Raw genomic sequence first — 50,517 nt, 5'->3', positions numbered from 1 at the left:
TGTGGGTACGAAGATGGCGTGGGACCGGGCCCGGTCCCACGCCATCTTCGTACCCACAGCGGTTGCCGGGGCGGATCAGAGGGCGGTGCCGACCAGCACGGGCTCGGGCTCCAGCTCGACGTCGAACTCCTCGCGCACGCCGTCGCGCACGGCGCGGGCGAGGGCGACGAGGTCGGCCGCCGTCGCGCCGCCGCGGTTGGTCAGGGCCAGCGTGTGCCGGGTCGACAGCCGTGCGGGGCTGTGCTCCCCCGCCAGCCCGAAGCCCTTGGTGAAGCCGGCGTGCTCGATGAGCCACGCCGCGCTCGTCTTGACGAGCGCGGGGTCGACGACGCCGAGGCTCGGACCCGTGGTGGACTCCGGCGTCGCGGAGCGCACCGGGAAGCGGGGCGCGTCGGCGGGCAGCCCGCCCGCCCGCTCGACGGGCAGCACGGGGTTGGTGAAGAACGAGCCGGCCGACCACCGGTCGTGGTCCGGCGCCCGGCGACCGTCCTGGCCGACGCCCTCGAGCAGCATCCCCTTGCCGCCCCGGAGCTCCAGCACGGCGGCGCGCACGTCCGCCGAGGGCGCCCGCTGCCCGACCTCGACGCCGAGGCGCCGCGCCAGCTCGGCGTACCCGACCGGCGCGGACAGGCTGCCGAGACGCATCTGCAGGTTCACCGTCAGCACGACGTAGCGCGGCGTCGGGTACCAGGGCGCCCCCGGGTCGGCGGCGCCGTCGGGGCCGGCCGAGCCGGAGCGCATCGACCGCTTGAGCAGCGACGTGCGGTACCCGAAGCCGAGCTCGCTGAGGGTGAAGGTCCTCCGGCCTCCGGTGGCGCGGTCCCAGGTGACCACGGAGGAGACGACGCCGGCCACCTCCTGGCCGTAGGCGCCGATGTTCTGCACGGGCGCGGCGCCGACGGTGCCCGGGATGCCGGACAGCGCCTCGACCCCGACCCACTCGTTCGCGACGGCCTCGGCGACGAACGCGTCCCAGTCCTGCCCCGCCGGCAGGGACAGGCTCGCGCCGCCGCACGCGCCGTCGGTGCCGCAGGAGTCCTCCAGGTCGGCGTCCAGCCCCTGGCGCACGTCGTGCACGACGACGCCGTCGAAGCCCTCGTCGGCGACGAGGAGGTTGGACCCTCCGCCGACCACCAGCAGGGGCCGGCCGGCGTCGTCGGCGGCGCGCACGGCGTCGATGAGCTCGGCCTCGGTCCCGGCCTCCACGTACGTCCCGACGGGGCCGCCCACGCGCAGGGTCGTGAGGTCGGCGAGCGTCGGCTCGGCCGGCGCCGACGGCGCGGCGCCGGGGCCGCCGGGGGCGGTCGTGGACGAGGTGCTGGCTGCTGGCAGGCTCACGCGTCCAGCGTACGCGGGGCCGGTCCGCCGGCCGGACGCAGCGGCCGCGCCGCCCCCGCGACGGCCAGACCGACGGCGACGGGCAGCGCGAGGACCAGCAGCGCGTCGCGGTAGCCGACGTGCTCGGCGAGGAAGCCGATGAGCGCCGGCCCGACGAAGAACGCCGAGTACCCGACGGTCGAGACCACGGAGACGCGCAGCGCGGCACGACGCGGGTCGTCGGACGCGGCGGACATGCCCAGCGGGAAGCCGAGCGCGGCGCCGGCGCCCCAGATCCCGACCCCGACGAGGGCCACCCACAGCACGGGCGACAGGGCGAACAGCCCGACGCCGACGAGCGCCGCGGCGCCCGAGAGCCGCAGCACGGCCACCCGCCCGAGGCGGTCGATGAGGGCCGTGCCGGCGAGCCTCGTGAGGGTCATCGCGCAGAGGAACACGGCGAGGCCGATCGCCCCCGCGGCCTCCCCGGCGCCGAAGCCGTCGACGACGGCGAGGCCTACCCAGTCGTTGGCGGCGCCCTCGGTGAGCGCCGCGGCCAGGACCACGAGCCCGATGAGCAGGGTCCGCGACTCGCGCCAGGTGGCGAGGGTGTCGCGCCACGAGTGGCCGGGGGCCGGCTCGACGGCCGTCGCCGGGTCGGCGGCCGTGTCGTCGCGCGCCCCGTCCGGTCTGCCGGCGTCCGCCGCCGGGGCGTCCCGGCCGGCCGGCTCGAAGAAGCGGACCGCGGCGGCGACGACGAGCAGGTCGGCGGCGAGGACGGCGAGCAGGTGCACGGGCAGGGACAGCCCGGCGTGCACCGCGAGCGCCGCGAGCCCCGCTCCCCCGACCGTGCCCAGGGAGAACGCGGCGTGGAACCGCGGCATGACCGACCGGCCGAGGCGCTGCTCGACGACCGCGCCCTCGAGGTTCATCGCCGCGTCCCACACACCGATGCCCATGCCGCCGACGAAGAGGCCCAGGCGCACGAGCATCGGCTGGTCCGCGCCGACGGCGAGGGCGGCGCCCCCGTACCCGACGAGGTGCAGGGCGGCGAACGCCACGCAGGTGACGCCCGCCCCGATGCGGGACGCGATCATCCCGGACAGCGGCAGGGCGACCATCGAGCCGACCGCGCCGGTGAGCAGCAGCACGCCCATCTGCGCCTCGGAGAAGCCGAGCCCGTCGCGCACGGCGGGGATGCGGGCCGCCCAGGTGGCGGTGCCGACCCCGGCGACGACGAAGACCGCCGAGACCGCCCAGGCGGCACGCACGGCGTGCCGCGGCGGGGCGGGGCGGGAGGCGGGGCCTGCGGGGGGCACGGAGCTCACGACGAGAACGGTCCGTCGGCGCCCCGCCCGGAGTCAAATCGATTCGAGCACGGCGCGTCGCCCGGGTAGGCTGGCGGCCCGACCTCAGCGGCGCGGGAACGGACCACGGGCTCCCGGCCGACACCCCTCGTACGACCGGAAGGAACCGCATGGGTCGCACCCCCGGTACCCGCCCCACCCTGGCGCGGGTCGCCGAGCTCGCGGGCGTCTCGGTGTCCACCGCGTCGCTGGCGTTCTCCGGCGCCGGGCCCATCACGGCCGAGACGCGGGACAAGGTGCTCGCCGCCGCGGCCGAGCTCGGCTACACCGGCCCCAACCCTCTCGGCCGCCAGCTGCGCTCCGGCCGGTCCGGCATCGTCGGGGTCGTCCTCGGCAACCAGCCCGGCCGGGCGTTCCGCGACCCGGTGGCGGTCAAGGTCCTCGACGGTCTCGTCGAGGTGCTCGGCGCGCGGGGGCTCGGCGTCCTGCTCATCCCCGGGGTGCCGCGCCACGACACGGAGCCCGCGGTGGTCGACCCGCTCGTCGACAGTGCCGCCATGGACGTGGCCGTGCTCGTGTGGGGCGTGGTCGGCGCCGACCCGACGCTCGACGCCCTGCAGCGCCGCGGCGTCCCCGTCGTCATCGGCGAGGGGCGGGCCGTCGAGGGCGCCGCCCTCGTCGACCTGACCGACCGCGCGGGGACCGCCGACGCGGTCCGTCACCTGCGCGAGCTGGGGCACACGCGCATCGCGGAGATCACGCTCCCGTTCGGGGCGGGAGAGCGCTCCGGGCCGGTCGACGCGGCCCGCTTGGCGCAGGTCGAGTTCACGCCCGCGCGGCACCGCAGCGCCGGGGTGCGCGACGTCGTCGAGCCGGTCATCTCGTGGGAGACGCCGGCGTCGCTCGTGGAGCACGGCCGCGACGCCGCCACGGAGATCCTGGGCACGTGGGTGCCCGCCGCGGAGCGTCCGACGGCGGTCGTGGCGCACTCCGACCTGCTCGCCGCGGGCGCCGTCATCGCGGCGCGCGAGCTCGGCCTGCGCGTGCCGGAGGACGTCTCGATCGCCGGGTTCGACGGTCTCGACCTGCCGTGGCTCTCCCCCGACGTCCTCACGAGCGTGCACCAGCCGCTGCGGGCGAAGGGGGCGGCGCTCGGGCACGCCGTGCTCGCCGCCCTGGCGGGCGAGGAGCCGACGACCACGACCCTCGACGTCACCCTCGTGCCGGGCACGACGACGGGCCCCGCGCCCGCGGGCTGAGCGTCGGCTACCGCACCGCCGGCGCCTCCGGCCCGCGCGCCCGCTCGACCACGGCGCGGGCGCGCTCCCGCGTGCAGAACGCGAGCCGGGCCGTCTTCGGGCCGTGCGGCAGGTCGAGGCGTACCGTGCCCGCCTCGGCGAACCCGAGGGCGCGCATCCGGACGAGGATCGCGCGGTTGCGCGCGTCCGGCTCGGCGACCAGGCGCTCCGCGCCCGGCTCCGCGAAGGCGAGCTCCAGCATCGCGGGGCCGAGGACGGCCCAGGGCGCGGTGGGCGCCCCCTTGAAGAAGTGGACGCCGACGTCGCCCGGCGCCGCCTCGTACGCGGCCGCGAGCGGGTCGTCCTCGGGGTGGTAGAGCTGCACCAGCGCGACGGGCTCGCCGTCCCACCGCACGAGGTAGGCGTGGTGGGTGGGCAGCGTGTCGACGAACTCGTACGTCTCGCGGAGCTCGGCGGGCGTGAGGTCCCCGAGCCCCCAGAACCTCCCCTCCGGGCGGGTGACCCAGGCGTGCAGCACGTCGAGGTCGGCGACGGGGTCGAGCACGTGCGCGGCGACGGTGCCGCCGGCGCCGTCCTGCGTGCGCCACACCTCCTGGCCGCGCGCGCCGGTGCGCAGCCGCACTCGGGCCGGGTCGTCGGTCATGGGTCCTCCAGGGGTTCGAGGGGCAGGGGGACGGGGCGCAGCCGCGCCCAGTCGGTCTCGATCGGGACGGTGCCGCCCTGCGCCCAGGTGGCGTGCTGGTCGGCGAAGTGGGGCGAGCGCGGGTCGCCGCTCGCCCCGAACGGGACGCCCCACCGGCTGGCGCGCCGGTCGGACAGGTCCCAGACCCAGCGCGCGACGGAGCCGCGGGAGGCGGCGTGGGTGACGCCGGGCACGTCGGGGGTGCACCGCACGGTGTCCACGGACCCGCCGAGCGGTGCCCGTGAGCCCGCCGGCACGCCGGGGACGTCGCCGGGCCGGACGGCGGGGTCGACGGCGGCGACCTCGGCGAGGGCGTGCGCCGGCGCGAGGACGTGCAGCTCGCCCCAGGTCGCGTCGCCCCAGGTCGCGTCACCCCAGGTCCCGTCGTCCTCCGGGAGGCGGGCGTCCGCGAGCGCCGCGGCCGCCAGGGCGGGCGGGTCGACCACGGCGCCGCCCGCCGCGCGGGGTGCCCCGGTGGCGAGGAGCCGGGTGAGCACGTCGCCCACCCGGGCGGTGGCGTCGAGCCAGGGGGCGAGCAGGTCGGGCAGCCCGTGGGGCCGGTGCAGCGGCGCGAGAACCGGGTGGGCGGCCGTCCGGCGCACGAGCGCGGCACGCCACCGGGCGAACAGGGCGGCGTCGCGGGATCCGGGGTCCATGCGGGCGCCGCCGGCGACCCAGGCGCGCAGCCGGTCGGCCGTGGGGTCGCGGGTGCCGTCGAGCAGGCCGACGAGGGCGGCGGCGCCCGCGTCGTGCGTGTCGGCGTGCACCCGGCGCTGGGCGGCGGGCGTCTCTCCCCCGGCGGGGGCGTCGGCCAGCAGGGCGCGGATGCGCGCCGCGCGGTGGGGGGCGGCGTAGGCGTACCCGAGGTCGTGGCCGGGACGGTCGGGCCGCTCGTTCGCGTCGACGGCGACGCCCGCCGTGACGTGCTCCGGCGCGGGCAGGTCCCGGCGGCCACGGGCGGCGGCCGCGGCCGGCGGGACGGGCAGGGCGCGCCCGGCGGGCGGGACGTCGGGGACGCGGCCGGCGGTGAGGCGGAGCACCGTGCCGGTGGAGTCGGCGGCGAGCACCCGGTTCACCGGGTCCACCCACGTCGAGAGCACGGCGGCGACGTCGTGCGCCGTGCGCACCCGCTGGAGGCCGCGCCAGGCCGGCACGCCCGCGTCGGCGTCGGCGCGCACCGGCCAGCGCAGCGCGTGCCGGTCGGTGAGGAGCGGGCCGCGCGGCGTCTCCTCCCACCTCACCTGGACCGGCGCGGCGCCCCGCACGGGCACGGTCTCGGAGCCCGCCGAGCGGTCCGCGGCCGGGGCGTCCTCCTCGTCGACGACCTCGGTGCCGTGCGCGACGGCGTTGGTGACGCCCCAGGCGACGGACCCGCCCGGGGTGACGGCGTGCCCGAAGTGGGCCACCCCCGGCACCCCGGGGAACGCGAGCCCCACGACGTCGAACCCGTCGTCGCCGGGGGCGTCGCAGGCGAGGCGCACCTGCTGGTAGACGCCCGGGAGCTCGAGCAGCCGGTGCGGGTCGCCGGCGAGCAGCGGCGCCCCGGAGGCCGTGCGCGAGCCGTGCACCGCCCACGCGTTGGACCCCGCCGACGGCCCGCCGTCGGGGCCCGCCAGCGCCACGGCGGGCACCGTCGGGCCGAGCGTGCTCGCCACGTGCTCGCGCCACAGCACGTGGGGCCAGGACCCGAACAGCAGCTGGTTCACGCAGAACACGCCGATCGGCGCCCAGCCGGGCCACGGCTCGTCGGCGGGCAGGGGCGCGCCGCCGGCCGCGCGGGCGAGCGCCTGCCGCTCGGGCACGTCCCGCCCGCCGGCGGCCAGGCCCGCGCTCGTGCCGGCGGCGTACGCGTCGAGCCACGCCCGCTCGGGCGGGGCCAGCGCCGCGTAGACGCGACGCGCCGTGTCGGCGAGGCGGAGGCGCACCGCGAAGCGGTCCCACTCCAGGCCGGCGGGCCCGAACCGCGCGGCCAGCCGCCCCTCGGCCCGCCAGCGGTCGACCTCGACCTGCCACCCGCGGTCCAGGGCCGTGACGTAGCCCTGGCCGTAGGCGACGTCCCGCTCCGTGGCGGCGCGCACGTGCGGCACGCCCCAGGAGTCGCGGAACAGCGCGAACCGCGCCGCGGGTCCGGTCACCGGGCCGCCGGGTTCGCGAGCGTCCCCGCGAACAGCAGGGAGGACGACTGGTCGGCGAGGTCGACCATCTGCAGCGTGTTGCGCAGCTGCAGCCGGTTGAGGCACGAGTGCGCGAAGCGCGGCGCCCGCAGGTCCACCCCGGAGTCGAGGCCGGGGTGCTCGTCGTGGTGGCGGTCGAGGGTCTCGGCCACCAGCGCCCAGAACCGGGCCTCGGGCAGCACCCCGTCGCCGGCGAGGATCCCGGCGAGGTGGCGCAGCACGCCGTCGAACACGTCGGTGAAGATCGTGAGCGCCTTCTCCGCGTCGTCGACGACGGCGCGCACCCGCTCGACGCCGGTCGGCAGGGCGCGCTCGCCGAGGACGGCGACCTCCTCGCCGACGTCCTTCATGATCGCGCGGCGCACGACGCCCTCGCGCAGCACGAGGACGAGGTTCTCCCCGTGCGGCATGAACGCCAGGTCGTGCGCCCGCAGGCAGTGCACCAGCGGGTACAGGTAGGCGTCGAGGTAGGCGCGCAGCCACGCCTCGGCGGGCACCCCGGACGCGCGCACGAGCGCGGTCGCGAGCGCCGCACCGGAGGCGTCCCGGTGCAGCAGCGCCGCCATCGTCACGAGGCGCTCGCCGGGCGCGGTGCGCGGCAGCGGGGACTCGCGCCACAGGGCCGCGAGCATCTTGCGGTGCGCGTTCGGATGCGGCGTGCGGTGGTAGACGTCGCCGGTGTACCCGATCGCCGCCCGCTCGCGCAGGACGCCGAACCCGGCGGCGCGCAGCGTGGCGTCGGACCCGACCACGCCGGCGACCCAGTCGTTCACCGCGGGGGTGTCGCGCATGTACGCCGGGGACAGGCCGCGCAGAAAGCCCATGTTCTGGATGGCGAGCGCCGTCTTGACGTAGTGCCGCTCGGGGCGGGTGCGGTTGAACAGGGTGCGGATCGACTGCTGGGGCTGGTACTCGTCCGCGCCCGGGCCGAGAAGGACCAGGTCGCCGCGGGCGACGTCGGCGGCGAACGTCACGGGGACGCGGTGCTGCCACTGCCACGGGTGCACGGGCAGGTACAGGTAGTCGGCGGGGTCGAGGCCGCGGGCGGCGAGCCGGTCCGCGAACGCCGCCCGCTCGGCGCCGGACATCTCGGCGTCGTACAGCGCGCGCTCGTCGAGCCCCTCCCCGACCGCGAGGTGGGTGTGCTCGCGGCGCGCCGCCAGCCACCGCAGCCGCAGGCGACCGCCCCGCTCCGGCGCGTACGCGCGGTAGTCGTCGAGCGAGAAGCCGATCCGACCGTTGTTGGCGAGGAACGACGGGTGACCCTCGGTCATGGCGGCCTCGGCCGCCTGGAGGGCGTCGGCTCGTCGGAGCGCGTCGCGGCGGGCGTCGCCCTCCTCCGGACCGGTGCCGGCCGGCGCGGCGAGGGCCGCCACGAGGCCGGGGACGTCCGGCGAGGCGCCGTCCAGCTCCCGCTGACGCTTGGCCATGCCGGCCGCCAGCGTGCACGAGAGCTCCTCGAGGTAGGTCGCGAGCAGGTCGTCGGGGACGTCCAGCAGCGGCCGCAGGTCGGCGACCAGCTCCAGCGCGTCGACCGGCAGGGCGCGCGCGGTGCCGGCGGCGGTGCGCGTGACCGACGCCGGGTCCACCACCCAGTGCTCCAGGGCGTACGTGCGCGCCGCGAAGCGGTAGGTGGCATGGTCGAGCGCGAGGACGTACCGGCCGGTGCCGGCGTCGGGGTCCGGCTCGGGCCGGTACAGCCGCTCGTGGGCGAGCTCGCCGAGCGCCTTGGCCGCCAGGTGCCGGTGGGCGTGCTCGGCCAGGTCCGGGCGCAGGTGGGAGGCGGCCTCGACGCCCGGCCCGAGCGGGGAGGCGGCGTGGTCCTGGCGGGTGCAGACGCTCAGGGCCGCCGTCTTGGTGCCGTCGCCCTCGGGCAGGACCACCTCGCGCAGCACGCGGAACCCGGCCGCGGCGTTCTTGGCGGCGACGGCCCGGTTCACGACGTCGGGCTCGACGACGACGCGGGCGCCGCCCAGGCCGCCGTCGCGCTCCGGGGCGAGGCAGAACCGCACGACGGCGCCCATGGCGGCGTCGGTGAGGCCGTGGCGGCGGTCCGCCGGGTCGGCGGGCGGGGGCGCGACCAGCAGGTGCATGCCCACGTCCCCGGGCTCGGCGTCGTGCACGCCGACGAGCAGCACGCGGGCCGGGTCGTACGTCTCGACGTAGCAGACGGGGTGCCCGTCGAGGCGCCCCAGCCAGGCCTGCTGGGCGGGGTCGTCGGCCACCTGCGCCACGTGGTCGCGGACCTGGTCCGCGGTGAGGTCGCCCATGCGCCAGAACGCCGACGCCGGGTGCGCGAGCCAGGCGTGGAGCGTCGCCACGGCCTGCGGGTCGGCGGGGTCGAACGGCTCCAGCGCGACGGTTCCCGCGCCCGGCGCCGCGACGGCGGCGGGGGCGGGCAGGTCGGTGGTCGGTGCGGTCATCGGGTGGCCTCCGTGGGGACGTCGACGGCGGGGCGGGCGGTGTCGGGCGGCGGCGCGCCGTCGGGCAGCCCGAAGGTCTGGAACGCGATGCGGCGCTCGACCGGGTAGGGCTCGCGGCCGGTGACGGCCGCGAGGACCACGGAGTTGCGCCAGGCGCCGAAGCCGAGGTCCGGCGCCGTCACCCCGTGGGTGTGCTCCTCGGTGCCGACGACGTGCAGGCGGCCCGCGTCGTCGACGGTGTAGTCGCGCGCGACGTCGAGCCGGCCGCGGGCGTCGACGCGCGCGAGCCCGGGGGCGAGGAAGCCGGGGACGCCCGGCCCGGCGTACCCGGTGGCGGCGACGACGGCGCGGGTGCGGTGCTCCGCGACCTGCCCGGTCTGGCCGTGGCGCAGGGTGAGCACGTGCTCGCCGTCCCCGTCGGGGCCGCCGGCCTCGGTACGGGCGGCGACCACCTCCGTGTCCGTGAGGAGCGTGGTGGGCAGCTCCGCGCCGACGGCGGTGCGCCGGTACAGGGTGTCGTAGATCTCGTCCACCAGGTCGCCGCTGATGCCCTTGGACAGCGCGCGCTGCTCGCGGCCGAGCAGGTCGCGCAGCTCGCCGGGCAGCGACCGGTAGTGGTCGGTGTACTCCGGCGAGGTCATCTCCAGGGTGAGCTTGGTGTACTCCATGGGGAAGAACCGCGGCGAGCGCGTCACCCAGTCCACCCGGTACGTGTCGGCGCCGGCGCCCTCGACCAGGTCGCGGTACACCTCGGCCGCCGACTGGCCGGAGCCGACGACGGTCACCGACCCGCTCGCCCGCAGGGCGTCGCGGTGCGGCAGGTAGTCCGCGGTGTGCACGACGGGCCCGGCACCGGCGGGCGCGTCGGCCGCGAGCGCCGCCAGCGGCGCGGGCAGCCGCGGGGCGGTGCCGACGCCGAGGACCACGTGCCTCGCTCGGTACGTCTCCGTCCGGGGCGTCGCCGTGGACCCGGCGCCGACCTCCGCGGTGACGAGCAGGTCGTCGGACCCGGGCGCGCGCTCGACGCCGACGACGCGGCGGCCCCAGCGCAGGGTGCCGAGGCGGTCGGCGACCCACCGGCAGTACTGGTCGTACTCGGAGCGCAGCGGGTAGAACGACTCGCGGACGTAGAACGGGTACAGCCGCCCGACGTCCTTGAGGAAGGCGAGGAACGAGTAGGGGGACGTGGGGTCGGCCATCGTCACCAGGTCGGCGAGGAACGGCACCTGGATGGTGGCGCCGTCGAGCATCATGCCGGGGTGCCAGGAGAAGCCCGGGCGCTGGTCGAGGAAGACGGCGTCGACGTCGTCGAGCGGGTCGGCGAGCGCCGCGAGCCCCAGGTTGAACGGGCCGATGCCGACGCCGACGACGTCGTGGGTGCGGGTCATCGGGCGGCCTCCCCCGCGTCGCCGGCGCGGTCCAGCCGCGGGTGGGCGTCGCGGCACGGCGGCGTGCCGGTGTCGAGGAGCTCCTGGCCGGCGAGCAGCCCGTGCGCGGCCGACCGGACGAGGTCGAGGACGCCGCGGACGTCGTCGAGCGTGGCGTCCGGGTTGAGCAGGGTGAGCTTGAGGCACGGCCGGCCGTCGACCACGGTCTTGGCGACGAGGGCACGGCCGGAGTCGAACAGGACGCGGCGCACCCGCGGCACGAGGGCGTCGGCGACCGCGTCGTCGACGCCCTCGGGCTGGTAGCGGAAGAGCACCGTGGACAGGTCCGTGGGCGCCAGGACCCTGAGCTCGGGGTCGCCGTCCAGGTCGGCGTGGACCGCGGCGGCGAGGTCGCAGACGGCGTCGACCATCGCGCCGATCCCGTCGGGGCCGACGGCGCGCAGCGTCGCCCAGAGCTTGAGCGCGTCGAACCGGCGCGTGGTCTGCAGTGACCGGTCGACGAGGTTGACGTCCGGGTTGGGCTCCCCGCCCTCGCGCGCCGGGTTGAGGTAGTCCGCGTGCCAGGAGGTGCGGGCCAGGTCGGCCCGCTCGCGCACGAGGAGCGCGCTGCACGACACGGGCTGGAAGAACGTCTTGTGGAAGTCGACCGTGACGCTGCGGGCCCGCTCGATCCCGGCGAGCATCCGGCGGCGGCGGGCCGAGACGAGCAGCCCGCCCCCGTACGCGGCGTCCACGTGCAGCCAGGCCCCGGCGGCGTCACAGAGGTCGGCGACCGCGGCGACCGGGTCGAGGCAGCCCCGGTCGGTGGTGCCGGCGGTGGCCACGACGGCCATCACGACGTCACCGCCCCGGACCGTGGTGGCCAGCGCCGTCGCCAGGGCGTCGGGGTCCATCCGGCCCTCGTCGTCCGTGGCGACCGCCACCACGGCGTCGTCGTCGAGGCCGAGCAGCAGGGCCGACTTCGCGACGCTGAAGTGGCTCGAGGCGGTCGCGAGGACGCGCAGCCGGGCGAGCCGCGCGCGCCGCTCGGCGCCGCGGAGCCGGGCGCCGTCGGCGCCGGTGAGGGCCCGTTCGCGGGCCAGGTGGAGCGCCTGCAGGTTGGACTGGGTGCCGCCGGAGGTGAACACCCCGTCCCCTTCCGGGAAGCCGATGCGCGCCGCGGTCCACGCGACGAGCCGCTGCTCCATGAGGGTCGCGACCGTCGACTGGTCGTAGGTGTCGACGGAGGTGTTGATCGCCGCGAGCATCGCCTCCGCGCCGACCGCCGGCAGGGCGACCGGGCAGTTGAGGTGCGCGGCGTACGCGGGGTGGTGGAACCAGACGGCGTGCGTGGCGTACAGGTCAGCCGTCTCCCGCAGCGCCGCGCCCGTCCCGACGGGGTCCCGGTCGAGGTCGACCGCGTCCACGAGCGCCTGCAGCTCCGCCCGGCCGGCGCCGGCGAACGGCTGCTGGGCGCCCTCCACGCGGGCGGCCACGTCGTCGACGACGGCGTGCAGGGCAGCGGCGTAGTCGGCCGCGGTGGCGCCGCGCAGCAGCGCGCGGCCCGGGGGTGCTGCCGGGGCGTCGAGCGTCGTGGCGTCGACGGGCAGGTGCGTGGGCATCGTCCGATGGCTCCTCGGGGTAGGCGAGGCCGACCCGGTGCTCCTTGAGGTCAGCCTTGCCTAACTTAGGGTCGCCTTATCGGCAATGCAATCGGCGCGTCCGCCATCCGGGACACCGGTCGTGAGAGGCGCGCCACACCCCGGGCGGGCGCGCGGGCTGTGCGGAAACCAGTGACATAGATCACCTGTTCTGCGAAAGTTGGCGCCATGGCCGGCGGGACCCGCCCGCCGCGACCGTCCCCGGGAGGGACCGATGAGCACGATCCTGCGGAGGAGCTGGACGATGGCGACGACGGCGGCACTGGCGGCGGGAGCGGTCGCCGTACCCGCGGCGGCGGAGAGCGCGCCGGACGGTCCGCCGTCCGGCGCCAAGATCACCACGACGCACTGGGACGGCGTCGCCGACCTGCGCGCCGGGGAGTGGGAGAACCTGCGCCCCGGCGCCGGCGGCACCCTCGTCGTGCGCGACGCCGGCGGCCCCACGACCGACTACACCGACCCGTTCGGCGACGGGAGCGCCGTCGCGTACGAGACCGGCACCTGGACGTCGCCCGTCGTCGAGACCGGGTACGCGATCGACGAGTCCGTCACGTCGTGGAACGCCACCACCCCCACGGGCACCTGGGTCGAGGTCGAGTTCCGCGGCCGCCAGGCCGACGGCGCGTGGACGACGTGGTTCGTCATGGGCCGCTGGGCGTCGGGGACCGACTTCGAGCCCGCCGACGGCTCCGTCGGCGACATCCACCGCACGTCCGTCGACGGGCAGAGCGACGACGACGCCTACCTGTTCACCGACACGTTCGTCGCCAAGACCGGCCACGAGCCCGAGGCGTTCCAGACCCGCGTCACGCTGCACCGGCCCGCCGGGTCCGACGCGACGCCGCGGCTCGCCGGGGTGAGCACGATGACGAACGAGTACCTGCCGTCGTCGCGGTACACGGGCACCAGCGACTTCACCCTCGGCCGGCACGTCGAGCTCGACGTCCCCGGCTACTCCCAGCTCGTCCACATCGGCGAGTACCCCGAGTTCGGCGGCGGCGGCCAGGTGTGGTGCTCCCCGACGTCGACCACGATGATCCAGGACTCCTACGGCAAGCGGTACCAGGTACCGGAGTCGGAGCTGACCGACATCGTCGCCCCGAACGGGGACCCGCAGGTCGCCTACGCCGCGATCAACGCGTGGGACTACACGTACGAGGGCGCGGGGAACTGGGCGTTCAACGTCGCGTACGCCCACCGGTTCGGCCTCGAGTCGTTCGTCACCCGCCTGCGCTCCCTCGCCGAGGCCGAGCGGTTCGTCGACGCCGGCATCCCGCTGGTCGTCTCCGTCAACTTCGACGAGTCCGAGATGCCCGAGGCCGGCTACGGCACCGACGGCCACCTGGTGACGATCGTCGGGTTCACCGCCGACGGCGACCCCGTGATCAACGACCCCAACAAGGCCACGAACGACGGCGTGCGCAACGTGTACACGCGCGAGAACTTCGAGCGGGTGTGGCAGACGTCCACCGACGGCCTCGCCTACGTCATCCACCCGCACGACGTGAAGCTGCCCGGCAACGTCGCCGGGGCCACGCCGAACTGGTGAGGGGCGGGGCATCGGTGACGTGACGCAGGAGAGGTCCTTGTCGCGAGGCGCGCCGTCCGCCGCTCGTCCCTCGCGGCTCCCGCCAGGCCCACCAGCCTCGCGACAAGGACCTCTCCTGCGTCACTCCCGGCCGCCGCGGCGTGCGGCGAACCGGCCCGCCGTCAGCGGTGGGTGACGGGACCCGTCGGGGCGGAGGTGAAGGTCGCCGAGGTGTAGCCCTCGGCCGAGACCGTCACCCGCACCGACAGCTCGGCGCCACGGTCGCGGCCGGTCACCCGGTACCGCTCCCCCGTCGCCCCGGCGACGGGCTCGCCGTCGCGGAGCCACTGCACGGCGATCTCGACGTCACCCGACGCCGGCAGGTAGTCGCCCGCCTCGGCGCGCAGGACCCGGCCGAGGTGCGCCTGACCGACGACCCGTGGCCCGGAGACCTCGGCCACGACGGGGTCGTGCAGCGCCAGCTCGTCCGCCATGGCGAACACCTGCTTGTGCGCGTACCAGAGCTGGTAGTACTCCCGCTCGCCGCGCACGTCGGTGCGGTCGCCGGGCCCCGAGCCGTCGAACGTCGTCGCCCGGTAGTAGTCCGTGGACACGTCGGCGTCGGACACCACGTACGTCTGATCGGTGCCGATCGTGTACTCGATCGGCACGACCGCCTGCACCGGGATGCCCGGGTAGGGCTCGTACGCCGCCTCCTCCGGGTAGGCCCGCCCGTAGACGCCGGCCGCCTCGTCGCCGGTCACCGTCACCGTCTGCCCGGTGCTCGGCACGACGACGGGCCGCTCGGCGGGGTTGTGGAGCCACACCAGGGACCCGGCCCACCAGACACCGAGCCAGTCGCCACGGACCTCCTCGACGACGAGCTTGTGCCCCGACGTCACCCGGGCGCTGACGTCGCTCGCGTACGTCGTGCCGTCGGCGCCGCCCGGCTTCCAGCCCGGGTCGCGCGCGTACGGGGCGTCCAGCGACGGCTCCTGGTAGGCCAGGACGAAGTTCGTCCCCGCGCCCTCGACGCACGGCTCCGAGCCAGGCGAGGCCACCTCGCACCCGGTGACCGGGTTCGCGTCGTACCCGGCGACGACCTCGACGACGTCGCCGTCGTGGACGTCCGTCGTCGGGGTCAGACCACCGCCGGCCGGGGCGCCGACCAGCTCCATGTAGTGGTCCCAGTCCCAGTACGGGCCCGGGTCCCAGTGCACGTTCTTCGTGTAGCCGGGCAGGATGCCGGGCACCTGGTCGTGCCCGATGATGTGCGCCCGGTCGACGGGGACGTCGTACTTGTCGGCCAGGTACGCGACGAGCTCGGCCGAGGTCTGGTACATCGCCTCCGTGAACCAGCCGGCGCTGCCGGCCCAGCCCTCGTGCTCCAGGCCGATCGAGTGCATGTTCATGTACCAGTTGCCCGCGTGCCAGCCGACGTCGTCCGCCTCGAGGTGGTTCGCGATGTGCCCGTCGGACGAGCGCAGCGTGTAGTTCCACGCGAGGTACGTCGGGTCGGTGACCAGCCGCACGGTGCCGTCGTACGACGTCTCCGTGTCGTGGATGATGATGTAGTCGATCGACGGCCCGCCCTCGCCCGTGCGGTCCGCCTGGTCGTGGTTGCCGTAGCTCCCCGTGCCGTCCGGCAGGTCGGGGCTGTCCTTCTCGTACGGGGCCGGCATCCACTCGCACCCCAGGTCCGGCGGGCAGTCCGCCTCGGGGTCGCTCGCGGCGCGCGTGGCGGCCCGCGGCGCCGCGACGCCGGGCCGGGCCGCCAGCGCGACGGTCCCGCCGTCGTCGGTGGTACGCCGCTCCCCCTCGCGGAGGGTGGCCCGGACGCGGTCGGCGAAGTCGGTGACGTCGCTCATCCGCGCGACGGCGGCGTCCCAGCGTGCCAGGGGCGCGTCCACGGACCGCCCGGCCGCGGACTGGTGGTCGGCGAGCAGGGCGGCGCCGGCGCACACGTTGGCGCCCGCGTCGGACTTGACCCGTGCCGGGTCCAGCCCGGTCAGCGCGGCGGCGCGGTCGAGCTCCGAGACGCGCTCGCGCGCGCCGCCGCCCTTCCCGGCGCCGTCCGGCACGTCCGGCGCCCGGTCGAGCAGGTTGAACACGCCGTACCCGCCGTCGGTGCTGGGCACCCCGGCGTGCTGGTCCCAGCGGGACTCCATGTAGGACACGGCCTTGAGCAGGTCGGTGGGGACGCCGGTCGCCTCGCTCGCCGCGGCGAACTGCCCCTCGCGGTCGTCGGCCGCCAGGACGGCCTCGCAGGCGACGTCGGCGCCCGTCGCGGGGCCGGTGCCGGCGGGGCTCCCGGCGGCGGCGAGGGCCGGCGCGGCGGCCAGAGGGACGAGGAGGCCGGCCACGGCCAGCCCGGTGGTGCGTCGTCGTACAGATCTCACGGTGAGCGCTCCTTCAGAAGACGGTGCACGTCGTCGTGCACCGACATCGAACCGTGAAATCCACTTTCATGCCAGGGGCATGTGAGAAATTCTTCGCCCTGAGACGAGCGAGGAGGGCCCGCAGGACGGCGAGGAGGAGCGCGCGAAGCGCCTCAGAGACGGACGACGGCCTGGGCGCGGCCCAGCACCTTGACGCCGTCGTGAGTGACCGTGAGGTCCACGCGGACGGTGCCGGCCTCGGCGTCGACCGCGCCGACGGCGGCGCTGACCTCGACGGCGGCCGTGCCCTCGGGGGGCACGGGGACCGGCTTCGTGAACCGCGTCTGGTAGGAGACGACCGCCCCCGGGTCGCCGGCCCAGTCGGCAACCACGCCGACGACCGAACCCATCGTGAGCATCCCGTGGGCGATCACCCCGGGCAGCCCGACCGCGGCGGCGAAGCGCTCGTCCCAGTGGATCGGGTTGAGGTCGCCGCTGGCGCCGGCATAGCGGACGAGGGCGGCACGGTCCAGCTCGATCGTGCGGGTGCCGACGACGTCGCCGACGGCGAGCTCGGCGAGGGCGGGGCGCGCGCTCATCGGGCGTCCTCCCCACGGATCACGAGGCTGGAGGTGACGGTGGCGACGGGCTCCCGGCCGTCGCCCGCGGTCACGGCGGCGACCTCGCAGCGCGTGGTCACCATGGCGATCCCCGCCCGCTCGGTCACCGAGTCCACGTGCAGGACGGTCACGAGCTCGTCGCCGGCGACGATCGGGCGGTGGTGGACGAACTTCTCGTCGGCGTGCACGACGCGCGAGAAGTCGATCCCCGCCTCCGGGTCCTGGACGTACTGCGACTCCGCCCGCTGCGCCACGACGACGGCGAACGTGGGCGGCGCGACGAGGTCCGGATAGCCGACACCCCGCGCCGCCACGAGGTCGTGGTGCGCGGGGTGGGTGGCACCGACGGCCACGGCGAACTCGCGGAGCTTCTCGCGGCCCACGCCGTAGGGCGTGGTCTCCGGGTACTCCCGGCCGGCGAAGTCGGCGTTGGCCATCTCGTCTACGAGCCTCCGGGCTGGGATCGAGCTCGACGCGGGCGTCGGTGCGTGAGAGCGGTCTGCGACCGGGTCGTCAGCGGGTCTCGCGGTGCGCGGTGTGCTTGCCGCAGCGCGGGCAGAACTTCGCCAGCTCGAGCCGGTCGGGGTCGTTCCGACGGTTCTTCTTCGTGATGTAGTTCCGCTCCTTGCAGTCCACGCAGGCGAGCGTGATCTTCGGGCGGACGTCAGCGCTCTTGGCAGCCATGGTGTGTCACCTCTCGCGCCCCCGGAAGGCGCAACGTGCGTCAAGGAACAGGTCGGTCCGACGCCGGCCGTCGAACCGTGATGGTGTCGGTAGCGAGGGCGGGGCTCGAACCCGCGACCTCACGATTATGAGTCGTGCGCTCTGACCAGCTGAGCTACCCCGCCGCGCGTGACAGAACGCGGGACCACCCGCCCGGCATTCCGGTGGGCGGCCCCGCGTCGAATCACAGAGCCCCGAAAGGGAATCGAACCCTTGACCTTCTCCTTACCATGGAGACGCTCTGCCGACTGAGCTATCGGGGCAGCGGGGAAAACTCTACACGGCTTGGTGCGTCACGTGAAATCCGCAGGATCTCGCGCCTCGCGTCACCGTCAGGGCCTTCCCCAGACGTCGGACGAGGTGTCACACGCGGGTGACGCCTCGTCCGTCGCGGTGGCAGGTGAGGGATTCGAACCCCCGAAGGCTGAGCCGTCTGATTTACAGTCAGATCCCTTTGGCCGCTAGGGTAACCTGCCGAGCGAGCTCGCGGACGAACTCGCGGAGACAACCATAGCGGTCTCGGGCCGTGGGTGGAAATCCGCTGGCCGTGGCCCATCTCACGCACGGCCCGCGCCGGGCACCGGCCCACGGGCGCCACCTACAGTGAGGCCGTGACGACCCCCTCGACACCCGACCGCCGGGGGCTTCCGCTCGGCCTGTCGGCGTTCGTCCTCTGGGGCGCCATGCCCCTGTTCTTCTCGCTCCTCGAGCCGGCCGGCCCCGTCGAGATCATCGCCCACCGCGTCGTGTGGTCGCTGGTCTTCCTCCTCGTGCTCCTCGCCGCCACCCGCACGCTGGGGTCGTTGGCCGCCGTGCTGCGCAGCCCCCGGCGGCTGGGCGTCATCGCCGTCGCGTCCGCCCTCATCGTCGTCAACTGGGTCACCTACGTGTACGCGGTGCAGTCCGGCCACGTGCTCGACGCCGCGCTCGGCTACTTCGTCACCCCGCTGCTCACCGCGCTGCTCGGCGTCGTCGTCCTGCGCGAGCGCCTGCGGGCCGCCCAGTGGGTGGCGCTGGGCCTCGGCGCGGCCGCCGTCGTCGTCATCACCGCGGGCTCGTCGGCCGGGACCGGCGGGGTTCCGTGGATCGCCCTCGTGCTGGCCGGCGCGTTCGGGCTGTACTCCCTGGTGAAGAACCGCGTCGGCCGCGACGTCGCGGCCCTGCCGGGCCTGGCCGCCGAGACCGCGGTCGCCACCCCGCTCGCTCTGGGCTACCTCGTCTGGCTCGGCGCCACGGGCGCCGGCACGTTCACCACGGCGGGGGTCGGCCACGCCCTGCTGCTCGCCGCGTCCGGCGTCGTCACCGGCCTGCCGCTGCTGCTGTTCTCCGGGGCCGCTCGCCGGCTGCCGCTGACCGTCGTGGGGATGCTGCAGTACCTCAACCCGGCGCTGCAGCTCCTCGTCGGGCTGCTCGTCTTCGACGAGCACATGCCCCCGGCCCGGTGGGCGGGCTTCGTCCTCGTGTGGGCCGCGCTCGTGCTGCTCACCGTCGACGGCACGCGGCGGGCCCACGCGGTCCGCCTGGCCGCACGCGGTCCGGCACCGGGCGTCACGACCGGCGCATCCCGCCGGCGCTCGCCGACTACGGTAGGAACCGAGAGCCCGACCCACCCCGACCCCGAGGAGCACCAGTGGCCGACTCGTCCTTCGACATCGTGAGCAAGGTCGACCGTCAGGAGGTCGACAACGCCCTCAACCAGGCGGCCAAGGAGATCTCCCAGCGCTACGACTTCCGCGGCGTCGGCGCCTCCATCGCCTGGAGCGGCGAGACCATCGTGATGGTGGCCAACTCCGCCGAGCGCGTGAACGCGATCCTCGACGTCTTCCAGTCCAAGCTCATCAAGCGCGGCGTCTCGCTCAAGGCGATCGACACCGGCGAGGGCGAGCCGCAGGCCTCCGGCAAGGAGTACCGCCTGGCCGCCTCCCTCAAGGAGGGCCTGTCGGGAGAGAACGCCAAGAAGATCACCAAGGTGATCCGCGACGAGGGCCCCAAGGGGGTCAAGACGCAGATCACCGGGGACGAGGTACGCGTGACCAGCAAGTCCCGCGACGACCTGCAGTCCGTCATCGCGACGCTCAAGTCCGCCGACCTGGACGTCGCCCTGCAGTTCGTCAACTACCGGTGACCCTCCCGCGGCTCGTCGCGACCGACCTCGACGGCACGCTGCTGCGCTCGGACGGCACGGTGTCGCCGCGGACGCGGCGCGCGCTGGCGACGGCCGAGACGGCAGGCGTCGAGGTCGTGTTCGTGACCGCCCGCCCGCCGCGCTGGCTCGACACCCTGTCGCACTGCGTCGGCGGGCACGGCCGGGTGATCTGCCTGGGCGGCGCGGCCGTCTGGGACCTCGCCCAGGGCCGGGCGCTCGAGGTGCACGGGTTCGCCGACGACGTCGTCGGTGGCCTGGTCGCCGCCCTGCGGTCCGCCGTGCCCGGCGTCGCGCTGGCGGCCGAGCGCCCCGACGGCCCCGCCTTCGACCCGTGGTTCCCCGACGGCGAGCCGGGGCTGCCCGCCGGGCTGCGCGCCGCGCCGCTCGAGGAGGCCCTGGGCGACGACGGCCCGGTCACCAAGCTGCTCGCCGTCCGCCCGGGGACGCCGGCCGAGGGGTTCGGCGTGGTGCAGCGCGGCCACGTCGTCGACGCCGCGCAGGACGCCTTCTTCGCACGGGTCCGGGACGCCGTCGGCGACCGCGCCCAGCTGCACTTCTCCGGCGCGGCGGGGCTCGCCGAGCTGCTCGCGCCCGGCGTCACGAAGGACGTCGCGCTCGCGCGCTGGTGCGACAGGCTCGGCATCGCCGCCGCCGACGTGTGGGCGTTCGGCGACATGCCCAACGACCTGCCCATGCTGCGCTGGGCCGGTCGCGGGCACGCCGTCGCCAACGCCCACCCGGACGTGCTGGGGTGCGCGGACGCCGTCGTCGGCGGCAACGACGACGACGGCGTGGCGGCCGCGCTCGAGGCCGCGCTCGCCGGGGCGACGGCGCCCGGTCAGTCCTCGTCCGCGGGGTCCGCCCGCTGATCCTCGGCGCGGCGGCGCGCCTCGGCGAGCTCCGCCCGGAGCGCCTCGACCTCGCCCATGAGCAGGGCGACCTGCGCCGGCGTCACCACGCCGCCGACCGGCACCTCTGCCGCTCCCGCGGAGCCCGCGTCAGGTCCGCCGGCGCCCGGGCCGGGGGCCGCGGCGACCCGCTCGACGAGCCAGGAGGACAGCGTCGCGGTCACGACGCCGAGCAGCGCCACGCCGCCCAGCATCATGCCGACGGCGACGACCCGGCCCAGCGGCGTCACGGGCGTGTAGTCGCCGTACCCCACGGTGGCGATCGTGACCATCGCCCACCAGAGCCCCTCGCCGACGTCCGTGATGTTCGCCTCCGGCGAGCGGCGCTCCGCCTGCGTGACGACGAGCGCGCCGACGAGCACCAGCAGCGCCGTGCCCGTCGCGGCGAAGCGCACCACCTTGCCCCGCAGCCGCATCCGGCGGGCCTGGTTGAGGCGGGCCACCACCGAGATCAGCAGCAGCGGCCGCAGCACGGGCACCACGACGACCGCCAGCTCGAGGGGGTGCCGGCGCACGTAGCGCCACGAGTGCGGGGCCAGGAAGACACGCACGACGTAGTCCGCGACGAAGACCGCCCAGGTGAGCGCCAGCACGCCGGCGCACGCGGCCCGGGCCGCTGGGCCGACACCGGGGAAAGCGATCGGCACGCCGTAGGCGACGAGAAAGAGGAGCGCAACCGCGGTGAGCGGCCACTCGGTGGCAGCCTGCCAGCGACGCAGGCGCGTCCCGCCGGGGTCCGCGCCGGGCTTCGCGGCGTCGGACCCTCCGGCCGGCGGGACCGCGGGGGGCATCGAGGACATCGCTGGTCAGCCTGCCAGAAGGCTCATCGCCGCGCTCAGCGACGCGGGGGTGACCCGTCGTCGGCACGGTTCGTGACCGCAGCGTCGTGGTCCGTGACCCGGGCCGCGGCGTCCGCGAGCGCCGCCCGCATCGCCCGCAGCTCCGCGCGCATCTCGGCACGCATCTCCTCGACCTGCCCGCGCGTCGCGTGGTGCTCGGCCTCGGTCGTGGCGTCGACCTGCTCCACGAGCCACGACGCCAGGGTCGCGGTGACGACGCCGAGCAGCGCGATGCCGCCGAGCATCATGCCGACGGCGACGACCCGGCCGACGACGGTGACCGGGTACATGTCGCCGTACCCCACCGTCGACATCGTCACCATCGCCCACCAGAAGCCGTCGCCCAGGTTCGCGATCGACGACCCCGGCGCGCCACGCTCCGCCTGCGTGATGGCGAGCGCGCCCGTCAGCACGAGCAGGGCCGTGCCGGCCGCCGCGAACGTCACCACCTCGCCGCGCAGGTGCCGCGATCCCGCCCGCTTGAGCCGCAGGAGAGCCGAGACGAGCAGGACGAGGCGCAGGGGGCGCAGCAGGGGCAGGGCCAGCACCGCCAGGTCCAGCGGGTGCGTCCACACGAAGTGCCACCGCCGGGAGGTCAGCGCCAGCCGCGCGGCGTAGTCGACCACGAACGCGCCCCAGGTGGCCCACATCATCCAGGCGCAGGCACGGCGCAGCCCCACGGACGCGTCCGGCATCACCACGGGCACGGCGTAGGCGACCAGGAAGAGCGCGGCCACCCCCACGAGCGGCCACTCCACGGCGCGCTCCCAGCGGCGCAGGCGGTGCTCGGGGTCCGGCGCCCCGCCGGCGGACTCCTTCCGGTCACCGGGACGGGCTCGGCCCAGGTCGTCGGGCGCGTCGTCGGGCAGGACGTCGGGCGGGCGCTGCGTCGAGGTCATCGCCAGCCAGGGTAGCCACCCGGCCGGGCGTACCGGTCAGTAGCGGGTGATGCCGCCCTCGCCGAAGCCCGTGCCGCCCGCCATGCCCTCCAGGCGCTTGATCCGCTCGGCCATCGGCGGGTGGGTGGAGAACAGCTTCGCCATGCCCGCGCCGCGGAACGGGTTGGCGAGCATGAGGTGGGAGACGTTCTGCAGCTCGCGGGTCTGCGGCAGCGGCGCCTTCGCCGTCCCCGACTCCAGCTTGCGCAGCGCCGAGGCCAGCGCCATCGGGTCGCCGGTGAGCTTGGCGCCGTCCTCGTCCGCGTCGTACTCACGGGTGCGCGAGATCGCCATCTGGATGAGCATCGCCGCGACGGGCGCCAGGAAGGCCATGGCGAGCGCGGCGAGCGGGTTGCCGCCCTCGCGCCTGTCGCCGCCGCCGAAGAACAGCAGGAACTGCGCCAGGGACGTGATCACGCCGGCCATCGCCGACGCGACCGAGGAGGTGAGGATGTCGCGGTTGTACACGTGCATCAGCTCGTGCCCGAGCACCCCGCGCAGCTCGCGCTCGTCCAGCAGCCGCAGGATCCCCTCGGTGCAGCAGACGGCGGCGTTCTTGGGGTTGCGCCCGGTCGCGAAGGCGTTCGGCGCCTGGGTGGGCGAGATGTACAGCCGCGGCATCGGCTGCCGGGCCGCCGTCGACAGCTCGCGGACGATCCGGTACATCTCCGGCGCCTCGAGCTCGGTCACGGGGTAGGCGTGCATCGCGCGGATGGCGATCTTGTCGGAGTTCCAGTACCCGACGAACGTCATGACGAGGCCGACCGCGGTGAAGAGGAACAGCATGCTCTGGCTGCCGCGGAAGAACAGGGCCCACAGGCCGAGCACGACGGCCCACATGACGCCGAAGAGGACGACCGTCTTGAGGCCGTTGAAGTGGTGATGGCCGCCCATGTGCCCTGCCGTCTCCTTCCGTACCGCCCGCCGGGCAGACGCCGGCGAGTCCTACGCAGGGAACGCTCCGGCCGCCCGACGGGTTCCCGTGCGGGCCCGGCGCGGCGCGAGGCCCCGCCGAGACGGCGCTCACGGAGCGCTGCCTCGGCGGGGCCTCGTGGCGCCTCGCCGCGGGTGCGTCAGGCGCGGCCCTTGGCGATCTCGATCATCTCGTCGCGCGGCACGACCTTGATGCGCTCGCGCCCGTGCGGCTCGCCCAGCGACCGCTCGTGCGCGTCGAGCAGCTCGAACTCGGACCACTCGACGACCTCGACGCCGCGGTCGACGAGGAAGTCGAGCACCGCCTGCGGGTCGCCGTGCGTGGCCGTGCGGCCGCCCGCCGGGTCGCCGGCCGCGACGTCGCCGCCGTCGCCCACGCCGGTGACGTCCTCGACGAGGTGGCGCACCGTCTCCGACGCGTCGGACTTGGTGTGGCCGATGAGGCCCACGGGCCCGCGCTTGATCCACCCCGTGGCGTACACGCCGGGCAGGTGGTCGCCGTCCATGTCGACCACGCGGCCCTCGCGGTTGGAGATGACGCCCTTCAGCTCGTCGAAGGGGATCTCCGCCAGCGGCGAGCCGAAGTAGCCGACGGCCCGGTACACGGCCTGGACGGGCCAGTCGTGGAACTCGCCGGTGCCCTTGACGGTGCCGTCGCCCTGGAGCGCGGTGCGCTCGGTGCGCACGCCGGTGACCTTGCCGTCGTCGCCGGTGATCTCGGACGGCGCGTGCAGGAAGTGCAGGTGGATGCGGCGCGAGGCTTTCTGCGTCGACGGCTCGACGAGCGTCCAGTCCGTGAGGGTCTTGACGACCTGCTTGGTCTGGTTCGACGCCTCGACCGCCTCCATCGACCCCTCGTCGAAGTCGAAGTCCTCGGGGTAGACCACGATGTCGACGTCGGGCACGTGCCCGAGCTCGCGCAGCTCCAGCGGGGAGAACTTCACCTGGGCGGGCCCGCGGCGGGCGAAGACGTGCACGTCGGTGACCAGCGAGGCCTTGAGGATGTCGTAGACGTTCGCCGGGATCTCGGTCGGCAGCAGGTCGTCCGCGTGCTTGGCGAGGATGCGGGCGACGTCGAGCGCGACGTTCCCGGCGCCGAGGACGGCGACCTCCTTGGCGTCCAGCGGCCACGTGCGCGGCACGTCCGGGTGGCCGTCGTACCAGGACACGAAGTCCGCGGCGCCGTAGGAGCCCTCGAGGTCGATGCCCGGCACCGGCAGCGCGGCGTCCCGGATGGCCCCGGTGGAGAAGATCACGGCGTCGTAGAACTGGCGCAGGTCGTCGAGCTTGAGGTCGACGCCGTAGTCCACGTTCGCCAGGAGCCGCACGTCGCCCTTGCTCAGCACCTTGTGCAGGGCGTTGACGATCCCCTTGATGCGCGGGTGGTCGGGCGCGACGCCGTAGCGCACGAGCCCGAACGGCGCGGGGAGGCGTTCGAAGAGGTCGATGCTCACGTCGAGGTCGGTCTTCGACAGGATGTCCGCGGCGTAGATGCCCGCGGGGCCTGCGCCGACGATGGCGACGCGCAGTGGTCGGGTGCTGCTCACGACGAGATGCGCCTTCCGGATCGGGGTGGAGTGCGTGGCATTCGATTCTAGGAGGGATTCCCCTCGCGGCGGTGAGGGTTACCTCACCTTTCAGGGTCCAGCCTGACTCAGGATGACACAACCGTCTCGTCTTGTGAACGGGTCATCTCTCATCGTGAGAGCGGTTGCCTCGGGCTCCTTCCGGCGTCACCGGGCCAGCCGCTCCACGACCCCGCCGAACCACCATGGCGCACGCGCCGCCACCGGCACCACCGCGCGCCGTGCCGGGGAGGTCGCCGCCGCCACCAGCGCCCCGGTGAGCCGGCGGTAGTCGCGCGTGACCCGCCGCCATGCGCTCTCGTAGCCTGCGGGGTCGCCGAGGTGCGCCACCACCGCCCTGGCCTGCGCGAACCCCACCCGCAGCCCCTCGCCGGTCAGGGCATCGACATACCCCGCCGCGTCGCCCACCAGCATGACGCGCCCGGCCGCACGAGCCGCGCTGCGCACGCGCAGCGGGCCGGCGCCGCGCACGGCGCCGCTCGGCTCGGCGCCGTCCAGGCGGTCCGCGAGCTCCGGCAGGGTCGCCAGCTCGGCGTCGAACCGCGTCCCCGCCGGCCCGAGGAGCGCCACCCCCACGGCGTCGGCCGCGACCGGTGTGACGTACGCCTCGACCCGCGGGCCCCAGTGGACCTCCACCAGGTCCGACCACGGCGCGACCCGGTAGTGCCGCCGCAGCCCGAACCGACGCCGCAGTCCTCCGGCGCCGCGGACCGCGCGCGCCTCGAGACCCGCCTCCCGCCGCACCCGCGAGTGCAGGCCGTCGCACCCGAGCAGCCACCGCGCGCGCACGCCGCCCGCCGTCACGGAGCCGTCGTCCTGGCGCACCTCCGCCGCGCGTCCCCTCAGGACCGTCGCGCCCGCTGCGACCGCGGCCGCGTGGAGCTCCGCGTGCAGCGCCGTCCGACGCACGCCGCGCCCCGGCCCCGAGGCGAACCGGTGGTCGACGGCGCGGGCGCCCTGGCGGTAGGAGATGCCGTGCAGCGCCCACCCGGGCGGGTCGACCCCCAGGCGGCGGGCTGCCTCGAGGGTCCCCGGCATCAGGCCCTCGCCGCACGCCTTGTCCACAGGCGCCGGGCGCGGCTCCAGCACGACGACGTCGAGACCCGCCCGCCGTGCCTCGATCGCGGCCGCGAGCCCCACGGGGCCGCCACCGGCCACCAGGACGTCCGTGTCCAGCTCGCGCATCAGGGCCGCTCGCGGCCCGCGGCGCCAGGACGGCTCGCCGTCGGCCCGGCCGCCCGCAGGGCGCGCTCCTCGGCGGGGATCCGGAAGCTCAGCAGCAGCCACGCGTTCAGCACCGTGAACGCGAGCGCCGTGACCCATGCCGTGTGCACCAGCGGCAGCGCGACGCCCTCGACGACGACCGCGACGTAGTTGGGGTGCGGCAGCCACCGGTACGGCCCGCGACGCACCAGCGGCATCCCCGGCACGACGATCACCCGGGTGTTCCACCGCGGCCCGAGGACGGCGATGCACCACCACCGCAGCCCCTGGCTCGCGACCACGAGCACCAGCATCGGCCAGCCGAGCCACGGCAGGAACGGACGGTCGGCCACCAGGACCTCCACGACGCACGCCACGAGCAGCCCGGTGTGCAGCGCCACCATCGCGGGGAAGTGCCCCCGGCCCGACTCGACGCCGCCCCGGGCGAACGACCAGCGGGCGTGCCGGGCCGAGACCACGAGCTCCGCGAGCCGTTCGAACCCGGTGGCGAGCACGAGCAGCCCGTACGCCAGCACGCTCACGGCCCCTCCGCCCCGGCGCCGCGCAGCAGCACCAGCTCCGTCGCCACACCCGGCCCGAACGCCATGAGGACGGCCCACTCCCCCGGCGCCGGCGCGCCGTCGGCGAGCGTCGCGGCCAGCACGTGGAGCACGGACGACGACGACAGGTTCCCCTGGGCGGCGAGTGCCGCCCACGACCGCGCGACGGCGCCGTCGGACAGGCCGAGCGCGTCACGGACGGCGTCGATCACCTTGGGGCCGCCGGCGTGCACGACCCAGGTGCCGACGTCGGCCAGGTCGAGGCCGTGCGGGTCGAGGAGCGCCTTGACGTCGCCCGCGAGGTGCGCCCGCAGCAGCCCCGGCAGCTCGGGCGAGAGCACGATGCCGAACCCGCCGTCGCGCACCTCCCATCCCAGATGTGCCGCCGTCCCCGGGTACAGGCGGCCCCGGGCGTCCACCATCCGCGGTGCCACGGCCCCCGCCGGCCCCGCCACGTCGTCCCCCGCGACGACGACGGCGCTCGCCCCGTCCCCGAACAGCCCGGACGACACGAGGTTCGCCGTCGAGGAGTCGTCGCGCTGGAAGGTCAGGGAGCACAGCTCCACCGACACGAGCAGCGCCACCCGGTCCGGGTGCCCGACGAGGTGCTCGTACAGGTGACCCAGCCCCGCCGCGCCCGCGGCGCACCCCAGCCCGAAGGACGGCACCCGGCGGACGTCGGGCCGCAGGCCCAGCCTGGCGACGAGGTCCGCGTCCAGCGACGGCGCGCCGATCCCGGTGACGGACGTGAAGAACAGCAGGTCGACGTCGTCGGCCGCCACGCCCGCCGCCGCGAGCGCCGACCGGCACGCCCGCTCGGCGAGCGCCGCCGCCTCGCGGGCGAAGTGGGCGTTCGCGTCGCCGAACCCGGACAGCTCGGCGTACCGCTCGAGCGGGAGCGCGAGGTGGCGGGTCCGCACCCCGGCCGCGGCGTGCAGCCGGTGGGCCAGCGCCCGCCGGGGACCCGCCGGGGCGAGCAGAGGCACGACGACGTCGGCGATCCGCTCCTGCGGGTGCGGCTGCCCCGGCAGCGCGGGGGCGACCGCGAGCACGCGCGCCATGCCTGGCATCCTGGCACCACACGTCGGACCCCGCCCCTCGGCGGGCGGCGACCCGGGCGAGTCCGCCGCCAACTCTCCGGCTCTCCGGTCGGCGGAGGACGGCGGGGCCAGGTAGGTTCCGGGCATGTCCGCTGACCCGGCGATGTCGACGGCGGGTGGCCGGGCGCGCGGCCTGGTGGCGGCGACGCACCCGGCCCCGGCGGCCGTCGTCACGTTGTTCGCGCTGGCCCTCGCGCTGCGGGTCTCCCCGACGACGGGCACGGCCGTGCTGGTCACCACCGCCGTCGGCGCCGGGCAGCTGTCCGTCGGGTGGAGCAACGACTGGCTCGACGCGGCGCGCGACCGGCGCGTCGGGCGCGCCGACAAGCCGACCGTCACGGGCGCGGTCGCCCCGGGGACGCTGCGGGCCGCGGCGCTCGGCGCGCTCGGCGCGTGCGCTGTCCTGTCCCTGGCGACGGGCCTCCTGCCCGGCCTGCTGCACCTGGCGGCGGTGGCCGGAGCATGGGCGTACAACGCGGGGCTGAAGGCGACGGCGTGGTCGTGGCTGCCCTACGCGGTGAGCTTCGGGCTGCTGCCGGCGTTCGTCCTCACCGCGGCGGGCGCCACCGTCCCGCCGTGGGTCGTGGCGGCCGCCGCCCTGCTCGGGGTGGGCGCGCACGTGGCGAACGTGCTGCCCGACCTCGAGGACGACCGCGCCACCGGGGTGCGCGGGCTGCCGCACCGCCTCGGTCGGCGCGCTTCGATCGTGCTGGCGCCGGTCATGCTGGCCGCGGGGTGCATGGTGGCGCTGCTCGGGCCGACCGGGCCGCCCGGGGCCGGGGCCGGCGCGCTCGCCGCAGCGGCCGGCGCGCTCGCGGTGGGCGCCGGCGCCGCCGGGGTCCTGCGCCCCGCGTCCCGCGCACCCTTCGCCCTGAGCATGGCCGTGGCCGCCGCGTGCGTCGTGCAGGTCGTCGCCGCCGTTCCCCCGAGCGGCTGAGCGCCATCCGGGCGCTGTCCTCGCCACGACACCGGGCGGTCCGGCTCCGAGGGCGCGACCTACTCCGTCCCGCGCACCACGGGGTGCAGCGACAGGACGACGGCGTCGAAGAGTTCGAGCATCGCCGTCCGGAGCGGCACGAACGGCGTGGCGAACGACACGTGCAGCACCGGCTTGAGCCCGCGCCGTCCCATCCAGTAGTCGGCGCGGAGCTCCGGCAGGACGGGGTCGCCGTCCGCGTCGGTCCGCTCGATATCGCTCTGCCGCACGCCACGCAGCACCCAGCCGTCGTCGAGCGTCCGACGGTCGACGTCCGCACCCGAGAGCGACCCGATGATCCGCGCGAGCAGCTCGTCGGTCTCGGTCCCGGCACCCACCTCGATCGGGAAGACCGCCATGGTGCCGGTGATCGCCATGTCCCCGACGTCCATGCTGAACACCGTCAGCCCGATGGCGCCCTCCTCGGCCGCGCCGTGCGCCGCCCGGGAGAGATGGTCCCGCGCCTCGCGACGGGCCCGCGCCTGGTCGTCCCGGCGCCCCAGCCGGCGCACGACCACGGCACGCACGCGCTCGTCGATCCGCTCCGCGTCGTCGAGCGGGACCGGCCACCAGCCGTTCGGGTACACGAACGCCCAGTGCGTCGCCGCGGCGACGACGTCCTCCGGCTCGCTGTCCTCGGGCAGCTCGGCCTCGTCCGCGGTCGCGGTGGAGAGCGTCACCGGATCTCCTCCCCGAACCAGCTCTCCCAGGCCTGCTCGTGCATCCCGACGTCGTGCCACATCAGCAGCGCGGTCAGACCGACGAGCACCACGATCACGCCGATCAGCGCGGCACCCCACCAGACCGCCCGACGGCCTGTGGAGACACGCCCGAAACCATGCGCCGCGTAATACGCGAGGTACACGATCGCCGCGATCACCACCGCGACGGCGACCACCACCGCGATGCCCGGGTCCTGCCCCTCCGGCGGCGCTCCCGACGGCAGCGCCTCACCCGCGTACTCGCGCAGGTCCCACACGTCGTACGCGTCCCAGGCCAGGTCCTCGAGGGCTTCCTCGTACCGGGACGTGCTGTACGCGAGCCCCAGGGCAAGGAACATCGACGTCGCGGCACCGCCACGCAGGAGATAGCCAGGGATGGTCGTTCGTGCCTCCATGAGTGCACGCCGAGTACGCGGGAGCCGGAAGATCCCGAACGCGGTGAAGTACGGGAACCACAGAACGACGACGATCAGGAAGAGACCAGTTGTGGTCGCGAGCACACCCGGCGGATCGCTCGGCAGCGTCATTCGCCGTACCCGACGATCGAGTACACGGAGTCCTCCATCAGGCAGGCGAACTCCTCGTCCACATCATCCACGAGGTGCGCGTACGGGGTGTCGCACTCGATCTCGACCACCTCGTCCTTGATGTACGGGAAGAACGTCAGCCGCCACGTGAACAGCAGCACACCGGTGACGTTGTCCGTGGAGTCGAGGCCTTGGACGAGAGCTGGGCCGTTCTTGGTCTCATGGGGCGTCGCGGAGTACCCGCTGACGGTCACGCCGGGAATCCGCGGCACCTTCCGGGCACGCTTGACGGCCTTGCGGAACGCCTTGAGCGGGTCACCCCGGTCGGCGAACGTCCGGACCAGGATGCTCGCCGTGGGCAGGTACCCGTTCCTCTCCGGGAACCACACCCCGACACCCCACGCCTGGCCGTCCGCCATCGCCCGCTCGTCCACCGCCCGTACGCCCGCGAGCACCGCGTCGCTGTTCTCCCCACCGGGCACCTGCGCCGCCACGTCGGCCCTCCCCGCCTCGTTGAGGCCGGCGGCCCAGAAGATCCACCCCTCGCGGTCCTGGAACGTGAACACCGCGTCCTCTTCCCACGGCATCGGTCGTGCGTCGTTTGTCATGAGTCACCAGGTCCTGGAGTCGCGGTACAGAAGGTTGCCGTTACCGACCACGTCGGCCGTGTACGGGGCTACGACCGAGCCGAACGACCCGAAACGCGCCGGGCTCCAAGAGTTCAGGCGCTCGAGGGTCCGGACGTATCCGGTCGCCCGGTTGGCGAACTGCGGCACAGCGTTCACATTCTGCAGCGCCTGGAGGCCACGAGCGGCCTCGCCATGCCCCATGAAGTTGAGGATCCAGGCCCTCCCACTCAGACCGGAGAAGGAGCGGATCCCCGCACGGAACCAGCTCACCGGGTTGTACCAGGTGACCGGAAGACTGCGGAAGCCCGCCGTCGCGCGCGCCCACGCCTCGCGCGCGACGACGCGGTTCGACGGACTACCGAGCCGTCTCAAGCGGCCGTTGACCCTGAGTTGTCGCGACGCGCCCTGGGCGAGCCCCCGCTGACCAGCCAACTTCGATGCGATTCCGGCGAAGCGTCCTACGCCGAAAGTAGCCGCACCGATCAAACCAAGGATGGCGTTCGTCCAGGGCTGCTCGCCCTTTAGCGCGAGAGCGATATCTGCCACGAGAGCGACCACCGTGGCCACGAACGCGACGACAGTCAGGAACTGCCCCAGGATCGGCACCCACCCCAGGACGAGGGCGGCGATACCAGCCCACATCGCGATCTTCCCAGCCCACTTCGAGACGAAACCCGCGACCGCGGAGCCCCACTTCTCCCACCAGCCGTCATTGAGGTCGTCCGACGCGACCGACTCGGAGATCGTCTCCGCCGCCGCGCCGGCGTCGTCGTGCCACCGCGAGACGATGCCCGGCAACTCGCCGACGACGGCGTTCAGAGCTGCCCGGGCGTCGCTCACCTCACCGTCGGCGGCCACCTTCGCGCGCCACGCGTCAGGGTCAGGCCCTTCCGCCGACCCGTGCGTCTGCTGCACGGCGTCGTCATAGCTCGACTGCGCGTTCGATGCCGTGGCCTCCGCCGCGTCGAGGCGGTCCTGGGCCTCCCTCGCCCGGCCGAGCAGCTCGAGGGCCGCGTCCTGGGCCTCCCGGTGCTGGGTCGCGTAGACCCTGAGCGCGCCGGCGACGGCCTCGTACCGGCCCTGGGCCTTGTTGACCTCACCGCGCACGTCCTCGGCCTTGGAGCGCAGGGCTTCGACAGCCTCGGACGTGAAGCCGTCCATGTCCTCGATCACGCCGAGTGCTCGGTACGCGTCGCCCATGGCAGTCGCGACCTCCTCGTAGTGGACCGCCGCCCGGCTGGACACGTCGGGGCCGCCCGGGACCGGATCGGCGGCGGCCAACGGTTCCCAGCTCACTGATTCTCCTCCAGGCTTGCGGCGAGGTCGCGGTCCAGGCTGCGGAACTCCGAGGCGACCGCCGCGGTGAGCTCCGCGAGGTTGGCGATGCTCTCCTGCAACGTGCTCCGTCGCTCGCTCCAGTCGTGAGCGAACGCGGTGATCGCGCCGGCCAGCGTGTCGTCGCCGACGGCGTCCGCCACCGTCTGCGCGTATCGATCCGCATCGTCGAACTCCCGGGCGACGATGTCCAGGTTCGACGCCGTCTCCTCGACGAGGTCGGTGTCGACCACCAGGTCTGCCATGGTTCCCTCCGTCACTCGCCAGGCCGCGAGCAGGCTACCGCCTTGCCCTCACGGCTCGCCGCAGACGTCGAGGGGCGGCCCGGACACCGGACCACCCCTCGACGACACCGGCCCCACGCGGCCGGAAGCACTGACAGACGTCAGCCGCGGATACCCTGTGCCAGCTGCGCGTCCGCGTCCGACAGCGTCTGCGCCGCCTGCTCCAGGAACGACGCCATCCCGTTGCGCAGCTGACCCGCCTGGGACCGCAGCTCGTCGTAAGTCACGTTCATGTTCGCCATGAGAATCTCCTCAGTCTCGCTCCACCGGCCGGCCCCCTGACCGGCCGCCCGTCGTCGAGAACGACCCTAGCGGTCTCCGCGAGCAACCGTCGATGGGGAGAGGTCCCCATGCCGGCACGGTCCGCGAGCCGCTGCGGGCGCGGCGTCCGAGACGCCGGACCGAGCGAGAGACGCCCTGCCACGTGGCACGATGTCGTTCCGGGCTCCTCCCCTGTCCGTGTCGGTCGCCCGGTTGGCGAGCGACATGACAGGAGGATGAGCAGACCACCACTCAGGAGCGGATGGACGGCGAAGAACGACAGACAGAACCAGGCTGCTCAGGCCATGCGGCCGGCGAGCTGGGCGCTCGGCGCGGCCGCGCTGATCTGCGTTCTCGGGGTGATCGCCAACGTCTCCGCCTCGAACGCCTTCGCTGCGGCGGGGGGTTGGGTCACGGTCGTCGTGATCCTGATTCTCGTCCCCGTCTGGGCAGGACTCTCCATCGTCCGCCGGACGAACCGCAACGCCGCACGGATGTCCGACGGCTCCTCGAGTCGTCCCGAGCCACGGGCGATCTCAAGGGACTCGACGTTGTCCACGACCAAGAAGGCGGACCGAAGACGGGTCGGCGCGAGGCTGACCGCCTTCCACCACGGGCCACACGGCAGGGGTCGTCGTCCGGCTTAGGAACCGGATTCGGCGGCTGCACCAGCCGTGGAACTCCCGTAGTGTGCGGCCGTCATGGCACGGCCGCCCGGTGGACACGACGCCCCGGTGGGGCGGAACGAGAAGGAGCACCGATGCCCACGCCCCCTAACGGCTCGCGTCCGACCCGCCCGAAGAGGATCGAGACGCCGGTCATGATCGCGACGCTGATCTGCCTCGCCCTCGCCGGCGTGGGAGCGTTCACCGGTTTCGAGGTCCTGGGCGGCCTGGGTCCTGTACCCGTCCTGATCGTGCTGATCGTCCTCGTCTTCGTGGGGGGCGCCGTCATGACCATCCGGAGGATCGGCGCACTCCGGGCAGCGTCCGTGAACGACCCGGAGCACTGACGAACGAGCGGGGAGCGCAGAGCAGGAGCAACAAGGACATCCCGTACAGCGTCGGGGGCCAGCGTGGTCCGCGACCGACTCGGACGGCCTCGTCGTCGGAGGCAGGCCATCCCTGGTCCCCGCCGGCCGACGCATATCCTCCCTGCGAACCGACATCGGACGAGGGACGACATGACGACCGTGAACTGGCTGACCCAGGGCCACCGCTCCGACGCCATCATCATCACAGCACCCGCGACACCGGACGAGACCGCCGCGACAGCGGCGAACGACCTCGACGGACTCCTCCTTCGCCCGACCGCCGAGGAGCTTCCCGGCTGGTTCCGCCGGGTGCAGAAGCTCGGATACTGGTGGTACCTGGTCTGCGTCGTCGTGACCGTGCCGGTCTTCGCCGCCCTCGGGTCCGCCCCGACGGGAACGCGCCTCGCCATCGGCGCGGGCGCCGGAGTCACCCTCGCCCTCCTCAGCGGCGCGGCCATGAACTCGATCGCCCACGCACAGGCCCGCCGCGAGGCCAGCGCAGGCGCCCGCGCACGACGCGACTCGCTGCGCGACGTGGCCCGCGTCGCTCCACCACGCGCCCAGGAAACCGTGCCCGCGATCCTCGAGGCACACCCCGAGACCGAAGCGGAGCTCCACCGGCTCGTCTGGCGCGCCGCGCAGCACCAGACCCCCGACGGCCGCGACGCGCTCGACCACCTCGAGCGGCTCCTCGCCGACGCCGCCCCCGGCGTCGCGGCACACCGCACGGCCGACGACGAGGAGCTCGAACGCAAGCTCGCAGACCTCCGCAAGCGCAACGGGCTCTGACCGGAACGCGCGACCGGGCGCCAGCTATCGTCGGCGCGGCCCCAGGTTCGCCGGTCCGCGCCGTGGACGACCGCAGGCGCGACGCACCGCCGACGCCGTTCCCACCGCTGCTCCACCGAGCGAAGTCCGCACGCAGCGTTCGAGCGACGAGTACGACGGACACGACGACGAGGGCGATCGCGACGACCAGGCAGACGGTCCGCACCGGCTCCGCGACGTCGCGGGACGCCCAGACGAAGAGCAGCACCCAAGCCAACCCGGCGGGAAGCATGGCGCGGAACCTGGGCATCTCCAAGGACCAGCCGGCCATGTACCACTTCATCAGCATGTCGGTGAAGCGGCTCGGCCGGTTCGGCTTCAGCGACAGAGCGACGGTCCCGACCGTCGGGGGCCCGAGCGTCGTACCTCGTGGTGTGTACGTCGTGTGAGACAACCGTTCGCTCGCATAGGAGGGCCGGAGCGCGCGGACGGAGTACGTGAAGCACAGCAGCGCCAGGGGCCACGCCATCGTCGGCAGGTGGAACGACGCTGCCGGCCCCATGGCTGCGGCCAGGATCGGCACCACGACGAGGATCAGCATCACCCACCCGAAGACCGGCGTGTCCCCGAGGACCTGACCGAGGACGATCTCGTCGTCGAAGTAGACGTACGCGATGGCGCCAGGCGCCAGGAGCACGGCGACGAGCCAGAGCAGCACCCACACCCATGCCAGGCAGAAGTACCCGACGGGCCTCAGGAGCAACGCAGCCCCCGACGGCGCGGAGGCCTCCCGCACCGGTGCCCCGTCATCCCTCACGTCCGGCAACGACATGCCCGGCACCCCTTGTTCGGTTCCCTCCACTCGGCCGGCCGACCGGTTCAGCTGTTCGGGGCGTCCTTCATGCGGTCGCGCATCCGACGGTCCCGCCGCCGGCGCAGCTCCTCGAGACGCCGTGCCCGCTCGGTCGCGGTCATCTCGCCGACCCCGCCGTCGGGGACCGAGTCCACGGATCCGGCGAAGCGCGCACGGAACGCCCGGACGCCCAGCACGGCCGACGTCGCCAGGAGCACGACCACGAGAACGCCCGCCGCCACGTGCACGGCGTCGGAGACCCCCGGGATCAGCGCGGTGATCGCCGCCGGCCATGCCAGCCCCGCGGGGAGCATCGCCAGGACCGTACGCCCGTCCACGCTCCAGCCTGCCGCGTAGAACCGCATGACGGCGTCGGTGAACGGGGTGCGGCGGACCGGCTGGAGCGAGAGCGCGACCCGGCCCACGGTCAGCGGGCCCACGGTGCTGCCCCACATCGCATACGACGTGCGCGACAGGCGCTCGCCGCGGTACCCGCTCCGCAGCGCCCGGCCGGCGTAGGTGAACGACAGCACCGCCAGCGGCCAGGACGCGGTCAGCACGTACCAGCCGCCCGCCCCGATCGTCAGTGCCAGCACGGGCAGGACGACCACGACGAACGCGACCGCCTCGCCGAGGTGGGACAAGCGGTCACCGACCCCCGCGACCAGGCTCTCCGAGTCGACGAACGCCAGGTACGGGACCGACCCCACCAGGAGCAGCACCGCGGCCAGCCAGATCGCCGACCAGACCAGCCCGACCAGCAGGTAGCCGAGCGGCCGCAGCACCAGCGCGGCCCGCGACGGAGCCTCCCCGCCGCCCGACGCACCGGCTGCGGCACTCGTGCTGTTCTCCGCCATTCTCGTCTCCGTCTCGGGCGCTCGATCACGGTCACGTGCTTCCTGGTGCCTCGGCGGCACCATAGACCACGGCACGGGTGTGGCGGCGCGGGCGGTCCCACGGACGCCCTGCCACGTGGCACGATGCGTACGTCCGGGACTCCGACGCGGCGACCGCCGCCGGGTGCCGGACGACATGACAGCGGGACGTGCTGACCTCGACAGGAGCGGACGGATGGCGAACAGGAAGAACACGGGGGCCCAGGCCGGCCAGGCCATGCGGCCGGCGAGCTGGGCGCTCGCCGCGGCCGTGGTGATCTGCGTGCTCGGTGTGGTCGCCAACGTCGCCGCCCCGAGCGCGTTCGCCGCGGTCGGCGGCTGGGTCACGGTCGTCGTGATCGTGCTCGTGATCTCCGTCTGGGCCGGACTGTCCATGGTTCGCCGGACGAACCAGAACGTCGCCCGGATGGAGGACGAGGACGGCGCGGGCGACTGATCGCCGCGCCGACGCACCCGTCGCCCGGGACGCCCGTCAGGACCGGTCGTCGCCCTCGTCGTCCAGGAACTCGATCGAGTCGACGATCTCGTCGAACAGCACGGCGAACGGCTCCGCCGACGGGATGTCGGACACGTTGACCCGCACGAACAGCATCCTCGCGGGGTCTTTCGGGTGCGGCATGTGGTATTCGAGCCGCATCGTCAGGACGTCGACCGCATCGTCCCCGTCCCCGGCCCGGCCCTGGGACATCTCCACGACGCGGGCGGCGGGACGGCCGTTCCGCTGGACCGCGACCTCGCCGTCCGGGTACGCGGCGCGGAGGGCGGCCTCGTAGTCGCCGTCTGCCGCGAGCGGAGCCGCCGCGGCAGGCCACTCGTCGTCCGTCATCAGGAGGGCCGCGGGGAACGGGACACCGGGGGCGATCTCCAACGACATCAGATAGGTGTGCACCCCCGCGCCGACGGCCTCGCGTGCCGTGGCGAGCAGCTCCTCGACGGCCTGGCGGCGCATGCGCGCGAGCTGGTCCGCGGTGCCGACCTGCCGCTTGACGAGGCGCTTGATGAACGCCGTGGCCCGCTCGGCCGACTCCAGCGGGATGCTGACCCAGGTCCCGGGCACGATGACCCGCACCTCGCCACCGAGGACCTTCAGCTCCGGGGCCGCTTCCTGCGTCATACCGCCTCCGTCTCCACCGAGAGCCCCGCGAGCAGGTCCAGCATCTCCTGGGGCATGTCGTCGAAGGTCCCTACGCTGCGCGCCACCGCCGTCACCTCGACCATGTCGCGGCTGTCGGCGGGGAAGACGCCGAGCACCACCCGCTCCTCGAGCATGCCCGTCCCCTCCTCGCCGAACTCGCCGAAGTGCGTGATCATCGCGTGCAGCCCGGTGACGTCCCCCGCTTCGACGGCGCCGTCGACCTGGCCCGCGAACGCGTAGTCGTGCTCGTCCGAGCTCTCCACCGCCTCGGCGAGCTGCGCCGCGAACTCGTCCGACGCCAGGTCCGGCTGCGCCGTGACGGTGACCATCGCATCGACCACCCCGAGCTCCGGACGGCGGACCAGCGCTCCGGTCACGAGCCCGGGCATCCCGGTGTCCGCGACGGCGCGAGCGACGTCCTCCAGCTGCCGTGCGAGCCCGCCCGCGAGCTCTTCCACGGGGAGGTCGTGCCCGCCCGAGGTGCCCACGTCGGCGACGAGGGCCGCCGCCGTCGACGTCGCCCACTCAGGGACGCTCGCGGGCGCGTCGGTCGGCACCGCCACCCACGACTCAGGCAGCCGGAGCTCGAACCCGGCGATCTGGCGGGTCACCAGGAGCCCGCCACGTAGCCATCGTGCTCGGTCACGTCCTGGACGGCACCGACGTCGTTGTTGATGTTGACGCCGAGCCCGGTGATCTTGCCCCAGCTCCCGCCCGCGCCGCTGCTCGCCAGGGAGTTGCTTCCCTCGTACGACCCCCAGCCGTCACCACCACCGATCGAGGACCCGAGCTTGGCGGCGTTGTTCGCGAGGTTCGCCGTCTGGTTGAACACGGCGCCCACCGCGGCGATGGACTGCGCGTTGGCCGTGACGTTGTCGATCCGCAGCCCGGTCTGGCTGAAGTGGCTCATCATGTCCACGACGTCGTCGTTGCCCAGGGCGAAGCGCGCCGCGCCGTCCTTGTACGGCAGGGGGAACTGAGAGCCGCGCCACGACTTGAAGGCGTTCTTGTACAGTCCGTTCTTGACCATCCCCGCGACGGCCTTGTCGCCCGCCGTGCGGACGAACGGCGACTTCAGCACCTCGGTGACACGCTGCCCCTTGGTCAGCGCGAACGTCTTGCGCGAGCTCTTGAGCAGCGCGCTGCCGAACTTCGCCTTCGCGGCGCCGTTGCTCATGCGTGCCGCGGTCTGCACGACCGAGCGCGCCTTCGCGTACTTCGCGACCGAGCTGATCGCCTTGCCGCCGAAGAGGCCCATCACACCGAGGCCCACCCCGAGGAGCATCGCCCCGAAGCCGATCTCGCCGCGCGCGAACTTCACGATGCTCTCCACGATCGAGATGATCGCGCCGATGGCGGCGAGCACCATGAGGATCTGTCCCAGGACCGGGACCCAGGAGAGGAAGATCGCCAGGATGCCGGCGATGTCGCAGATGACCTTGAAGACCTTGTAGATGCCCTTGGCGACGTTCTTGATCTTGTCCCAGGTGCTGTCCTCGAGGCCGTGCACCCTGTCGCCCGACACGACCTCCTCGATCTTCGACATCGCCGTGCTGGCGGCGCTGTTCTTGTCGCCGTGGCCGCTGTTCCAGTACGCCTCCTGGACCTGGATGTCGTGCTCCAGTCCGGAGACCGTGGAGCTGGCCCCGGACGCCGCGCGGTTCGCCTCGTCCTTGTCGGCCTGGCTCGCGTCGTCCGGGAGGTCGTCCACCTGGCTCTCGGCGATGCGCGCGGTGGCCCGCGCGTCCTCGAGCTGGTCGCGGAGGGTCCGCAGCTTCTCCGCGGCGGGGTCGGCCTCGTTCTTCGCGCCCCGCAGCGCGGCACCGTAGGTGCTCAGCGCCTCACCCGTGGTGGAGTAGCGGTCGCGGGCCTTCTCGATGTCCTCGCGCACCTCTCCCGCGAGCTTGCGGGTCGCCTCCATGGACTTCGCGGTCGTGTTGGTGTCGTCGACGATCTGCTGGAGGGTGCCGACCGAGCGCGTGATCGCCTCGGCGAGCTCCGTGTACGTACGACCCTTGGACTCGACGACGCTCGCCTCGCCGTCGAGCTCCTGCCACTGCGTGTCACTCATGGTGTTGGATCCCTACTTCTTCCCGGCCGACTCTTCGAGCGACTTCGCCAGCTCGGTGTCGATCTCCGTGAACGTGTCCGCGATCTGGGCGATGATGTCCGACAGCTTCTTGACGTTCTCGAGCATCTCGCCGCGCTTGATCTCCCACTTGTCGGCGAAGTCGTTGACGCGGTCGCGCAGGTCGTCGTGACCCGTCGCGTCGGCGGCGGCCTGCGCGTTCGCGTCGGCGTTCTCCAGCTCGTCGGTGATCGCCTTGAGGTCTTCCTTGAGCGTCGTCAACTGGTCCATGTCGATCGACAGGTCGTACCCGGCCACGTCTCCCCCTCGTTCTCGCACACGCTCGTCGTCTCACCGCCGAGCAGCACGTTAGCCCAGCGTGTCCGGGGGGTCGATGGGGAGACCTCCCCATCGCCCCTCCCGCTCAGTCGTCCAGGACCAGCGGCAGCTGCACCCGCGTGTGCTTGCCGCGGGCGATCCACGCACCGCGGCCGACGGGGAACTCGCCCTTGCCCGCACGCGGCAGCGACGTCTTGAGGATCGTGTCGCCGTCGAGGTTCTCCGGCTGCAGGATGAGCCCGCGGCGACCGTTCTTCACCTCGCCGAGCAGCGGCCAGGTGGCACCCCAGCCGGCCGTCTCCGCCTCGGCGACGAGCAGGTGGTCGCTGTTGCGCATCGCCTTCGTGAGGTCCTGGATCGGCTTGTCCGCCGGGGACTGCAGGTACTCGTTGATCCCCTCGATGAGCACCACGATGCCGGGGTCGACGTCGTCGTCCTGGACCGCGTCCAGCAGGACCGTGGCCAGCGCCTTGACCTTCTCGATCCCCGTCGCCACCTCGGTCCAGGGCAGCTTGTCGGCGATCGCCGACCGGCCCTGCGCGAACAGGTACAGCCGCGCGTCGGGGTTCGCTCGCAGCACGGACCGCCCGATCGAGACGAGCGCGTTGCTGCGGCCCGAGCCGGGAGGCCCGGCCACCACCAGCGTCCCCGACGGCTCGAAGCCCACCGGACCGAGCGTGATGCCGTCCAGGCCCAGCACCGGCTGGCCGTCGAGGCGCGGCGGCAGCTCGTCCGCGCGGTACTCGGTGGGCAGCACCCGCACCTGCGGGGCGGGCCGGACGCCCGCCTCCTGCATGGACCGGCCGAGGCGCTCGGTCGCCGCCGCCTGCGCGGAGACCGACGTCGTCCCGCCGATGACCGCGACCTGCACCTCCAGCCCGTCGAGCAGCGCGCGCCCGTTCGGGGAGTCGGACGTGATGACGTCGCGCGGCGCGTTGAACGCCAGGTACCCGTCGTCCGTCATCCGCAGCAGCAGGTTGCGCTGCACCATGGACCGCACGTACGTCGGCACAGCACCGGAGCGGTCGGCGGTGAACACGACGTGCATGCCCAGGGCGCGCCCGTCGTTGAGGATGTCGCGGAACACGTCGAACCACTCCGCGCGGCCCGCCCCGACCTCGAAGTCGTCCCGGAAGCCGGGGAACCCGTCCACCAGGAGCATGAGGCGCGGCACGTCATGGCGGCCGGTGATCTGGCGGTACTCGGTGATGCTCGACGCCGACACCGCGGCGAACTCCTCGCCACGCCGCTGCAGCTCGCCACGCAGCATCCGCATCACGGCGACCACCCGCTCGACGTCGTCGCCCTTGGCGATCCCGCCGACGTGCGGCAGCGAGGACAGCATCCGCAGCGCGCCGGCGGCGAAGTCCAGCCCGTACACGTGCACGGGGCCGCCGCGCGGCGTGATCCCCGCGGCCGCGGCGAGCGTGCGCAGTGCGGTGCTCTTGCCGGCGCCGCCCGTGCCGTACACGCCGAGGTGGCCGTCCGTGTCCGGCTCGAAGTACACGGGCCGCTGCGCCTGCTGCTCCGGGATGTCGGCGACGCCGACCAGGATCTCGGTGTCCGTCCGCTGGTGCAGCCGCGTCAGGTCGTAGGCGTCGGCCATCGAGTCCAGCCACGGCCGCCGCGGCGCCGGCAGCCGCCCCGCGGTGAAGGCCGCGGTGATCTGCGCGACCAGCCGCTGCTGGTCGTTGGGGCCGAGGTCGACGTCGTCGTCCACGCTCGCGGACGGGTCGACGGGCTCCTCCCACTTCTCCTCGCGGCCGAAGTGCAGGCCGGCGACCTCGATCGCCGCCCGCTCCGGCTCCCGCGTGCTCCAGGCGCCGGCGTAGCCGGACTGGAAGGACTGCAGGCGGCCGGGGCCCGTCTTGACGACGCCACGGCCCGGGATCGCCGGGTCGATGTGCGCCGCGTCCTTGATGTCGACGACGTCGCTCGAGTCGGACTCGTCGGCCATGCGCAGCGCCACGCGCAGGTTGGTGTTGGCGCGCAGGTTGTCCTTGATGACACCCGCCGGCCGCTGGGTCGCCATGATGAGGTGGATGCCGAGCGAGCGGCCGCGCTGCGCCACGTCGACGACGCCGTCGACGAACTCGGGCACGTCGCCCACGAGAGCGGCGAACTCGTCGATGACGATCACGAGGGCCGGCGGCGTCTCCGGGTCGCCGCGCTTCTCCAGCTCGAGGAGGTCCTTGACCTTCTTGCGGTTGAAGAGGTGCTCGCGGTGGTGCAGCTCGGCGCGCAGCGACGTCAGAGCGCGCAGCACCAGGTGCTGCGACAGGTCCGTGACGAGGCCGACGCAGTGCGGCAGCTGCACGCAGTCCGCGAACGCCGAGCCGCCCTTGTAGTCCACGAACAGGAACGTCACGCGGTCCGGGCTGTACTCCGCGGCCATCGCGAGCACCCACGCCTGCAGGAACTCCGACTTGCCCGCGCCCGTGGTGCCGCCCACGAGGGCGTGCGGGCCCTGGGCACGCAGGTCGAGGTGCTGGGCGTCCATGCCCGCGGACCCGACGATGGCGCGCAGGGCACCGGCGCGCTTGCGCGGCACGGCCTGAGCGCGGTCGTACACCGACAGGTTCTGCCGCCAGCGCTCCATCACCGCGCCGGGGTCCTCGAAGAGGTCGTGCCCCAGGAGCGTCGGCATCGTCACCGACCGCGGAAGGTCGGAGGAGTCCGCCACGATGGCGCCCGCGTCGTACACGGGGGCCAGCCGACGGCCGTAGTCGAGCGCGGCCGCGGCGTCGAGCTCCTCGAGCTCGACGTCGTCCACCCAGCGACCGAGGCGGACCATGCCGACCCGCGGCCCCTCCTGGCCGAGGTCGACGAACGTGCGGCAGGCCGCCGGGAGGTACGCCGTGTCCGCCGAGATCCACAGCGGGTACACACCCGCGTCCGGGCCCTGCTCGGCGAGCTGCACCAGACGCGCCCGCTCGACGTCGATGTCGTCGGAGATCACGACGACGACGGCCGGCACGGGCGACCTCGTGCCGGACTCGGCCTTCTTGCCACCGACCTCGGCACCCCGCTCGAGCGCCGCGTCGTCCTCGTCGATGGCGCCGCGGCGCTGCGCCCCGCCGCGCGCCGCCCGCAGCCGGGTCGTGACCAGCTCCTCGAGCTCGGCGACCAGCCGGGCCGCACCGCTCGCCGAGTCGGCCAGGTGGTGCCCCTCGACCGGACTCTGCGGCGACGACGTGTGCGGGATCCAGGTGAGCCACTGCAGGTGCTGGGTCCACACCGGGCTCACCATGCCGGTGACGACCAGCTCCGACGGCGAGTGCAGGCCCGTGAGCTGCATCAGGACGGCGTTCAGGCTGCCCGCGACCTTCGCGGGCGGTCCGGCGAAGCCGAGCGCGCCGGCGTCGTACAGGTTCTCGACCACCGGGACGCCCGAGACGCTGGAGTACCGGTCCACCACGGCGTCCAGGCGCTCCTGGTACTCCTTGATGAGCGCGCCCTTGCCGGACTCCTTGACGGTGTTGCGCGACGGCATCGTGCCGATGCCGAAGCGCACGTTGAGGAAGCTCCAGTGCTCCGGGCGGCGCGTCCACAGCATCGGCCCGTGCCGCATCGCCTCGGCGAAGACGTGCTGGGTCGCCGGCGCCTCGCGCAGACGCACGGAGCGCTCCGTCTCCTCCTCGCCACCGAGGGCGTCGCGCAGGGCGTCGAGGCGTTCGTCGAAGCGCGCGATGTCGCGTTCCTTGCGCTTGCGCGTCTGCCTGTTGCGGGTCAGGAAGTTGCCGACCAGCATGATCGGCGACAGCAGGATGAACATCAGGCCCATGGGGCCGCGGCCCATCGCCAGCATGAAACCGCCCATGAGCACCGGCGCCAGCAGCGCGAGGAACGGGAAGGGCTGCGGCTCCGTCTCCTTCGGCACCTCCGGCGACTCGAACTCGTCGCCCTTGTACCGCGCCTCCACCCGCGGCGAGCGGGTGAACGCCACCGGGCCGGCCTTGGGCGCCACGCCGGACAGCGTGCGCGGCTGGCGCCGCTCGATCGTCATCGTCGTGTCCCCGACGACGACGCGCTGGCTGCCCTCGACGCGCAGCCGTTGCACGTGGTCCCCGTCGACGAGCAGGCCGTTCGCGGACCCGAGGTCGACGACGTCGACGACGTCCGAGACGTCGAGGCGCAGGTGCCGCTTGGAGACCAGCGGGTCGCTCAGCACCACGTCGCAGTCGGCGGCACGACCGAGAACCCAGCTGCCTTCGGGCAGGTCGATGCCGCTGCCGTCCGCGAACCGCAGGGTCGCGCGCACGTCGCGCGACCCCGGGTAGTCGAAGCCGGGGCGGTCCAGGTCGACCACCGCGATCTCCGCGCCGGAGCCGATCCATGCCTCACCGAGGGCAGCATCGGCGGGGAGCCGGACAGGGCGGTCCTGGCCGGGCAGCCGGGCCTCCAGGGTCCGTGGGCCGGCGGCCCCCGCCGCGGGGCCGTGGCGGTCGACCCGGGCGATGGTGGAGGCCACCTCGCCGATCGTCGCCCCCGCGTCCGCCGTGACGACGACGTCGTCGTGCGTGGTGTCGGGGCGCCGGAGCGTCACCTTGACGCGCATCGCTCTCCTCGGTTCGTTCGTTCCAGGTTCGGTACGGCGCCCGCTAGGGTCGCCGGCGCAGGTGGGCGACCAGCTCGATCAGCGCCGTCACCGCCGCGCCGAGCAGGGCGCACACCCCGACGACGCGCCAGTTCACGGGGTCGGTCAGCTCGCGGCCGAGCGCCGCCCAGTAGTCGAGCGGGTTCCCGGTGCCCACGCCGTCGCGCAGCACACCCACGGCGAGCATCACCACGAAGGCGATCGCGGCGGCGGCGACGGCTCCCACCACCGTCATCTGCCAGGGCGTCGGCCTGCTGCGGCGCGCGCTCATGGCGTCCCCTGCGCGTCGCCGTCGGCCTCGTCGAGCAGCGGGAGGTCGGCCGCCGTGACGAGCCGCGACGCCACCGCGTACTCCACCAGCCGCGCCCGCCGGTTCGTGGCGAGCCCGCCCGTACCGCCGCGCAGGCCCTTCACCCCGACCTTGTCGAGCTTCTCGCACACGTTGTCGAGCTTGCGGTTGAACCGGGTGGTGGTCCAGCCGAGGCGGCTCGCGGCCTCCGCCGACGACGGGATCTCCGACAGCCCGGTCCCGTCGCGACGCAGCATCGGCTCGCACAGCGCCAGCACGAGCTGCCGCTGGCTCGTCGTGAACGGGATCATGCCGATCGTCGTGGCGCCGCCGTCGGGCTCCTCGGTACGGATCTCCGCGTACGGGGACGGGCTGAGGCTGGCCACGAGCTCGTAGGTCGTCGGCCCGGCGGTGAAGACGATCGACGTCGACGGGAACACGATCGGGATGGAGTTGCCCGGGGAGAGCCAGGACTGCACCCCGCCTGCCGCGTCGCAGACCGTCGCCGCCAGCCGGTTGCCGACGTTGCCGAGCCACCACAGCCCGGACACATGGGTGAGCTGGAGGAAGCGCCGATGAAGGTACGGGTTGTCGTCGAGCGCGAGGTCCCCCTCGCGCCCGATCTCGAACACGCCCGCGGGGTCGGGGCGGAACCACTCCCCCGCGAACTCCACCGCGAGGTCGCTCATCCCACGCACACCCCCTTCGGCTCGACGGAGAACGCGCCGTCGCGCACGACGACGACCTGGATGCACGTCTCGCCGCCCTTGACCCGGGGCAGGGTCTTCGTGGGCCGGTCGACCTCCTGGTAGTGCCCCTCCTCCAGCGCCTGCGGCTCGCGCCAGCCGTAGGTGTCACCGTCCTGCGCGTCGGGGTTCTTCCAGGTGAACACGACCTCGTCGCCCTTCGCCTCGCCCTCGAGGTCGGTGACGGCGGGCACGAGGCCGCCCAGGTTGTCGGCCGGGGGTGCCGGGTCGTCGCCGGCGTCCGTGGCCGCCGGCGACGCGTCGTCCACCGGCTCGTCGCCGCCCTGCGGCCACATCACGACGGCAAGGGTCACCGCGAGGGCGGCGACCACCGCGACGAGGCCCACGACGAGACCTGTGCCGCGGCGCCGCGGCGCCGGCGCCGCGGCGGGCGCGGGCGCGCCCGCGGGCGCCTCCACCGGCGCGGAGGTCGCCATCGAGCGGTGGACGGTGTCGCCCAGGTCGTCGGGCAGGACGCCCGTCGCGGTCCCGGTCGTGGCCGACGGCGCCGGAGCGGCGGGCGCGGCGCCCGCGGCCCCCGCCGCGGCGAGCCCCGCCCCTGCGGACGCCGGGCCCCGCGGGTCGACCGAGACGACCTCGCGCAGCCGGGTGCCCACCTCGTCCTCGTCGTCGGGACCCGGCGCGTCCCCGCCGTCGTGCACCAGGCCCTGCTCGTCCAGCAGGTCGATCGGGGTGACGGCGAACGACAGGTCGGTCTGCACCGCCTGCAGCGCCCTCGCGAACGCGAGCGCCGTCGGGTAGCGCGACTCGGGATTCTTGGCCATCGCCGTGCCGAGCACCCGCTCCAGGGCGGGCGGCACGTCGTTGCGGCCGGTCGGGGGTAACGGTGCGGTCTCGATCCGCGACACCAGGTCGGCGCTCGAGTTCGACCCTCCCGGCACCTCGAACGGCGTCCGGGAGGCGAGCAGCGAGTACGTCGTCGCGGCCAGACCCCACACGTCGGTGGCCACGCCCGTGCGCGGCGGCTCGGCGAACGACTCCGGCGGCGACCACGGGATCGACATGCCCTCGGCGAGCCCCGCGTCGTCGAGGGTGGACGAGATGCCGAAGTCCGTCAGCGCGGGGTGCCCGTACTCGGTGACGAGGATGTTGGCGGGCTTGACGTCCCGGTGCAGGATGCCGGCGCGGTGCGAGGCCTCGACGGCACCCGACACCTGCACGGCGATCCGCAGCACGTCCGGCACGCTGAGGCGCTCGCTGCGGTAGCGCGAGCCCAGGTTGGGCCGGGAGCAGTACTCCATCGCGAGGTAGGGGCGCCCGTCGGCGGCGACGTCGGCCTCGTACATCGTGACGATCGAGGGGTGCGTCGACAGCGAGGCCATGAGGTCGGCCTCCGCCTCGAACGCCTCGCGCTGCCCCTCGTTCGTCCACTCGTGCAGCAGCACCTTGACGGCGACGCGTCGGCGCGGGCGGCGCTGCTGGTACAGGAAGACGTCGGAGAACCCGCCCGAGCCGATGAGCGAGACGTACTCGAACCCCTCGATCTCGGGCGGCGGCGACGGCGGTCGCTTGCGACTCACTCAGAGGATCCCTTCGAAGGTCAGCGTGACGCCGTCTCCCAGGTCGACGACGTCCTGGGCCACGACCATGACCGGCTCGCCCGGGTGCAGGCGCAGTGGCGGCTGCCCCGCGCGCAGCAGCGTCGTGCCATTCGTCGTGCTCATGTCGCTGATCAGCACGTGCCATCCCTCCAGGCGCACCTCCAGGTGCGAGCGGGAGATGTCCTGCTGCGGGCTGGGCACCGTGATCAGGCGCGGCAGGTCGTCGCCCGCGGCCCGCGGGGACCGGGGCCGACGGCCGACGACGACGGGGCGGTCCAGCGTGACGCGCGGACCGTCCGACACGCCCATGACGCCCAGCGAGGGACGCGGCACCTGCCGGGCCTCGCCCACGAGCGACTGGCCGCACGCGGCGCACTCGTCCCGCTGCGGGGGGTTCGGGTGCCCCGCGGTACACGAGCGCGCCAGGATGAGCGGCCGGCCCGGGACGGCCCCGGGCGCGAAGGACGGGCCCGGCGGGGCGGGGGCGACGCCGGTCGACGCCGCGAGCGGGTCCCCCGCCTGCGCGGGTGCGGCCGGCCCGGCGGCGCTCCCGACGTCGGGCGCCGGCGTGGCGGCGGCGCGCAGGTCGGCGATCGCGGAGGACAGGACGGTGCTCCCGTCGATCTCGTCGACGCCGGGGTCGCCGTCGGTCGGCGGAGCGGTGCCGGCCGGGTCCTCGGCGATCGTCGGCTCGGCGGCGTCGGCCGGCGGGGCGGCCGTCTCGGCCCCGACGACCTCGGGGCTCCCGGAGTCGCCCGCCGGGGACGCGGGGGCGGGCCCGGCCGGGGACTCCGCGGGCTCCTCCTCGCCCTCGTCCTCCCCCGGCGGCCGGATCGCCGCGGCCTCCACCGCCCGATGGACCGTGGACCCCCACAGGTGCCCGTAGTCCGTGTGCTCCTCGACGACGTCGTCGGACGCCGGGTCCGGCACCGCGGGGCCCTCGTCGTCGGCGGGCGGCTCCGCCGGCCGGGGGACGTCGTCGGGCGTCACGGTGAAGGCCGGCACCATCGTCGCCTCGGGCGCCGACGTGGCCGGTGCGGGCGGTGCCGGCGCGAGGTCGGGACCGGCCGTCACCGCGGGGGCCGGCGGGGCAGGGGGCGGCGGCACGTCGGCCTCGGCCTGCTGTGCCTCCGGCTCCTCCCACGGCTCCGGCACCTGCTCGCGGCGACGCTGCGGGGCCGCCGGGGCGTCGTCCTCCGTGAGCCGCGCGCCCACGGACGTCACGAGCGCCACACCCGCGTCCAGCGGCAGCGCGCGGGAGTCCACCAGCTCCTCCGGCTCGGTGACGCCGACCTGCACGGAGAGGTCCACCACGTCGTCGAACGTCCGCTCGGCCCAGGTGGTGACGCCCTCCCCGGAGACGTGCTCACGAGCGTCCGCCCGCGCGACGGTCACCGAGGTGCCGCCGCGGCTCGCCACCTGCACCCGGCGGCCGTCGGCCACCGCCATCGCGAACGGCGGGAGGGACGCCAGGCTGGCCCCGAACGACCCCGTGAGGACCTCGAGCACCGGCACCACCCCGGCGCGGTCACCGAGCGCGGTCCACAGCTCGTCCACCAGCTCCGGCGTCACCTTCTCCGGAAGCACGACCACGGCGTCCCCGCGCACCACGGCGTACGCCGGGCCGATCACGTAGCGCACGGTCACGTCCAGGCCCCCTTCCACGGCGACCTGCGGGGCACCGTGTCGTCGTCGTCATCGTGGGCGGCGCGCCCGTCCCGGGGCGCCGTGCTCTCCAGGTCGTCCGTCAACCCGGTGGCGCCCACCACGATGACGGTGATGTTATCCCGCCCTCCGGCCTCCAGCGCCTCGGCGACCAGCCGGTCCGCCGCCCGCTGCGGGTCGGCCTCCATGAGCAGGACCTCGGCGATGCGCCGGTCGCCCAGCTCGACCGTGAGGCCGTCGGAGCACACGAGCATCCGGTCGCCCGCGTGCACGGGCAGGAACCAGAAGTCGGGTTCCGGGTCGTCCGGCGCCCCGAGCGCCCGGGTCACGACGTGGCGGCGCGGGTGGGTGGCCGCCTGGTCCGCGGTGATGCGCCCCGCGTCCACGAGCTCCTGCACCTCGGAGTGGTCGACGCTCACCTGCTCGAGCACGCCGTTCGTGCTCCGGTACGTCCGGGAGTCCCCGACGTTGACCACGAGCCAGTAGGGCTCGCCGCCCTGGTCGGTGAGCACCAGCCCGGACAGCGTGGTGCCTGCCCCGCGGCCTGGCGCCGTCTCGATGGCGCGCACGGCGTCGTGCGCGGTGGCGACGCGGCAGCGCACGTCGTCCTCGTGCACGACGGCGGACTCCCGCAGCGGTGCCAGCGCCTCGACGGCGGCCGCGCTCGCGACCTCGCCGGCGTCGTGCCCGCCCATCCCGTCGGCGACGAAGAAGACGGAGCCTCCCGCCAGGTAGGAGTCCTCGTTGAGGCGGCGCCGCGCCCCCTGGTGGGTCGAGGCGCCCCAGAGCAGACCGATGCTCACGGGCACGCTCATGCGCCGGCGTCCGGACCCACGACGGTCAGGCGCCGGGCGCCCGCCTGCAGCACCCAGCCACCCGTGACGGTCACCGGGGCGCCGGGACGGAGCTCGTGCACGGTGCCGTCCGGCGCGATCACCGCGCTGCCGTTGGTGCTGCCCAGGTCGGTGACGAGCAGGCCGCCCGTGGTGGGCGACAGCTCGAGGTGCGTCTTGGACACCGAGCGGGTGGGGTCCTCGAGGCGCAGGACCGCCGCCGGCTCACCGCCGTCCTGCTGGGGGTTGCGCCCGACCAGGGTGCGCCCGTCGACGGGGACACGCCGGTCCGGGTCGACCTCGACGACGATGCGCGCCGGGACGCTCCCGTCGCCCGGGCCGCGGCGCGACGAGACGCTGAACCGCGTCGCCTCGAGGTCCTCGAGGTCGTCCGGCTCGGGCTGTGCCGCGACGGGGCGCTGCGGCGGGGCGGGCGCCGGCGCGACGGGCGAGGGTGCGGCGGACGACGGCGGCGCGGCCGCGGGAGCGACCGGCCCCGTCGCCGACGGCGGCGCGACCGACGGCGGCACCGGCGCCTGCACCTGGGTGGGCGCCGTGCCGAGGTCCGTGCCGGCGGTCCGGTGCACGGTGGCGGGGTCCACGTCGCCGTCAGGCTCCGGTGCGCCCGCGCTCCCGGTGCCCGGCACGCCCGTGATGAGTCCGGCGCCTCCACGCTCCTGCTGCCCGGCGGGGAAGGCCCAGGGGTCGGGCGTGGTGGCCTCCGCCGAGGAGGCCCCCGGGACGGGGACGACGCCGCGGCCCGCAGGCTCGGGGGCCGCCGGCGAGGCCGGGGCGAAGCTCGGCGGCGTCCCCCCACGCACGTCGCGAACCACGCTGCGGGCCGCCTTGTCGTGCCAGCCCTGCCGCCGGCCGGACGAGTCGAACGTCGGCGACACCAGCACGAGGACGGTGCCGACCAGCGGGAGCACCCCGCACGCCGCGAGCACCAGCCAGCGCAGCAGGTCGCGACCGACACCGACCGGCCCGCCGTCGGCCAGCGCCACGGTCCGGATGCCGAGCAGGCTGTTCCCGACCGTCCGGCCCGTCCGGCCCTCCCACACGGCCAGGCCGACCCAGCACAGCAGGCTCACGAGCCCGGCGACCAGGTAGACGGCGGCCAGCGCTCCCATGAGCTCGCGCGTCGCCGCGGTCGCCCCCATCGTGGTCGACGCCGCGGACACGTCCGCCATCTTCGCCGTCACACCCGTCGCGAGCGCGGTGGCGACCGCGGCGACCAACGAGACCAGGGAGATCGCCAGGAGGTCCAGCACGTAGGCGCCGGCACGCCGCCCCACCCCCGCGAGCGGCGGTTCCGCCGCGGCGGCGGCCGCCGCCGTGGCCCGCAGC

At 74.5% G+C, this 50,517-nt stretch carries 46 protein-coding genes and 3 tRNA genes (1 of these 49 only partly in view); 10 read left to right on the top strand and 39 right to left on the bottom strand.

What is annotated here, in order from left to right; all coding sequences use genetic code 11:
- Positions 1–75: 75 nt before the first annotated feature.
- The gene (locus tag EYB28_RS05790) at positions 76–1,338 is read right to left on the bottom strand and encodes a UDP-N-acetylmuramate dehydrogenase (RefSeq protein WP_166845607.1); all 1,263 of its coding nucleotides are present in this window, start codon (positions 1,336–1,338) and stop codon (positions 76–78) included.
- Positions 1,335–2,645 carry an MFS transporter gene (locus EYB28_RS05785; RefSeq protein WP_240930409.1) on the bottom strand — a complete coding sequence of 437 codons (1,311 nt, stop codon included), beginning with the start codon at positions 2,643–2,645 and terminating at the stop codon, positions 1,335–1,337. The genes EYB28_RS05790 and EYB28_RS05785 overlap by 4 nt, the downstream gene beginning before the upstream one ends.
- A 149-nt stretch (positions 2,646–2,794) precedes the next feature.
- Here EYB28_RS05785 and EYB28_RS05780 point away from each other — a divergent pair, with 149 nt between their 5' ends.
- Positions 2,795–3,883 (top strand): LacI family DNA-binding transcriptional regulator, encoded by a 1,089-nt coding sequence (locus EYB28_RS05780; RefSeq protein ID WP_166845606.1) that lies wholly within the window; start codon positions 2,795–2,797, stop codon positions 3,881–3,883.
- A 7-nt stretch (positions 3,884–3,890) separates the two neighbouring features.
- On the opposite strand, the gene EYB28_RS05775 is transcribed toward EYB28_RS05780, so the two are convergent.
- The 5 genes from EYB28_RS05775 to EYB28_RS05755 are packed head-to-tail and all read right to left on the bottom strand — an operon-like array spanning position 3,891 to position 12,151.
- Positions 3,891–4,526, bottom strand: coding sequence for a GNAT family N-acetyltransferase (locus tag EYB28_RS05775; protein ID WP_166845604.1), 636 nt, complete (start codon positions 4,524–4,526; stop codon positions 3,891–3,893).
- Positions 4,523–6,700 carry a penicillin acylase family protein gene (locus EYB28_RS05770; protein ID WP_205710851.1) on the bottom strand — a complete coding sequence of 726 codons (2,178 nt, stop codon included), beginning with the start codon at positions 6,698–6,700 and terminating at the stop codon, positions 4,523–4,525. Before EYB28_RS05770 ends, EYB28_RS05775 begins: the two co-directional genes overlap by 4 nt.
- Positions 6,697–9,162 carry a GNAT family N-acetyltransferase gene (locus tag EYB28_RS05765; protein ID WP_166845602.1) on the bottom strand — a complete coding sequence of 822 codons (2,466 nt, stop codon included), beginning with the start codon at positions 9,160–9,162 and terminating at the stop codon, positions 6,697–6,699. Before EYB28_RS05765 ends, EYB28_RS05770 begins: the two co-directional genes overlap by 4 nt.
- Positions 9,159–10,550, bottom strand: a complete 1,392-nt coding sequence (locus tag EYB28_RS05760) for a lysine N(6)-hydroxylase/L-ornithine N(5)-oxygenase family protein (protein WP_166845600.1) — start codon at positions 10,548–10,550, stop codon at positions 9,159–9,161. The genes EYB28_RS05765 and EYB28_RS05760 overlap by 4 nt, the downstream gene beginning before the upstream one ends.
- A complete protein-coding gene (locus EYB28_RS05755; protein ID WP_166845598.1) occupies positions 10,547–12,151 on the bottom strand; it encodes a pyridoxal-dependent decarboxylase in 1,605 nt (534 codons plus the stop codon). Before EYB28_RS05755 ends, EYB28_RS05760 begins: the two co-directional genes overlap by 4 nt.
- 253 nt (positions 12,152–12,404) lie before the next feature.
- On the opposite strand from EYB28_RS05755, the gene EYB28_RS05750 reads away from it, so the two are divergent.
- Complete coding sequence (locus tag EYB28_RS05750) at positions 12,405–13,739, top strand: C39 family peptidase (RefSeq protein ID WP_240930408.1); 1,335 nt, start codon at positions 12,405–12,407, stop codon at positions 13,737–13,739.
- A 161-nt stretch (positions 13,740–13,900) separates the two neighbouring features.
- Here EYB28_RS05750 and EYB28_RS05745 read toward each other — a convergent pair whose 3' ends face one another.
- The 7 genes from EYB28_RS05745 to EYB28_RS05715 all read right to left on the bottom strand — a co-directional run bounded on the left by EYB28_RS05745 (position 13,901) and on the right by EYB28_RS05715 (position 17,915).
- Positions 13,901–16,117: an N-acetylmuramoyl-L-alanine amidase gene (locus tag EYB28_RS05745; protein ID WP_166845596.1), complete on the bottom strand. Its 2,217-nt coding sequence runs from the start codon at positions 16,115–16,117 to the stop codon at positions 13,901–13,903.
- A gap of 152 nt (positions 16,118–16,269) precedes the next feature.
- Positions 16,270–16,695, bottom strand: coding sequence for a MaoC family dehydratase (locus EYB28_RS05740; protein ID WP_166845594.1), 426 nt, complete (start codon positions 16,693–16,695; stop codon positions 16,270–16,272).
- Positions 16,692–17,153 (bottom strand): MaoC family dehydratase N-terminal domain-containing protein, encoded by a 462-nt coding sequence (locus EYB28_RS05735; protein WP_166845592.1) that lies wholly within the window; start codon positions 17,151–17,153, stop codon positions 16,692–16,694. Before EYB28_RS05735 ends, EYB28_RS05740 begins: the two co-directional genes overlap by 4 nt.
- Before the next feature lie 76 nt (positions 17,154–17,229).
- Complete coding sequence (gene rpmG, locus EYB28_RS05730; RefSeq protein ID WP_012877381.1) at positions 17,230–17,400, bottom strand: 50S ribosomal protein L33; 171 nt, start codon at positions 17,398–17,400, stop codon at positions 17,230–17,232.
- Between the two features lie 90 nt (positions 17,401–17,490).
- Positions 17,491–17,564 (bottom strand) — tRNA-Met (locus EYB28_RS05725).
- Positions 17,565–17,629: 65 nt separating this feature from the next.
- A tRNA-Thr gene (locus tag EYB28_RS05720) sits at positions 17,630–17,702 on the bottom strand.
- A 131-nt stretch (positions 17,703–17,833) separates the two neighbouring features.
- Positions 17,834–17,915: transfer RNA gene (locus EYB28_RS05715), tRNA-Tyr, on the bottom strand.
- Between the two features lie 135 nt (positions 17,916–18,050).
- Between EYB28_RS05715 and rarD the strand changes: the two genes are divergently transcribed.
- The 3 genes from rarD to EYB28_RS05700 are packed head-to-tail and all read left to right on the top strand — an operon-like array spanning position 18,051 to position 20,454.
- Entirely contained in the window at positions 18,051–19,097 is a 1,047-nt protein-coding gene (rarD, locus tag EYB28_RS05710) for an EamA family transporter RarD (protein ID WP_240930407.1), read from the top strand.
- Positions 19,070–19,564 (top strand): YajQ family cyclic di-GMP-binding protein, encoded by a 495-nt coding sequence (locus tag EYB28_RS05705; protein WP_166845590.1) that lies wholly within the window; start codon positions 19,070–19,072, stop codon positions 19,562–19,564. The genes rarD and EYB28_RS05705 overlap by 28 nt, the downstream gene beginning before the upstream one ends.
- On the top strand, positions 19,561–20,454 hold the full coding sequence (locus EYB28_RS05700; protein ID WP_166845588.1) for an HAD family hydrolase: 894 nt from the start codon (positions 19,561–19,563) through the stop codon (positions 20,452–20,454). Before EYB28_RS05705 ends, EYB28_RS05700 begins: the two co-directional genes overlap by 4 nt.
- On the opposite strand, the gene EYB28_RS05695 is transcribed toward EYB28_RS05700, so the two are convergent.
- The 7 genes from EYB28_RS05695 to EYB28_RS05665 form a co-directional block, all read right to left on the bottom strand.
- Complete coding sequence (locus EYB28_RS05695) at positions 20,424–21,293, bottom strand: potassium channel family protein (RefSeq protein ID WP_240930406.1); 870 nt, start codon at positions 21,291–21,293, stop codon at positions 20,424–20,426. The genes EYB28_RS05700 and EYB28_RS05695 overlap by 31 nt on opposite strands.
- A gap of 35 nt (positions 21,294–21,328) precedes the next feature.
- Positions 21,329–22,231, bottom strand: a complete 903-nt coding sequence (locus EYB28_RS05690; protein WP_166845586.1) for a potassium channel family protein — start codon at positions 22,229–22,231, stop codon at positions 21,329–21,331.
- 36 nt (positions 22,232–22,267) lie between these two features.
- A complete protein-coding gene (gene htpX, locus EYB28_RS05685; RefSeq protein WP_166845584.1) occupies positions 22,268–23,164 on the bottom strand; it encodes a zinc metalloprotease HtpX in 897 nt (298 codons plus the stop codon).
- A 179-nt stretch (positions 23,165–23,343) separates the two neighbouring features.
- Positions 23,344–24,750 carry an FAD-dependent oxidoreductase gene (locus tag EYB28_RS05680; RefSeq protein WP_166845582.1) on the bottom strand — a complete coding sequence of 469 codons (1,407 nt, stop codon included), beginning with the start codon at positions 24,748–24,750 and terminating at the stop codon, positions 23,344–23,346.
- A 186-nt stretch (positions 24,751–24,936) separates the two neighbouring features.
- The gene (locus EYB28_RS05675) at positions 24,937–25,974 is read right to left on the bottom strand and encodes an NAD(P)/FAD-dependent oxidoreductase (RefSeq protein ID WP_205710850.1); all 1,038 of its coding nucleotides are present in this window, start codon (positions 25,972–25,974) and stop codon (positions 24,937–24,939) included.
- Positions 25,974–26,534 carry an isoprenylcysteine carboxyl methyltransferase family protein gene (locus EYB28_RS05670; protein WP_205710849.1) on the bottom strand — a complete coding sequence of 187 codons (561 nt, stop codon included), beginning with the start codon at positions 26,532–26,534 and terminating at the stop codon, positions 25,974–25,976. The genes EYB28_RS05675 and EYB28_RS05670 overlap by 1 nt, the downstream gene beginning before the upstream one ends.
- Positions 26,531–27,613: a type III polyketide synthase gene (locus tag EYB28_RS05665; RefSeq protein WP_166845580.1), complete on the bottom strand. Its 1,083-nt coding sequence runs from the start codon at positions 27,611–27,613 to the stop codon at positions 26,531–26,533. Before EYB28_RS05665 ends, EYB28_RS05670 begins: the two co-directional genes overlap by 4 nt.
- 124 nt (positions 27,614–27,737) lie before the next feature.
- Here EYB28_RS05665 and EYB28_RS05660 point away from each other — a divergent pair, with 124 nt between their 5' ends.
- Positions 27,738–28,589: a UbiA family prenyltransferase gene (locus tag EYB28_RS05660; protein ID WP_240930405.1), complete on the top strand. Its 852-nt coding sequence runs from the start codon at positions 27,738–27,740 to the stop codon at positions 28,587–28,589.
- A gap of 59 nt (positions 28,590–28,648) precedes the next feature.
- Here EYB28_RS05660 and EYB28_RS05655 read toward each other — a convergent pair whose 3' ends face one another.
- The 6 genes from EYB28_RS05655 to EYB28_RS05630 form a co-directional block, all read right to left on the bottom strand.
- Entirely contained in the window at positions 28,649–29,308 is a 660-nt protein-coding gene (locus EYB28_RS05655; RefSeq protein WP_166845578.1) for a hypothetical protein, read from the bottom strand.
- On the bottom strand, positions 29,305–29,877 hold the full coding sequence (locus EYB28_RS05650; protein ID WP_166845576.1) for a hypothetical protein: 573 nt from the start codon (positions 29,875–29,877) through the stop codon (positions 29,305–29,307). The genes EYB28_RS05655 and EYB28_RS05650 overlap by 4 nt, the downstream gene beginning before the upstream one ends.
- A complete protein-coding gene (locus EYB28_RS05645) occupies positions 29,874–30,464 on the bottom strand; it encodes a hypothetical protein (protein WP_166845574.1) in 591 nt (196 codons plus the stop codon). The genes EYB28_RS05650 and EYB28_RS05645 overlap by 4 nt, the downstream gene beginning before the upstream one ends.
- A 24-nt stretch (positions 30,465–30,488) precedes the next feature.
- Positions 30,489–31,802, bottom strand: a complete 1,314-nt coding sequence (locus EYB28_RS05640) for a hypothetical protein (RefSeq protein WP_166845572.1) — start codon at positions 31,800–31,802, stop codon at positions 30,489–30,491.
- Positions 31,799–32,086, bottom strand: a complete 288-nt coding sequence (locus EYB28_RS05635; protein ID WP_166845571.1) for a hypothetical protein — start codon at positions 32,084–32,086, stop codon at positions 31,799–31,801. The genes EYB28_RS05640 and EYB28_RS05635 overlap by 4 nt, the downstream gene beginning before the upstream one ends.
- A gap of 140 nt (positions 32,087–32,226) precedes the next feature.
- Positions 32,227–32,367: a hypothetical protein gene (locus tag EYB28_RS05630; protein WP_166845569.1), complete on the bottom strand. Its 141-nt coding sequence runs from the start codon at positions 32,365–32,367 to the stop codon at positions 32,227–32,229.
- A gap of 779 nt (positions 32,368–33,146) precedes the next feature.
- Between EYB28_RS05630 and EYB28_RS05625 the strand changes: the two genes are divergently transcribed.
- The 3 genes from EYB28_RS05625 to EYB28_RS05615 all read left to right on the top strand — a co-directional run bounded on the left by EYB28_RS05625 (position 33,147) and on the right by EYB28_RS05615 (position 34,636).
- Positions 33,147–33,398 carry a hypothetical protein gene (locus EYB28_RS05625; RefSeq protein WP_166845567.1) on the top strand — a complete coding sequence of 84 codons (252 nt, stop codon included), beginning with the start codon at positions 33,147–33,149 and terminating at the stop codon, positions 33,396–33,398.
- Positions 33,399–33,569: 171 nt separating this feature from the next.
- Complete coding sequence (locus EYB28_RS05620) at positions 33,570–34,208, top strand: hypothetical protein (RefSeq protein ID WP_166845565.1); 639 nt, start codon at positions 33,570–33,572, stop codon at positions 34,206–34,208.
- Between the two features lie 269 nt (positions 34,209–34,477).
- Positions 34,478–34,636 carry a hypothetical protein gene (locus tag EYB28_RS05615; RefSeq protein ID WP_166845563.1) on the top strand — a complete coding sequence of 53 codons (159 nt, stop codon included), beginning with the start codon at positions 34,478–34,480 and terminating at the stop codon, positions 34,634–34,636.
- A gap of 430 nt (positions 34,637–35,066) precedes the next feature.
- On the opposite strand, the gene EYB28_RS05610 is transcribed toward EYB28_RS05615, so the two are convergent.
- Positions 35,067–35,897, bottom strand: a complete 831-nt coding sequence (locus EYB28_RS05610) for a hypothetical protein (RefSeq protein ID WP_166845561.1) — start codon at positions 35,895–35,897, stop codon at positions 35,067–35,069.
- Between the two features lie 214 nt (positions 35,898–36,111).
- On the opposite strand from EYB28_RS05610, the gene EYB28_RS05605 reads away from it, so the two are divergent.
- The gene (locus tag EYB28_RS05605; protein ID WP_166845559.1) at positions 36,112–36,372 is read left to right on the top strand and encodes a hypothetical protein; all 261 of its coding nucleotides are present in this window, start codon (positions 36,112–36,114) and stop codon (positions 36,370–36,372) included.
- Positions 36,373–36,408: 36 nt separating this feature from the next.
- On the opposite strand, the gene EYB28_RS05600 is transcribed toward EYB28_RS05605, so the two are convergent.
- The 11 genes from EYB28_RS05600 to EYB28_RS05550 all read right to left on the bottom strand — a co-directional run.
- Positions 36,409–37,050 (bottom strand): hypothetical protein, encoded by a 642-nt coding sequence (locus EYB28_RS05600; RefSeq protein WP_166845557.1) that lies wholly within the window; start codon positions 37,048–37,050, stop codon positions 36,409–36,411.
- Positions 37,047–37,682, bottom strand: coding sequence for a hypothetical protein (locus EYB28_RS05595; protein WP_166845555.1), 636 nt, complete (start codon positions 37,680–37,682; stop codon positions 37,047–37,049). Before EYB28_RS05595 ends, EYB28_RS05600 begins: the two co-directional genes overlap by 4 nt.
- On the bottom strand, positions 37,679–39,142 hold the full coding sequence (locus EYB28_RS05590) for a hypothetical protein (protein WP_166845553.1): 1,464 nt from the start codon (positions 39,140–39,142) through the stop codon (positions 37,679–37,681). Before EYB28_RS05590 ends, EYB28_RS05595 begins: the two co-directional genes overlap by 4 nt.
- A 12-nt stretch (positions 39,143–39,154) precedes the next feature.
- Positions 39,155–39,457 carry a hypothetical protein gene (locus EYB28_RS05585; protein WP_166845551.1) on the bottom strand — a complete coding sequence of 101 codons (303 nt, stop codon included), beginning with the start codon at positions 39,455–39,457 and terminating at the stop codon, positions 39,155–39,157.
- Positions 39,458–39,563: 106 nt separating this feature from the next.
- Complete coding sequence (locus EYB28_RS05580; RefSeq protein ID WP_166845549.1) at positions 39,564–44,036, bottom strand: FtsK/SpoIIIE domain-containing protein; 4,473 nt, start codon at positions 44,034–44,036, stop codon at positions 39,564–39,566.
- Between the two features lie 43 nt (positions 44,037–44,079).
- On the bottom strand, positions 44,080–44,346 hold the full coding sequence (locus tag EYB28_RS05575) for a hypothetical protein (RefSeq protein WP_166845547.1): 267 nt from the start codon (positions 44,344–44,346) through the stop codon (positions 44,080–44,082).
- Complete coding sequence (locus EYB28_RS05570) at positions 44,343–45,053, bottom strand: hypothetical protein (RefSeq protein WP_166845544.1); 711 nt, start codon at positions 45,051–45,053, stop codon at positions 44,343–44,345. Before EYB28_RS05570 ends, EYB28_RS05575 begins: the two co-directional genes overlap by 4 nt.
- Positions 45,050–46,651: a serine/threonine-protein kinase gene (locus tag EYB28_RS05565; RefSeq protein WP_166845542.1), complete on the bottom strand. Its 1,602-nt coding sequence runs from the start codon at positions 46,649–46,651 to the stop codon at positions 45,050–45,052. The genes EYB28_RS05570 and EYB28_RS05565 overlap by 4 nt, the downstream gene beginning before the upstream one ends.
- Positions 46,652–48,319, bottom strand: a complete 1,668-nt coding sequence (locus tag EYB28_RS20525) for an FHA domain-containing protein (protein WP_304599233.1) — start codon at positions 48,317–48,319, stop codon at positions 46,652–46,654. It abuts the gene before it with no gap.
- The gene (locus tag EYB28_RS05555) at positions 48,316–49,152 is read right to left on the bottom strand and encodes a PP2C family serine/threonine-protein phosphatase (protein WP_166845540.1); all 837 of its coding nucleotides are present in this window, start codon (positions 49,150–49,152) and stop codon (positions 48,316–48,318) included. The genes EYB28_RS20525 and EYB28_RS05555 overlap by 4 nt, the downstream gene beginning before the upstream one ends.
- Positions 49,149–50,517, bottom strand: partial view of an RDD family protein gene (locus EYB28_RS05550; RefSeq protein WP_166845539.1) — the 3' portion only. 194 nt of this gene lie beyond the right edge of the window; only the last 1,369 of its 1,563 coding nucleotides appear in the window; its start codon lies beyond the right edge, outside the window; the stop codon is at positions 49,149–49,151. The genes EYB28_RS05555 and EYB28_RS05550 overlap by 4 nt, the downstream gene beginning before the upstream one ends.

It is taken from the genome of Isoptericola sp. BMS4 (assembly GCF_011634835.1).
Taxonomy (GTDB): domain Bacteria; phylum Actinomycetota; class Actinomycetes; order Actinomycetales; family Cellulomonadaceae; genus Isoptericola.
The sequence above is the reverse complement of the archived record's forward strand: the minus strand, read 5'-3'. Positions and strand labels throughout refer to the sequence as shown.

Excerpts from the sequence above, each read along its gene's own strand:
- EYB28_RS05620 (WP_166845565.1), top strand. The coding sequence starts at position 33,570 with ATGACGACCGTGAACTGGCTGACCCAGGGCCACCGCTCCGACGCCATC.
- EYB28_RS05735 (WP_166845592.1), bottom strand. The coding sequence starts at position 17,153 with ATGGCCAACGCCGACTTCGCCGGCCGGGAGTACCCGGAGACCACGCCC.
- EYB28_RS05740 (WP_166845594.1), bottom strand. The coding sequence starts at position 16,695 with ATGAGCGCGCGCCCCGCCCTCGCCGAGCTCGCCGTCGGCGACGTCGTC.
- EYB28_RS05625 (WP_166845567.1), top strand. The coding sequence starts at position 33,147 with ATGCCCACGCCCCCTAACGGCTCGCGTCCGACCCGCCCGAAGAGGATC.
- EYB28_RS05600 (WP_166845557.1), bottom strand. The coding sequence starts at position 37,050 with ATGACGCAGGAAGCGGCCCCGGAGCTGAAGGTCCTCGGTGGCGAGGTG.
- EYB28_RS05630 (WP_166845569.1), bottom strand. The coding sequence starts at position 32,367 with ATGGCGAACATGAACGTGACTTACGACGAGCTGCGGTCCCAGGCGGGT.
- EYB28_RS05635 (WP_166845571.1), bottom strand. The coding sequence starts at position 32,086 with ATGGCAGACCTGGTGGTCGACACCGACCTCGTCGAGGAGACGGCGTCG.
- EYB28_RS05760 (WP_166845600.1), bottom strand. The coding sequence starts at position 10,550 with ATGACCCGCACCCACGACGTCGTCGGCGTCGGCATCGGCCCGTTCAAC.
- EYB28_RS05660 (WP_240930405.1), top strand. The coding sequence starts at position 27,738 with ATGTCCGCTGACCCGGCGATGTCGACGGCGGGTGGCCGGGCGCGCGGC.
- EYB28_RS05645 (WP_166845574.1), bottom strand. The coding sequence starts at position 30,464 with ATGCCGTGGGAAGAGGACGCGGTGTTCACGTTCCAGGACCGCGAGGGG.
- EYB28_RS05610 (WP_166845561.1), bottom strand. The coding sequence starts at position 35,897 with ATGGCGGAGAACAGCACGAGTGCCGCAGCCGGTGCGTCGGGCGGCGGG.
- EYB28_RS05605 (WP_166845559.1), top strand. The coding sequence starts at position 36,112 with ATGGCGAACAGGAAGAACACGGGGGCCCAGGCCGGCCAGGCCATGCGG.
- EYB28_RS05615 (WP_166845563.1), top strand. The coding sequence starts at position 34,478 with ATGGCGCGGAACCTGGGCATCTCCAAGGACCAGCCGGCCATGTACCAC.
- EYB28_RS05750 (WP_240930408.1), top strand. The coding sequence starts at position 12,405 with ATGAGCACGATCCTGCGGAGGAGCTGGACGATGGCGACGACGGCGGCA.
- EYB28_RS05580 (WP_166845549.1), bottom strand. The coding sequence starts at position 44,036 with ATGCGCGTCAAGGTGACGCTCCGGCGCCCCGACACCACGCACGACGAC.
- EYB28_RS05590 (WP_166845553.1), bottom strand. The coding sequence starts at position 39,142 with ATGAGTGACACGCAGTGGCAGGAGCTCGACGGCGAGGCGAGCGTCGTC.
- rpmG (WP_012877381.1), bottom strand. The coding sequence starts at position 17,400 with ATGGCTGCCAAGAGCGCTGACGTCCGCCCGAAGATCACGCTCGCCTGC.
- EYB28_RS05575 (WP_166845547.1), bottom strand. The coding sequence starts at position 44,346 with ATGAGCGCGCGCCGCAGCAGGCCGACGCCCTGGCAGATGACGGTGGTG.
- htpX (WP_166845584.1), bottom strand. The coding sequence starts at position 23,164 with ATGGGCGGCCATCACCACTTCAACGGCCTCAAGACGGTCGTCCTCTTC.
- EYB28_RS05675 (WP_205710850.1), bottom strand. The coding sequence starts at position 25,974 with ATGCGCGAGCTGGACACGGACGTCCTGGTGGCCGGTGGCGGCCCCGTG.
- EYB28_RS05650 (WP_166845576.1), bottom strand. The coding sequence starts at position 29,877 with ATGACGCTGCCGAGCGATCCGCCGGGTGTGCTCGCGACCACAACTGGT.
- EYB28_RS05665 (WP_166845580.1), bottom strand. The coding sequence starts at position 27,613 with ATGGCGCGCGTGCTCGCGGTCGCCCCCGCGCTGCCGGGGCAGCCGCAC.
- EYB28_RS05775 (WP_166845604.1), bottom strand. The coding sequence starts at position 4,526 with ATGACCGACGACCCGGCCCGAGTGCGGCTGCGCACCGGCGCGCGCGGC.
- EYB28_RS05695 (WP_240930406.1), bottom strand. The coding sequence starts at position 21,293 with ATGTCCTCGATGCCCCCCGCGGTCCCGCCGGCCGGAGGGTCCGACGCC.
- EYB28_RS05765 (WP_166845602.1), bottom strand. The coding sequence starts at position 9,162 with ATGACCGCACCGACCACCGACCTGCCCGCCCCCGCCGCCGTCGCGGCG.
- EYB28_RS05780 (WP_166845606.1), top strand. The coding sequence starts at position 2,795 with ATGGGTCGCACCCCCGGTACCCGCCCCACCCTGGCGCGGGTCGCCGAG.
- EYB28_RS05690 (WP_166845586.1), bottom strand. The coding sequence starts at position 22,231 with ATGACCTCGACGCAGCGCCCGCCCGACGTCCTGCCCGACGACGCGCCC.
- EYB28_RS05755 (WP_166845598.1), bottom strand. The coding sequence starts at position 12,151 with ATGCCCACGCACCTGCCCGTCGACGCCACGACGCTCGACGCCCCGGCA.
- EYB28_RS05555 (WP_166845540.1), bottom strand. The coding sequence starts at position 49,152 with ATGAGCGTGCCCGTGAGCATCGGTCTGCTCTGGGGCGCCTCGACCCAC.
- EYB28_RS05570 (WP_166845544.1), bottom strand. The coding sequence starts at position 45,053 with ATGAGCGACCTCGCGGTGGAGTTCGCGGGGGAGTGGTTCCGCCCCGAC.